General features: G+C 34.3%; 52 protein-coding genes and 1 tRNA gene (1 of these 53 running past the window's edge). 35 read left to right on the top strand and 18 right to left on the bottom strand.

All coding sequences use genetic code 11. The features are described 5' to 3' along the window. Nucleotides 1-136: 136 nt before the first annotated feature. The gene (locus tag ABID42_RS00005) at nucleotides 137-703 is read right to left on the bottom strand and encodes a hypothetical protein (RefSeq protein ID WP_367281932.1); all 567 of its coding nucleotides are present in this window, start codon (nucleotides 701-703) and stop codon (nucleotides 137-139) included. A gap of 226 nt (nucleotides 704-929) precedes the next feature. Here ABID42_RS00005 and ABID42_RS00010 point away from each other — a divergent pair, with 226 nt between their 5' ends. Beyond that, a complete protein-coding gene (locus ABID42_RS00010; RefSeq protein WP_367281933.1) occupies nucleotides 930-1,673 on the top strand; it encodes an ABC transporter ATP-binding protein in 744 nt (247 codons plus the stop codon). Nucleotides 1,674-1,919: 246 nt separating this feature from the next. Here the strand turns inward: ABID42_RS00010 and ABID42_RS00015 are convergent, their stop codons facing one another. Then, the gene (locus ABID42_RS00015) at nucleotides 1,920-3,032 is read right to left on the bottom strand and encodes a hypothetical protein (protein ID WP_367281934.1); all 1,113 of its coding nucleotides are present in this window, start codon (nucleotides 3,030-3,032) and stop codon (nucleotides 1,920-1,922) included. 138 nt (nucleotides 3,033-3,170) lie between these two features. Here ABID42_RS00015 and ABID42_RS00020 point away from each other — a divergent pair, with 138 nt between their 5' ends. Both ABID42_RS00020 and ABID42_RS00025 read left to right on the top strand, forming a co-directional pair. Further along, nucleotides 3,171-4,406: a M16 family metallopeptidase gene (locus ABID42_RS00020; protein ID WP_367281935.1), complete on the top strand. Its 1,236-nt coding sequence runs from the start codon at nucleotides 3,171-3,173 to the stop codon at nucleotides 4,404-4,406. A gap of 144 nt (nucleotides 4,407-4,550) precedes the next feature. Continuing rightward, nucleotides 4,551-5,132 carry a peptidylprolyl isomerase gene (locus ABID42_RS00025; RefSeq protein WP_367281936.1) on the top strand — a complete coding sequence of 194 codons (582 nt, stop codon included), beginning with the start codon at nucleotides 4,551-4,553 and terminating at the stop codon, nucleotides 5,130-5,132. A gap of 70 nt (nucleotides 5,133-5,202) precedes the next feature. Here ABID42_RS00025 and ABID42_RS00030 read toward each other — a convergent pair whose 3' ends face one another. Continuing rightward, on the bottom strand, nucleotides 5,203-5,736 hold the full coding sequence (locus tag ABID42_RS00030; RefSeq protein ID WP_367281937.1) for an NUDIX hydrolase: 534 nt from the start codon (nucleotides 5,734-5,736) through the stop codon (nucleotides 5,203-5,205). A gap of 150 nt (nucleotides 5,737-5,886) precedes the next feature. Between ABID42_RS00030 and ABID42_RS00035 the strand changes: the two genes are divergently transcribed. Next, entirely contained in the window at nucleotides 5,887-6,762 is an 876-nt protein-coding gene (locus ABID42_RS00035) for a DUF2911 domain-containing protein (RefSeq protein ID WP_367281938.1), read from the top strand. Between the two features lie 364 nt (nucleotides 6,763-7,126). Here the strand turns inward: ABID42_RS00035 and ABID42_RS00040 are convergent, their stop codons facing one another. The 3 genes from ABID42_RS00040 to ABID42_RS00050 form a co-directional block, all read right to left on the bottom strand. Then, nucleotides 7,127-7,693 carry a hypothetical protein gene (locus tag ABID42_RS00040; RefSeq protein WP_367281939.1) on the bottom strand — a complete coding sequence of 189 codons (567 nt, stop codon included), beginning with the start codon at nucleotides 7,691-7,693 and terminating at the stop codon, nucleotides 7,127-7,129. A gap of 575 nt (nucleotides 7,694-8,268) precedes the next feature. Further along, nucleotides 8,269-9,813 carry a bifunctional metallophosphatase/5'-nucleotidase gene (locus tag ABID42_RS00045; protein ID WP_367281940.1) on the bottom strand — a complete coding sequence of 515 codons (1,545 nt, stop codon included), beginning with the start codon at nucleotides 9,811-9,813 and terminating at the stop codon, nucleotides 8,269-8,271. A gap of 266 nt (nucleotides 9,814-10,079) precedes the next feature. Further along, nucleotides 10,080-11,801: a sodium:solute symporter family protein gene (locus ABID42_RS00050; RefSeq protein WP_367281941.1), complete on the bottom strand. Its 1,722-nt coding sequence runs from the start codon at nucleotides 11,799-11,801 to the stop codon at nucleotides 10,080-10,082. A 765-nt stretch (nucleotides 11,802-12,566) separates the two neighbouring features. On the opposite strand from ABID42_RS00050, the gene ABID42_RS00055 reads away from it, so the two are divergent. Together ABID42_RS00055 and ABID42_RS00060 are read left to right on the top strand one after the other, a co-directional pair. Next, nucleotides 12,567-12,648 (top strand) — tRNA-Leu (locus tag ABID42_RS00055). A gap of 152 nt (nucleotides 12,649-12,800) precedes the next feature. Next, complete coding sequence (locus ABID42_RS00060) at nucleotides 12,801-14,123, top strand: trigger factor (RefSeq protein ID WP_367281942.1); 1,323 nt, start codon at nucleotides 12,801-12,803, stop codon at nucleotides 14,121-14,123. Nucleotides 14,124-14,252: 129 nt separating this feature from the next. On the opposite strand, the gene ABID42_RS00065 is transcribed toward ABID42_RS00060, so the two are convergent. Further along, on the bottom strand, nucleotides 14,253-14,624 hold the full coding sequence (locus ABID42_RS00065) for a helix-turn-helix domain-containing protein (RefSeq protein ID WP_367281943.1): 372 nt from the start codon (nucleotides 14,622-14,624) through the stop codon (nucleotides 14,253-14,255). Between the two features lie 257 nt (nucleotides 14,625-14,881). On the opposite strand from ABID42_RS00065, the gene ABID42_RS00070 reads away from it, so the two are divergent. The 13 genes from ABID42_RS00070 (at nucleotide 14,882) to ABID42_RS00130 (ending at nucleotide 26,919) form a co-directional block, all read left to right on the top strand. Continuing rightward, nucleotides 14,882-15,595 (top strand): ATP-dependent Clp protease proteolytic subunit, encoded by a 714-nt coding sequence (locus tag ABID42_RS00070; protein ID WP_323299063.1) that lies wholly within the window; start codon nucleotides 14,882-14,884, stop codon nucleotides 15,593-15,595. A gap of 140 nt (nucleotides 15,596-15,735) precedes the next feature. Next, nucleotides 15,736-17,001, top strand: coding sequence for an ATP-dependent Clp protease ATP-binding subunit ClpX (clpX, locus tag ABID42_RS00075; RefSeq protein WP_367281944.1), 1,266 nt, complete (start codon nucleotides 15,736-15,738; stop codon nucleotides 16,999-17,001). Between the two features lie 99 nt (nucleotides 17,002-17,100). Further along, on the top strand, nucleotides 17,101-17,649 hold the full coding sequence (locus ABID42_RS00080) for a hypothetical protein (RefSeq protein ID WP_367281945.1): 549 nt from the start codon (nucleotides 17,101-17,103) through the stop codon (nucleotides 17,647-17,649). Between the two features lie 70 nt (nucleotides 17,650-17,719). Continuing rightward, complete coding sequence (locus ABID42_RS00085) at nucleotides 17,720-18,817, top strand: hypothetical protein (protein ID WP_367281946.1); 1,098 nt, start codon at nucleotides 17,720-17,722, stop codon at nucleotides 18,815-18,817. 1 nt (nucleotide 18,818) lies between these two features. Continuing rightward, on the top strand, nucleotides 18,819-20,246 hold the full coding sequence (locus ABID42_RS00090) for a hypothetical protein (protein ID WP_367281947.1): 1,428 nt from the start codon (nucleotides 18,819-18,821) through the stop codon (nucleotides 20,244-20,246). A 156-nt stretch (nucleotides 20,247-20,402) separates the two neighbouring features. Beyond that, complete coding sequence (locus ABID42_RS00095) at nucleotides 20,403-20,825, top strand: GNAT family N-acetyltransferase (RefSeq protein WP_367281948.1); 423 nt, start codon at nucleotides 20,403-20,405, stop codon at nucleotides 20,823-20,825. 47 nt (nucleotides 20,826-20,872) lie between these two features. After that, nucleotides 20,873-21,724, top strand: a complete 852-nt coding sequence (locus tag ABID42_RS00100; protein ID WP_367281949.1) for a DUF5694 domain-containing protein — start codon at nucleotides 20,873-20,875, stop codon at nucleotides 21,722-21,724. Between the two features lie 105 nt (nucleotides 21,725-21,829). Then, nucleotides 21,830-22,525 carry a hypothetical protein gene (locus tag ABID42_RS00105; protein WP_367281950.1) on the top strand — a complete coding sequence of 232 codons (696 nt, stop codon included), beginning with the start codon at nucleotides 21,830-21,832 and terminating at the stop codon, nucleotides 22,523-22,525. 366 nt (nucleotides 22,526-22,891) lie between these two features. Further along, nucleotides 22,892-23,629 carry a hypothetical protein gene (locus ABID42_RS00110; RefSeq protein WP_367281951.1) on the top strand — a complete coding sequence of 246 codons (738 nt, stop codon included), beginning with the start codon at nucleotides 22,892-22,894 and terminating at the stop codon, nucleotides 23,627-23,629. A 511-nt stretch (nucleotides 23,630-24,140) separates the two neighbouring features. Continuing rightward, on the top strand, nucleotides 24,141-24,518 hold the full coding sequence (locus ABID42_RS00115) for a PH domain-containing protein (RefSeq protein WP_367281952.1): 378 nt from the start codon (nucleotides 24,141-24,143) through the stop codon (nucleotides 24,516-24,518). 126 nt (nucleotides 24,519-24,644) lie between these two features. Then, the gene (locus ABID42_RS00120) at nucleotides 24,645-25,187 is read left to right on the top strand and encodes a DUF1599 domain-containing protein (protein ID WP_367281953.1); all 543 of its coding nucleotides are present in this window, start codon (nucleotides 24,645-24,647) and stop codon (nucleotides 25,185-25,187) included. Between the two features lie 95 nt (nucleotides 25,188-25,282). Further along, nucleotides 25,283-26,383 (top strand): BT_3928 family protein, encoded by a 1,101-nt coding sequence (locus ABID42_RS00125; RefSeq protein WP_367281954.1) that lies wholly within the window; start codon nucleotides 25,283-25,285, stop codon nucleotides 26,381-26,383. 17 nt (nucleotides 26,384-26,400) lie between these two features. Beyond that, nucleotides 26,401-26,919, top strand: a complete 519-nt coding sequence (locus tag ABID42_RS00130) for a shikimate kinase (RefSeq protein ID WP_323254840.1) — start codon at nucleotides 26,401-26,403, stop codon at nucleotides 26,917-26,919. 80 nt (nucleotides 26,920-26,999) lie between these two features. Here the strand turns inward: ABID42_RS00130 and ABID42_RS00135 are convergent, their stop codons facing one another. From ABID42_RS00135 to aat, 3 genes are all read right to left on the bottom strand, one after another. Further along, nucleotides 27,000-27,431 (bottom strand): hypothetical protein, encoded by a 432-nt coding sequence (locus ABID42_RS00135; RefSeq protein ID WP_367281955.1) that lies wholly within the window; start codon nucleotides 27,429-27,431, stop codon nucleotides 27,000-27,002. 773 nt (nucleotides 27,432-28,204) lie between these two features. Beyond that, nucleotides 28,205-29,239 (bottom strand): glutamate 5-kinase, encoded by a 1,035-nt coding sequence (proB, locus tag ABID42_RS00140; RefSeq protein WP_367281956.1) that lies wholly within the window; start codon nucleotides 29,237-29,239, stop codon nucleotides 28,205-28,207. 120 nt (nucleotides 29,240-29,359) lie between these two features. Then, the gene (gene aat / locus ABID42_RS00145; RefSeq protein ID WP_323254834.1) at nucleotides 29,360-30,001 is read right to left on the bottom strand and encodes a leucyl/phenylalanyl-tRNA--protein transferase; all 642 of its coding nucleotides are present in this window, start codon (nucleotides 29,999-30,001) and stop codon (nucleotides 29,360-29,362) included. Between the two features lie 651 nt (nucleotides 30,002-30,652). Between aat and ABID42_RS00150 the strand changes: the two genes are divergently transcribed. From ABID42_RS00150 to ABID42_RS00185, 8 genes are all read left to right on the top strand, one after another. Beyond that, nucleotides 30,653-31,408 carry a GNAT family N-acetyltransferase gene (locus ABID42_RS00150; protein ID WP_367281957.1) on the top strand — a complete coding sequence of 252 codons (756 nt, stop codon included), beginning with the start codon at nucleotides 30,653-30,655 and terminating at the stop codon, nucleotides 31,406-31,408. A 97-nt stretch (nucleotides 31,409-31,505) separates the two neighbouring features. Continuing rightward, a complete protein-coding gene (gene argG, locus ABID42_RS00155; RefSeq protein ID WP_367281958.1) occupies nucleotides 31,506-32,702 on the top strand; it encodes an argininosuccinate synthase in 1,197 nt (398 codons plus the stop codon). A gap of 229 nt (nucleotides 32,703-32,931) precedes the next feature. Next, nucleotides 32,932-33,111 (top strand): PIN domain-containing protein, encoded by a 180-nt coding sequence (locus ABID42_RS00160; RefSeq protein ID WP_367282436.1) that lies wholly within the window; start codon nucleotides 32,932-32,934, stop codon nucleotides 33,109-33,111. Nucleotides 33,112-33,146: 35 nt separating this feature from the next. After that, nucleotides 33,147-33,830: a hypothetical protein gene (locus tag ABID42_RS00165; protein ID WP_367281959.1), complete on the top strand. Its 684-nt coding sequence runs from the start codon at nucleotides 33,147-33,149 to the stop codon at nucleotides 33,828-33,830. Nucleotide 33,831: 1 nt separating this feature from the next. Continuing rightward, nucleotides 33,832-34,791 (top strand): N-acetyl-gamma-glutamyl-phosphate reductase, encoded by a 960-nt coding sequence (gene argC, locus ABID42_RS00170; protein WP_367281960.1) that lies wholly within the window; start codon nucleotides 33,832-33,834, stop codon nucleotides 34,789-34,791. A 46-nt stretch (nucleotides 34,792-34,837) separates the two neighbouring features. Further along, nucleotides 34,838-35,710, top strand: coding sequence for a hypothetical protein (locus tag ABID42_RS00175; RefSeq protein ID WP_367281961.1), 873 nt, complete (start codon nucleotides 34,838-34,840; stop codon nucleotides 35,708-35,710). A 122-nt stretch (nucleotides 35,711-35,832) separates the two neighbouring features. Further along, nucleotides 35,833-36,963, top strand: a complete 1,131-nt coding sequence (locus tag ABID42_RS00180; protein ID WP_367281962.1) for an aspartate aminotransferase family protein — start codon at nucleotides 35,833-35,835, stop codon at nucleotides 36,961-36,963. Nucleotides 36,964-37,318: 355 nt separating this feature from the next. Beyond that, a complete protein-coding gene (locus ABID42_RS00185) occupies nucleotides 37,319-38,059 on the top strand; it encodes a hypothetical protein (protein ID WP_367281963.1) in 741 nt (246 codons plus the stop codon). Nucleotides 38,060-38,376: 317 nt separating this feature from the next. Here ABID42_RS00185 and ABID42_RS00190 read toward each other — a convergent pair whose 3' ends face one another. After that, complete coding sequence (locus ABID42_RS00190; RefSeq protein WP_367281964.1) at nucleotides 38,377-38,607, bottom strand: hypothetical protein; 231 nt, start codon at nucleotides 38,605-38,607, stop codon at nucleotides 38,377-38,379. Nucleotides 38,608-39,079: 472 nt separating this feature from the next. Between ABID42_RS00190 and ABID42_RS00195 the strand changes: the two genes are divergently transcribed. Then, nucleotides 39,080-41,197 (top strand): peptidylprolyl isomerase, encoded by a 2,118-nt coding sequence (locus tag ABID42_RS00195; RefSeq protein ID WP_367281965.1) that lies wholly within the window; start codon nucleotides 39,080-39,082, stop codon nucleotides 41,195-41,197. Nucleotides 41,198-41,333: 136 nt separating this feature from the next. After that, a complete protein-coding gene (locus ABID42_RS00200) occupies nucleotides 41,334-41,801 on the top strand; it encodes a hypothetical protein (protein WP_367281966.1) in 468 nt (155 codons plus the stop codon). Nucleotide 41,802: 1 nt separating this feature from the next. Here the strand turns inward: ABID42_RS00200 and ABID42_RS00205 are convergent, their stop codons facing one another. Beyond that, nucleotides 41,803-42,477: an SDR family oxidoreductase gene (locus tag ABID42_RS00205; RefSeq protein WP_367281967.1), complete on the bottom strand. Its 675-nt coding sequence runs from the start codon at nucleotides 42,475-42,477 to the stop codon at nucleotides 41,803-41,805. A gap of 103 nt (nucleotides 42,478-42,580) precedes the next feature. On the opposite strand from ABID42_RS00205, the gene ABID42_RS00210 reads away from it, so the two are divergent. Continuing rightward, a complete protein-coding gene (locus ABID42_RS00210) occupies nucleotides 42,581-43,315 on the top strand; it encodes an MlaE family ABC transporter permease (protein WP_367281968.1) in 735 nt (244 codons plus the stop codon). A gap of 46 nt (nucleotides 43,316-43,361) precedes the next feature. Here the strand turns inward: ABID42_RS00210 and folP are convergent, their stop codons facing one another. Then, nucleotides 43,362-44,195 carry a dihydropteroate synthase gene (gene folP, locus ABID42_RS00215; protein ID WP_323254803.1) on the bottom strand — a complete coding sequence of 278 codons (834 nt, stop codon included), beginning with the start codon at nucleotides 44,193-44,195 and terminating at the stop codon, nucleotides 43,362-43,364. Between the two features lie 404 nt (nucleotides 44,196-44,599). Between folP and ABID42_RS00220 the strand changes: the two genes are divergently transcribed. Together ABID42_RS00220 and ABID42_RS00225 are read left to right on the top strand one after the other, a co-directional pair. Next, nucleotides 44,600-45,823 carry a helix-turn-helix domain-containing protein gene (locus ABID42_RS00220; RefSeq protein WP_323254801.1) on the top strand — a complete coding sequence of 408 codons (1,224 nt, stop codon included), beginning with the start codon at nucleotides 44,600-44,602 and terminating at the stop codon, nucleotides 45,821-45,823. 200 nt (nucleotides 45,824-46,023) lie between these two features. Further along, nucleotides 46,024-47,226, top strand: a complete 1,203-nt coding sequence (locus tag ABID42_RS00225; protein ID WP_323254799.1) for a helix-turn-helix domain-containing protein — start codon at nucleotides 46,024-46,026, stop codon at nucleotides 47,224-47,226. Between the two features lie 713 nt (nucleotides 47,227-47,939). On the opposite strand, the gene proS is transcribed toward ABID42_RS00225, so the two are convergent. Further along, nucleotides 47,940-49,418: a proline--tRNA ligase gene (proS, locus tag ABID42_RS00230; RefSeq protein WP_367281969.1), complete on the bottom strand. Its 1,479-nt coding sequence runs from the start codon at nucleotides 49,416-49,418 to the stop codon at nucleotides 47,940-47,942. A gap of 329 nt (nucleotides 49,419-49,747) precedes the next feature. On the opposite strand from proS, the gene ABID42_RS00235 reads away from it, so the two are divergent. Beyond that, the gene (locus ABID42_RS00235; protein ID WP_367281970.1) at nucleotides 49,748-50,821 is read left to right on the top strand and encodes a hypothetical protein; all 1,074 of its coding nucleotides are present in this window, start codon (nucleotides 49,748-49,750) and stop codon (nucleotides 50,819-50,821) included. A 207-nt stretch (nucleotides 50,822-51,028) separates the two neighbouring features. Further along, complete coding sequence (locus ABID42_RS00240) at nucleotides 51,029-52,693, top strand: hypothetical protein (RefSeq protein WP_367281971.1); 1,665 nt, start codon at nucleotides 51,029-51,031, stop codon at nucleotides 52,691-52,693. Between the two features lie 71 nt (nucleotides 52,694-52,764). Here the strand turns inward: ABID42_RS00240 and rplS are convergent, their stop codons facing one another. Then, entirely contained in the window at nucleotides 52,765-53,124 is a 360-nt protein-coding gene (gene rplS / locus ABID42_RS00245) for a 50S ribosomal protein L19 (RefSeq protein WP_323254791.1), read from the bottom strand. 394 nt (nucleotides 53,125-53,518) lie between these two features. Next, nucleotides 53,519-54,601 (bottom strand): class II fructose-bisphosphate aldolase, encoded by a 1,083-nt coding sequence (fbaA, locus tag ABID42_RS00250; RefSeq protein ID WP_323254789.1) that lies wholly within the window; start codon nucleotides 54,599-54,601, stop codon nucleotides 53,519-53,521. A gap of 311 nt (nucleotides 54,602-54,912) precedes the next feature. On the opposite strand from fbaA, the gene ABID42_RS00255 reads away from it, so the two are divergent. Continuing rightward, nucleotides 54,913-55,470, top strand: coding sequence for a hypothetical protein (locus tag ABID42_RS00255; protein ID WP_367281972.1), 558 nt, complete (start codon nucleotides 54,913-54,915; stop codon nucleotides 55,468-55,470). On the opposite strand, the gene ABID42_RS00260 is transcribed toward ABID42_RS00255, so the two are convergent. Then, a complete protein-coding gene (locus ABID42_RS00260; protein ID WP_367281973.1) occupies nucleotides 55,467-56,375 on the bottom strand; it encodes a sugar phosphate isomerase/epimerase family protein in 909 nt (302 codons plus the stop codon). The genes ABID42_RS00255 and ABID42_RS00260 overlap by 4 nt on opposite strands. A gap of 121 nt (nucleotides 56,376-56,496) precedes the next feature. Continuing rightward, a protein-coding gene (locus tag ABID42_RS00265) for an FAD-dependent oxidoreductase (protein ID WP_367281974.1) crosses the window boundary here: on the bottom strand, nucleotides 56,497-57,671 show its 3' portion. Its footprint extends 541 nt past the window's final position; 1,175 of the gene's 1,716 nt are visible here — the last part of the coding sequence; its start codon lies off the right edge, out of view — the gene reads right to left on this strand; its stop codon occupies nucleotides 56,497-56,499.

Here is a 57,671-nt window from a genome sequence, read left to right on the forward strand (position 1 = left end):
GAAATGAACAGGAATAGAAGCCCAACCTAAAACAAAAAACAGTATTAACACAAAAGATTAAAATACATTTAGGAATAAAAAATAAATGTCGTAATCTTGGTAATACAATAAAAAAAACTTGACAATTAATTCAGTTTTAACCCAAAATACTGTCAAGCTTTTTTAGGGTGAGACACACAAAATTATTTGCCATACTTTCAAAAATATTTGCGGGCTTTACAAAATTATTAGCGGGCTTCACAAAAACATTTCCCATCTTTGCTTCATCATTAGCGGGCTTCACAAGATTATTTCCCACACTTGCTTCATCATTAGCGGTCTTTACAAAATAATTTCCCGCCTTTGCTTCATCATTAGCAGGCTTCACAAAGTTATTTCCCGTCTTTGCTTCATCATTAGCGGGCTTCACAGAGTTACTTCCCGCTCTTGCTTCATCATTAGCGAGCTTCACAAAGTTATTTCCCGCCTTTGCTTCATTATTAGCGGGCTTCACAAAGTTATTTCCCGTCTTTGCTTCATTATTAGCGGTCTTCACAAAGTTATTTCCCGCCATTGCTTCATCATTAGCGGGCTTCACAAAGTTATTTCCCGCCATTGCTTCATCATTAGCAGGCTTCACAAAGTTATTTCCCGCCTTTGCTCCATCATTAGCGGGCTTCACAAAGTTATTTCCCGCCTTTGCTCCATCATTAGTGGGCTTCACAAAAATATTTCCCGCTATTGCTTCTTTATTTGCGGGCTTTGCAGGATGCTCTTTGTGCTTTGTAATCTTTGATTGATTCTCTTTGGGTGGTGTTGGTATGATATTAGATGGGAATTTTACTTTATAAAGTGTTGTTCATCTCCTTGGGCAGAGATTTATTGAAGAGATATGGAAAATATATAGTGTATAGCAATGAATTTTGTAAATTCGGGAAAGATTTGAATCTATGATTGAGATAAAAGACATTAAAAAGTCCTTCAATGGACGAGATATTTTACTGGGAATCAGTGGTGAGTTTAAACCTGGGGATACTTCATTAATCATTGGAGGAAGTGGAACAGGCAAAAGTGTGCTACTAAAATGTATGATTGGCATTATTAAGCCTGAACATGGACAAATATTATACAATGGGCGTGATTTTCATAATTCTGATGAGGAAGTAAGAAAAACGATTCGTCGTGAGATGGGTGTTTTGTTCCAAGGCGGTGCATTATTTGATTCTAAGACGGTGTTAGATAACGTAAAGTTTCCACTAGATATGCTTACTGACATGACTGAGGAGGAAAAAATTGATAGAGCTCAGTTTTGTTTGAAACGTGTGGAGTTAGAAAATGCTGGTGCAAGGATGCCTTCGGAGGTTTCGGGAGGGATGAAAAAAAGAGTGGGTATTGCAAGGGCAATTGTGATGAATCCGAAATACTTATTCTGTGATGAACCTAACTCTGGGCTAGATCCTTTGACTTCTGTTAAAATTGATGATTTGATTAAGGAAATTACGGATGAGTTTAATATTACTACCATCGTAATTACCCATGATATGAACTCGGTTATTGGTATTGGTGAGAAAATTATGTTTCTCTACAAAGGCGAAAAGCTTTGGGAAGGAACCAGTAAGAACATTCGTACTTCTACTGTGCCAGAATTAAATGAATTTATCTTTGCTAATAAACTTTTGCAGGAGATGCGTTAATAGCTGAGACTTTAGGACTTGTAGCCGTAAGATTAAAAGACACAAGAGACAAGATTTTTGAAATAAAAAATTCAAAAAGTTATTGGTAGCGGTAGCCCTTGCGGTTACCGTTTTGATTTATTTTCCAAACAAAAACGGTAACCGCAAGGCTTACTCGCTACAATTATCTTTCTACATTGTATTAGATAGACTAAAAGTCTTGTGTCTTTCATCTAGTGTCTTTTAGTCTTCAAGTCTCAAAAAAAACTAATCCAAAATCGCTTTTGCTTCAGCAATCGTTGCCTTATATTCAGCTAGTTTGGATGCTTTTTTGGCGTATTCTTTCATTTTACTGTGTTGTCCCGCACGTTTTGCAATGCGAGCTAAAGCCATATAAGCTAATCCGTGATAATCTTTGGTAAAACGCTCATCGTAAGGCATTTTTACTCCTTTTAATAAATAGGCTTCCGCAAGTTTATCGTCCTTTTTATCTTTCTCGGCAATCAAGCCTTTAAAAATTGTCCCTGCACACTGAAACATCACTCCTTTTTGCTTTAAAATTTTATTCGCAATTTCATCAGCATCATCATATTTCGCTAAGGCAGTCAAGAAATCCATTCTTTGCATTTGAAAAAGTAAATTATCAGGATATTTTTCTGTCAATAAAGTATTGTATTGTAATGCTTTTGCTGGATTTGCTTCATATTTCATATAGACATAGCCCGCATAAAAAGACGCTTCTGTTTTCACAAAAATGGTTTTTCTAGTTGCTAAATCTAATTGTTGTAAACCTAGTTTTTTGTTGCCATCGGCAAACATCCAAATCACTGATTTAATCACTGGATGCGTTTCTGGATATTCAATTCTATAATAATTATAAATACCCGACGAATACAAAAACTCAGGTTGTTTTTCCGTTAGCTCCAAGCCTTTCTTTAAATGTGAATAGGCTTTTTTGGCAACACCAACGGCTTTCATGAATTCTTGGTTATCGGCATCATAAGCGGCTAAGTAGCCTAAAGTTGCTAATTCAAAGAAATTGGCTTCAATGTCTTCTTCGTTTTTATCTAACATAGCTTCCGCCAAAGCTCTACTTTGGTTCAGATAAGCCAAGTATGTTTTTTGCTGACTAGGGAAATCTTTCAACGGAAAATATTGCAATTCCGTTTGGATAGCCATCAAAGTATAAAACACAGGATGTTGTGGATACTTGGCTTTGATTTTTAGAAATATATCAGCCGATTCCTTGAAATCGTAAGAATACATTTTATCTAAACCTTGCGAGATTAATTGGCGAGTATTGGCATCATTTAATATTTGGGCATTACTTTGAAGAAAAAAGCCCAATGTAAGTGCTATTAAAACAATTATTTTTTTCATATTGGAAGTTTAAATAAATAAAGCGAACTGAATTTTAAGGATTTCTCACGCTTTGCAAGTCCTAAACACTTACTTTTGTCGTGATATTTTTTAATTTTTCGTTAATATAGACTGTTATTTGTTAGCTAACATTAATACATGATTTCATACGATTATTTTATACTTGACAACGGACTTAAAGTCTATGTTCACCAAGATTATTCCACCCCTATTGCTGCCGTCAATATTATATACAATGTTGGCTCTCGTGATGAAGAAGAACACAAAACTGGTTTTGCGCATTTGTTTGAACATCTGATGTTTGGCGGTTCAAAAAACATTCCTTCTTACGATACTCCCCTGCAAAAAGTAGGTGGCGAAAACAATGCTTTTACTTCTCCAGACATTACAAACTACTATATTACGCTTCCAGCGGTGAATATTGAAACTGCCTTTTGGTTAGAATCAGATAGAATGTTGTCATTATCATTCGACCAAAAGGTTTTGGACGTACAACAAAAAGTTGTGATTGAAGAGTTCAAGCAAAGATATTTAAATCAGCCTTATGGTGATGTTTGGTTGAAACTTCGTCCACTTGCCTACCAAGTTCATCCTTATAAATGGGCGACAATTGGGAAAGAAATTGCGCATATCGAGGATGCTGTAATGGATGATGTCCGTAGCTTTTTCTATAAACATTATCTTCCAAACAATGCGATATTAGTAGTAGCTGGACCAATCAGTGTAGAAGAAGTAAAACAATTAGCCAAGAAATGGTTTGGGCCTATTCCAGCAGGTAAGCTAACGCCTAGAAATTTACCCCAAGAACCAATTCAAACAGCGGCAAGGTTTTTAGAAGTAGAAGCTAAAGTGCCTTTGGATGCGCTCTATAAAGTATATCATACACAAGGACGACATGATATTGGTTACAATGCGGTAGATTTAGCAAGTGATATTTTGGGAAGAAGTAAATCTTCAAGATTGTACGAGAAATTAGTAAAAGAACAACCCATTTTTAATTCAATCAATGCTTATGTTACTTCTTCACTAGACCCCGGTTTGATGATTGTTCAAGGAAATCTCAACAAAGGAATCAGTATTGAAGAAGGCGATGCAGCGATTCAGGAAGTATTAAATGATTTCTTGAAAAATCCAGTTGCGGAAGAAGAATTAACAAAAGTAAAAAATCAGGCGGAATCTACTTTAGTATTTTCAGAAGTAGAATTGTTAAATCGTGCGATGAATTTAGCTTTTGCCGCCAACGCTGGTGATGTTGAATATGCCAATTTAGAATCTAGTAAGATTCAAACCGTAACAGTTGATGACATTAGCCAACAAGCCAATAGTATTTTAACCAAAGAAAACTGCTCGACGATGTATTATCGTGCTAACTAAGGCTTTGTATTATGGCTTTCGGTCATCAGAATTCAGCTTTCGTTCTTTTTTAACTTATGAACTTTTATACTTTGTGTAATTGAGCAATAATTTTCAGTAGAGAATTACACAAATAACGGTTAAACTGATAACAGCTATAAAACGATGAAACGTATCATCTTCTTCTTTTTTTGTATTTCATTCATTTCATGTAAAAAGGACTTGCGTTTATTTGACCAAGACCCAAAAACGTTTTTGACACAATACGGTAAAGAAAATCCTGAGACGAAAGTAAAAGTACATACCGTTGGCGGAGATTTTGTTATCAAGCTTCATACTGAAACACCTTTACATCGTGCTAATTTTATCCGAAATGTAAAAGCGGGTTATTATGTAAGTAGAATGTTTTATCGTAATATTTACCGCATGGGCATACAAGGCGGAGGTGAATATATGGATCAATTAGATTTTTTAGTCCCTCCAGAATATCGTCCAGAGTTTACGCATAAACGTGGAGCTGTTGCAATGGCTCGTTATGATGAAGGCAATCCAGATAGAGCTTCTTCACCGACTGAATTTTATATCATTACTAACGAAGCGGAGGCTCGCCAACTAAACGGACTTTATGTTGTTTTTGGAGAAGTAATTGAAGGCATGGAAGTTGTTGATGCTATTCAAGCAGGCAAAGAATACAACGAACGCCCAGCCATTCCTGTGTTTTTTAGGATTGATGTGGTGGAAGAGTAAATAGCTTTGAGCCTTGAGCCGTGAGTTGCTATTCAAAAAAAGCTCATAGCTCAAGGCTCACAGCTAATAGCTACAAGCTTTTCTCCACCATTCTCATAATCGAATCGCTGTCATTTAACTCTGCTACTTCAGAGAGTGGAATCCATTTTAAATCAGTAGATTCTGAAGAAACTGTCAATTCTTCGTTCATATCTGCTTCCAACAAAAACCTAACGTCGAAGTGTAAATGTACTGGCACTCCTTTTCGTTCAGGAATCAAATGAATATCTATATCAAAAATATCTGGACTTAATACTTTAATATTTTTCAAGCCTGTTTCCTCCTCTGCTTCTTTCAAGGCAACATTTAAAACATCTGGGTCGCCATCACAATGTCCTCCTGTCTGAAACCACTGATTCAACTTTTTATGGTGCGTCAATAAAGTATATTGATGAGATTTATCCAGAATCCATGCAGAACCTGTAACATGTCCAATCATTAAAGAACGCTCAAAACAAGCAGGATTCGCTTTCACAAAAAAGATAATTTCTTCATGAAATTTAGATTCCGTTGCATTAAACGGCTGATAGTTTTCTAGCAATTGAAGTAATTGATTTCTGTGCATAGTATGATTGTTTATGATGATGTTTCAGTATTCAAAGGTCTAAAAAATATCTTTTAAAAAAAGCCATTGAGCGAAAAATTAAATACAAGGATTTTTACTTCGTTACTTTTATACAAAAATCTCAATTCGCAATATTTTAAACATTCAGCAATGAAAAAACTATTTTTAGGCATCTGCCTTGCACTTTCAATTTCAGCTACGGCACAAGTTCGTTTACCACAACCAAGTCCTGCGGCATCAGTTGCACAAACGGTAGGTACAACAGACATCAGCATTAAGTATTCTCGCCCAAGTATAAAAGGTCGTGAAATTTTCGGTGGCGTAGTAGCATTCGATAAAGTGTGGCGTACAGGAGCAAACGCTGCTACACAAATTACTTTATCAAATGAGATTAGTTTAGGCGGACAAAAAGTAGCGGCAGGAACATATTCTGTTTTCTCGATTCCAACAAAAGGTGACTGGACTTTGATTTTGAACAAAGACATTACAGCGACAGAACAAACTTATACACCAGAAAAGGACGCTTTGCGTACTTCTGTAAAAGTGGGGTCAAATACTAAAACAGAATCTTTCACGATAGATTTCAGTGATGTTACCGATAGCACAGCCAATTTGAATATCTATTGGGCAGATAAAAAAGCAATAGCTCCTATCGCTATCGAAACTTCTAAAATGACTGAGAACGCTATCAATAAAGCAATTGCTGACAATTCAAATACGATGCGTGTAGCGGCTGAGTTCTTTTTAGGAAAAGGAAAATTAAACCAAGCGTTGACTGCCGTGAATTCATCTATTTCAGGCGGAGAAACGTTCCGTAACCTTTGGGTAAAAGCACAAATTTTAGCGAAGACAAGTAATTATGCAGAGGCTTTTCCATTAGCACAAAAAGCTTTGGCTTTGGGAAGTACAGATACTTCTGGCTCATTTAATTTTATGAAAGAAGCTATCGAAAAAGGCATTGCAGATTACAGAGCAAAATTACCAGTTGCAGCTCCAGTAACTTCAAAGAAGAAAAAAGCGATGTAGTTTTGGATTTTGGCTTTCGGATGTCTGATTTCAGGAAGAAGGCTTTCCATGAAAAAAATCAAATAGCAATTAGTTATTACGGTTTTCTTCGGTTTTTAAATCCAAAATGTATCAAAAAGATAGGTTCGAGATACTTAAAGTATCTCGAACCTATCTTTTTCACGCAAAATACCGTAAAAATCACTCTTCATCCTATCTAAATCACGCAATTTCCCGCAAAAAAGACTCGTCAGATATACTCAAAGTATCGACAACCTCTCTCCGAGATAGGAAAAGCTATCTCAGTAGCACGACTTTCCAAGTCGTAAAAAGCTTTAATTTAGAAAATTATGAAATTGATACAAATTAAATACTCTCTGTTCAACTAATCAGAATCAAGAATAAACAGGTCACTAAAGTCTTCTTTCTTCTTTAATCTTTTCGTAAATTTCAAAGGGGTGTCCTCTTCAAACTTTTTCACGTGAATCGAAGGCTTATCTAATATATGCCACATCTCTCTGTAGTAACCATTTTTCCATTTAGTCTTTCTTAATGCAAAATTTTTCTCTCTTTTTGTAAAGTATATGAAAAAACCACGTTTAAACGAAGACGATAATGCTTGAATCTTATTAACATCTTTTTGTCCGTCTTTTACAACAAAATCTCTGTAAGTATCATTTACTTTATTTAAGTTTTTCAATTCAATAGCTATGAGATAAACACCTCTACGACGTATTATTATATCAGGTTTTTTATTATCAATCAGATGGTCTAATAAAATTTGAACATCATCCTTGTCGCCTAAAAAACTCCGTAGATGAAAATAGAAACAAGCCCGAAAATCTTCTTCAATTTCTATTCTGTTTACATAAAAATCTTCAATTGATAATTTAAAAGCCTTTACAATTGCATTCTCTATTGAGATAATTTTAGTAGTAATATTAGACCGCATATTGTTTTAAGATAATAAATAAAATAATAAACTTCTAGAAAAGAACTTGAATCCAATATTAAACGTAAACAACATAGAATATTTCGTTTTTCACTCAACATTAATAAATTGTGAGAGTAAAACCTCAACACTATGTCAAAGTATCTCTTTTACAAGATGATAGGTATCATCACCTTATATTTTTCATTTTATATATCATTTGACTCAGGTTTAGGAGAACTAACTGAGGTAGATGTTTTAGAGTTCTTCAAAAAAGATTGGAATCAAGTTAAAGATGTAAAACATTACGATTTTCGAATAATCACCTTTTTTACATTTTTAATTACGCTATACTTGATTAGAATAATCATTGTTATTTCTATATTCCGACGGTTAAATCACTCTATTAAAATAGCCTTTATCTTGATTACTATACTTAATTTTATAGCTAACAATCTATTATGGTCTTTAAGAATGGAAATCTTTCGTGCTCTAGGAAGAATTTATCTTCCATTAATTTTATTAATTTTCGTATGGATAGTTTTATCATTCAAGTTTACAAAAGAAGAATAAACTTCACGACTTTCCAAGCCGTGTTACTTTTTCAAGTAGGCAATTAATACTTTTCTAATATCATTACGAATGTCGTTTGTGTCTTTGTCGTCTGGTTCAATAATGCCTTTTACCTCTGGATTTTGAGCCGTCAAGTAACCAAAATTGGTTTCTTTTCCTTCAATTAAAAACTTCGGCATCATTACTTGATACTCTTTATTTACGTCCAATGCTTTGCCATCAATCAACCAGTGTTTCGTTCCAGTATCCTGACTGATTTTATCCCATTGCAAATAACCGCCATTGCCTTTGTTTTGTAAACCTGTTGCTAAAATTTTAGCCAGTAAGCTTCCTTGTAGTTTCACTTCCACAATTTTACCTCCAAAAGGCAGTACTCGCATAATATCCAATTGCGTAATTGCACCCACCAATTGGTCATCAATTCTTACAGAACCGCTATTAAAAATCGAGCATTCTACGGGTTGAGTAGCGGCGGCAGTCATCGCTTTTGCGATTAAATCGCCCAAGTTGGTATGGCTATTTCGCATGGTACTTTCTCTACCATCCAAAGGCCTTTTTACCGTAGTCACCACATCATTTTTATTCAAGCCTGCTTTTATCATGGCTTCGTCCAGAATATTTTCCCATTTTTTCACCACTACGGCTACTTCGGCATCGTCTTTAATTTGCTCGTTGATGGCACGTAATTCACTCTTAATCGTAAGTGCTTTCATTTTTGAATCAAAAGCCAAACGATGAATATAAGCCGTTTTGGCATTGGCATCGGCTTTGGCAATTACTACGCTTCCTTCTTTGAAAAGCATATTATCGTGGTCGTGTCCGCCCATCAAAAGCTTCACTTCTGGTAACAATTTCGCTAATTTTTCATCATCTACTTTATTGAGATGCGTAATGGCAACTACAAAATCGCACTGAGGTTTCAATACTTCATAAGCCTGTTTTGACGCTTCAAAGAAATCATCATAATGCACAAAATCCTTTTGGTTAGAAGGTACAACCACCGAAAACATTCCCATTTTCACTTCTTTACCTACTATATTTTTAAAAGTAAGAATGACAGTTTTAGGAAATGGAATCCTTTTTCCATCGACATTTTTGGCAAAAGGCGAAAGCGTACCTTTGTTGTTTTGCAAAGCATTACTTGCCAACCATTGGAATTTAGATTCGTCGATTCTTCTTTGTAAATCGGCCTCATCAATATCAAATTCATGATTACCCAAACCAACCCAATCAAAACCCACGACATTCATCGCTTCCACCATTTGGCGACCTTTGATACTTTTGCCTTCATATTTGAACGTAGCAATCAAAGAAGGATTCAAAAAATCACCTGAAAGTAGTGTAACAGTATTCGGGTTTTCTTGCAATAATTCCTTTCTGACAGTAGCTACACGAGCCATTCCACCTACTTTCCCACCTTCCAAAGGTGAAATTTCATAGACATCATTCAAATGCAAAAAAGTAATATTGACAATATTCTCAGAAGATTGCTGAGAAGTACTTTGAGAAGTTTTACAGGAAGTAAAAATACTGGTAGCAAGTACGAGTAGGAGTAATATTTTTTTCATGGTTTGATAGATTATGGAAATGAAATCAAATATTTACACAAGATAGTAAACATTATAAAAACGAGCGTTTGAAATTCATTGCGGTTTAAGCAATAGCCCAAAAATATATGGTAGCAACTAATCAAAAAATGTAGCGGTAACGCTTGCCGTTGCCGTTTGCAAAAAGTAATGATACAATAAACGGTAACCTTTACGGTTACCGCTACTGCAAATTTTTCTTTTAGATAGCATGAGCTATTTACGTTAAACGAGATGAAATTTTATCATCACTCATTCACAACTGTTTTGCTAAACAAGCTAATCACCCAAGCAAACACAATTACCAACACACAGCCAATTACATTTAGCCAAAGGAAAGCCGTTAAATCTATCCACCAAGCGTAAATTACAAATACTTCTGCCAACAAAGCTGCCCAGAAAACAGCATCGCCTTTGATAGATTTAAAGTAAAAAGCTACTAAAAATACGCCCAAAATAGTTCCATAAAACCATGAACCTAAAATATTTACAGCTTCAATCAAACTCCCAATATTTGCCGTAAATTGTGCCACAATAATACAAACAATTCCCCAACCTAAAGTCACCAATTTTGAAGCATTTACGTAGTGTTTTTCCGTGTCTTCTTTATGAATCATTCTTTGATAAATATCCACAATCGTACAAGAAGTAAGCGAACTGAAAGCTGAAGCCATGGCTCCCATCGAAGCCAATAATATCACGGCAATCAACAAGCCAACCATGCCTTGTGGCAAGTACTTGGTTACGAAGGACAGGAAAATATAATTCGTATCGTTAGTATTGGCATCAGGATTTGTTTTCAGCATCAAATCCTTTACTTCACTTCTTAACTCATTTGCTTTTTTGTCGGCTGCCAATGCTTTTGACTTCAAGGCTTCAAGCTTTTGGGCATTCAAGGCTTTTGTCTTTAAAGTACTTGTATTTTCATCCGTTTTCATCACGGCATAAAGTTCTTCGACTGCCTTTTTCTTTTCGATAAAAACCTCTGAATTTTTCTTGACTAATGCCTTATAAGCTGTCGTTTGCTCTACTTTCCCTAATTCAGTTTTGTTGAAAAATAGCGGTGCTTCATGAAATTGATAAAATACAAAAACTAAAGAACCCACGAGTAAAATCAAGAATTGCATCGGAATTTTAAAAATCCCATTCATTAATAAACCTAAACGGCTTTCGCCAACAGATTCGCCTGATAAATAACGACTTACTTGCGATTGGTCTGTACCGAAGTAGGATAATTGCAAGAAAAAACCACCAATCAAACCCGACCAAACATTATAACGATTGTTCAAATCGAAATGCCAATCAATAGCATTAAGCTTGTCCATTTTGCCTGCTACTTTCAAAGTATCCACAAAACCCATTTCGGTTGGTAACAGATGAACGACCATATATCCTGCCAAAAACATTCCAATCATCACCACCAACATTTGTTGCATTTGAGTATAAGAAATCGTTTTTGAACCGCCGTACATACAGTAAATCGTCACGACGATTCCCGTGGCGATGTTGGTCCAATACAGATTCCAACCCAAAATGGTTGAAAGGATAATAGAAGGAGCCGCAATGGTTACACCTGTTGATAAAGCTCGTGGAATCAAAAAAAGAAAAGAAGCCATTACTCTGGTTTTTAGGTCGAAACGTCCTTCCAGAAATTCATAAGCTGTAAAAACTTTTAATTTTTTGAAAATGGGAATAAAAGTGATGGAAAGTACAATCATCGCCAATGGCAAACCGAAGTAAAATTGTACAAAACGCATTCCATCGATATAAGCTTGTCCTGGAGCTGATAAAAAAGTAATAGCACTTGCCTGTGTTGCCATCACCGAAAGTGTAACGTGATACCAAGGCATTTGGCGACTAGCTAATAAATATTCTTCAATATTTTTTTCTTGAAATCGACCTTTCCAGAGTCCAAAACCAACAATCGTTCCTAAGGTTAAAATCAGTACTAGCCAATCAATATTTCCCATGTTAAATTTTAAATGTAAGCAGTTTGAAAGAGAATAAAAGAGTGATGAATTATGAGTTATGAATTTTAAGAAGTTTGCCCCCTCTGTTTAAAATACTGGTTTATGGTGATGCTATTCATACACCATCACCGTTTATTTACATCAATTCATATTGTGCTTTGATAATTCAGTTCTATCTAAAACGGCAAATTAAGTCCACAATTTCTACTTAGTTGAAGTATTCGCTAAAGAGATAAAATAGGATAATCATCAGCACCAAATTACCGACAACTATCCAGTAGAGTTGTTTCCATGATTTGATAAATGGAGGCAAAGATTTATCTTTTTGTTGCATGATTTTTATAATTGAGTACGTTTTGGTTTGCTATTGCTACTATTAAAACCTGTTCAAAGGTCTTAATAGTTTCATTAGAAGCTTGAGGATTAAATTTAAGGACAAACAAATGATATTGCAATTGAAGATGAAAAGAAACATCAAAAAGACAGATTAAAATGTCTATCATTGTTCTTACCATCGAAATTAATAATGAGTTAAAATTATGTCCTTATCCACGATTAAAGTATCACATTAATTATTGTAAGAATTATCCTGAAAATAATTTAAACATAATTTCACAGTAGCCATTTCATTAAATCACTAATAATCAACAGATTAATTTCTATCTTTTTTTATTCAGAAAAATATTTCAGTTTTTTTCTAATATTTCTCCAGAAAAGTTTGCAAATAAAAAATCGGCTTCCTAATTTTGCACCTCCAAAACGCAAGCGGGCGTGGTGGAATTGGTAGACATACCAGACTTAGGATCTGGCGCCGTGAGGCATGGGGGTTCGAGTCCCTCCGCCCGTACTCATTCAAAGCCCTCTCAACCGATACGGTTTTGAGGGCTTTTTTGATTTCTGATTGTTGATTTCGGAATGCGGATTTACGAAAATCAGACAAACTGAAATTTATTAATATTAAAATCCGAAATCCGCATTCCAAAATCCGAATTCATAAAGATGAACATTTCTCTCGAAAAAAGTACCCCAGTTAACGCCCGTTTGGTCGTATCTATTTCTGAGGCTGATTATAAGCCACAAGTCGATAAAAACCTTAAAGACTACCGTAAGCGTGCCAACATCAAAGGATTCCGTCCAGGAATGGTACCTATGCAAATGGTACAAAAAATGTTTGGTAAATCTATTTTAATCGACGAAATCAATTCTGTTTTAGGTAAAGCTGTTCCTAACTATATCAAAGAAAACAATTTGAGTTTAGTAGGCGACCCAATGCCATTGAATGAATTTGAAAATCCAATTGATTGGGATACTCAAACTGAATTTAGCTTTTCTTATGACTTAGGTTTAGCTGGAGAATTCACAGTTGATTTCGAGAAAATTCCAACAATCAGTACTTATGAAATCGAAGCAACTGAAAAAGAAGTAGAAGAAACTATCGAGAATTTGAAACAAAATTCTGGAGAGCAAATTCACCCAGATTCAGTTGAAGATGGTGATATGCTTTTTGGTGTTTTCACTCAAGGAGAATGGACTGAAAAATCTGCAATTCCTTTCAAAGCTATCAAAGACGAAGCAAAAGCTACTTTTATCGGAGCTACGATTGGTGCTACTTTAACGTTTGACCTTCAAGCTACTTTCGTTGATGAAAAATCAATTGAATTGGCTACAGGTAACAAAACTGGTTTAACTGGTGAAGTAACTTTCACTATCGAAGATATTACTCGTAACGGTGTTGCTGAATTGAATCAAGCATTTTTTGATAAAGTTTTAGGCGAAGGCAAAGTAAGTTCTGAAGAAGAATTCCGCAAAGAAATTTTGGAAATCATCAAATCAAACTACAAACGTGAGGCTGAATATTTATTAAGAATTGATTCTGAGAAAGCTTTATTAGAAAACATCGCTATCGAATTACCAGAAGATTTCTTACGTAAATGGTTAATCCAAGTAAACGAAGGTAAATTCACGCCAGAACAAATTGATGCTGATTTCGAAAACGTTAAGAAAGACATTCGTCTGAACTTAATCAAAAACGAAGTGGCTACTCAAAACGAAATCAAAGTTGAATATCCAGAAGTTCTTGAAAGAACGAAAGAAATGATTCGTGGTCAATTCGGAATGTATGCACCTGCTGATAACAGCATGGACGAAATGATTGAGCGTATCGCTAACGGTTATTTAACTGATAAAAATAAGCAAGATAACTTCATGAAAATGTTCAATGAAGTATATGCTGCAAAAGTTTCTGATGTAATTGTTTCTAAAGTGAAAACTGAAAGCAAAAACATCACAGTAGATGAGTTCAAACAAGTTGTAGGAGCTTAGTGAATGATGAGTTAAGAATTGTGAGTGATGAATAGTCTCCACAATTCAATAAAAAATCCCGTAAGGTCAACCTCTGCGGGATTTTTTGTTTTTGTACACTAAACTCATAAACTTTCAGCTCATAAGCTCCTAAAAACCTATCTTCTCACGTTGTTGTTGGCTTTGAATTAGTCTATAAGCTTCAACCAAAACACGTTCTTCAAACTTACTTCGCCAGTAGTCTGATTCTTTCTTGAGTTTTTCTATTTCAAGCTTTAAATGCGCTGTTTCATTTTCTGAGTTGGGTATTATTTTTGGAGTAATTACTTCTTCTCCAAAAAGCTCCAACACATTTATATCTAACAAATTGGCTATTTTCTGAGCTCTGTTAATCGTCAGTTCAGTTTTACTTCTTTCAATATCGCCAAAAGCGGTTGTTGAGATTTGTAAAAGCTCTGCCATGTTCTCCTGAGAGTATCCTTTTAGCAGACGGGCTTGTCGTATTTTTTCTCCAATTTTCATAATTATCATGTTTTCTGATAAATTCTCTGTAAAACTGACAAGAATTATTTCATAGTTTTTGCATCTTTGCTGTCGAAGATTTTTTGAATAACACCAAAAATAATCTGATAAGTTTCAAATTTAAAGCTAGAACTATTTGAGGTTTTTAAAAGTTATTAAAAGAACATTCAAGTAAATTCCAGCTTACAGAATTGCTAAAATGGTTTATTTGATTTAATTTACCAACCGACATATTTTCAATTTTATAAAATACCGTTATGTTTCCAAAAGAATTAAGTTCAGAAGAATTCAGAAAATACGCCGTACACCACAGAGGTTTGAACGGTTTGGCAGTTGACCAGTACATGAATCAGGCAAATAATATCGGAGGTACTAGTCGTCCATTCATTGAAGATATGACTCAGTACATCATCGAAGAACGCCCAATGCGTTTTGCACAGATTGATGTTTTTTCACGCTTAATCATGGATAGAATTATCTTCATGGGTGTTCCTGTGGATGATTATATGGCGAATATCATTGTTGCTCAGATGTTGTTTATGGAATCTACGGATGCGAAGAAAGACATCATGATGTACATCAACTCTCCAGGTGGTTCTGTATATGCAGGCTTAGGTATTTATGATACCATGCACTATATCCGTCCAGACGTTTCTACGATTTGTACTTCGTTAGCGGCTTCGATGGGTGCAGTATTATTGGCTGGTGGTACAGCGGGTAAACGTTCTGCATTGCCACATGCACGTATTATGATTCACCAACCTTCAGGTGGAGCGCAAGGACAATCTCGTGATATTGAAATCACCGCTCGTGAAATCGTAAAAATTCGTAAAGAATTATATGAAATCTTAGCACATCACTCTGGAAAATCATTTGAAGAAATCGAAAGAGATTCAGACCGTGATTACTGGATGCGTGCAGAAGAAGCAAAAGAATACGGTTTAATTGACGAAGTATTGACGAGATCATAAAATCTTGCAACTAGAAGTAAAATTAAATCAGCGTAAACGAGAAATGCTTATTACTTCCACAGAAGTAGTAAGCATTTTTTGTTTTTAAATCAGTAATTTTACCACGGAAATAATGAAGGCACAATTTTGTGTGTAAAGATATGAGACAACAGCAAGCCCATTGCGTCCTTTGTGGACGAAAACAAAATGAAGTACCTTTATTAATGGAAGGTATGGATGGACACGTGTGTAGCGAATGTGTAACGCAAGCTTACCAAGTAGTTCAACAAGAATTGAATCCTGAAAAAAACAGAAAAAATAAAAATAGTAAAGCCCCAGCACCAAAATTCAATTTGGTGAAACCTATTGAAATGAAAAAGTATATTGACCAATACGTAATTGGTCAGTACGAAGCGAAAAAACATCTTTGTGTTGCCGTTTACAATCATTACAAACGCTTGATGCAACATGATATTAAAACAAGTCAAGACGATATTCAGATTGAAAAATCAAATATCATCATGGTTGGCGAAACTGGTACAGGAAAAACATATATGGCAAAAACTATTGCTAGAATGCTAGAAGTACCTTTTTGTATTGCCGATGCTACCGTAATTACTGAAGCTGGTTATGTAGGTGAAGATGTAGAAAGTATTTTAACTCGTTTATTACAAGCAGCAGATTATGATGTAGAAAAAGCAGAAATGGGTATTGTATTTATTGATGAAATTGATAAAATTGCCCGTAAATCTGATAATCCATCTATCACTCGTGATGTATCAGGAGAAGGCGTTCAGCAAGCTTTATTAAAATTATTAGAAGGTGCAGTGGTAAATTGTCCTCCGCAAGGTGGAAGAAAACACCCAGACCAAAAAATGATTGCGGTAAATACCGAAAATATTCTCTTTATTTGTGGTGGTGCTTTCGATGGAATCAAACGTCATATTTCAAAACGCTTGAATACTCGTCCGATTGGTTTTAGTTCTGATGATACTTTCTTAGATATGTTTGAAGATGAGAATGTAATGAAATTTGTTACTTCTCAAGATTTGAAATCATTCGGATTGATTCCAGAATTATTAGGTCGTTTGCCTGTGGTTACTTATTTAGACCCATTAGACCACGCAACACTTTTATCAATCTTGACAGAACCTAAAAATGCTATCACTAAACAATACCATAAATTATTCAAAATGGAAGGTATTAATTTAGAATTTGAAAAGCCAGCATTAGAATACATCGTTAGTCAAGCAATGGAGTATAAACTGGGAGCAAGAGGTTTGCGTTCAATCTGTGAATCAATTATTACAGATGCCATGTTTGAACTTCCATCGCAAGAAGATATAAAAGAATTTAAAATTTCACTTGAGTATGCTCGTCAAAAATTTGAACGAACAGTTTTTCATCAAATGAAAAAAGCAGCTTAAATAACTACTCCCAGAAAAAGCCCAAAATGATGATTTGGGCTTTTTCTTTTGCAATTAATTTATTCTTCCAGCGTTTCTAAACAAAAAAAACCTAGTATTATGCAAACAATTAGACTAACTTTTGCCAGCATCTTTGCTGTATTTGTAGCTGTTTCTTGTACTTCACAGAAGGCTGTAATTTCTCAAAATCAAGCAGAAAAAGCTAACATTGAAATTGCTAAAACTGAACCTCAAAGCAATACTTCAATGATTGAAGCGGCTCCCAAAAAACAAAGCCCTGCTATGTATGCTTCTACTGCTGAAGTAATACAAATTGATGAAGCTAATCAAGAAACTATCAACGAAGTAAAAAAAGAAAAAATCAATGCCCTTTTAGAGAAAGTCATTGCTCAGAAAAGCGAGAACAAAACAGTAACCACGCACAAAGCTAATTTTGTGGAGAAACTAATCATCAAAAAATTAGAAAAGAAAATGAAAAAATCAGCACAACCTGTTGATTTTCATAGCTGGAATTCTTTCTTGAAACTTGGGGTAATCCTTTTAGGAATTGGTATCATCTTAGCCATCGTTGGGTTAGGAACAGTCGGTGGACTTGCGGCCTTCATTGGTATCTTATTTACCATTTTAGGGATTTTGCAGGAAGTATAATCCTCCTAAATCTGCCATTCCTCATAATTTCTTTGTCGGATAAAGTTTTTTTTACCAAATTCGGTCTTTCTTGAAACTATTTATTCACGACCTTATGTCTTTTTTCGACAAGTTGAAATATGTTTTTCGTGGCAACAATCCTACCATTGAAAATACAAATATAGAGGTACCAATCGCAGAAGAGGTATCCTCAAATGAAACGTTGGTGACAGTTACTCAACCTGCACCAACGTTTTCACATCCTATCAACGACCAACCCGACTGGCTAATCAACGAAGATATTCTTCGAGATGAAGGCGTTATTTTCGGGCTTTCGGGTTCTAATCCCGAAGAAAAGGTTTCTATCATTCGTCATTACTTCTCGCAACAAACTGCCGAAACCGATAAAGTGATTGCTCAACACCAAGAAGAAATTGGTGAGCTCAACTATTGGATTAACGAAAAAGAAAGCTTGGTAAAAGAAATTGAACAGCAAATTCAAGCACTTAAAAACCAAGAATTCACAGAGCAACATCATTTACTCAGAACTGTTGTCGGCTTAACGCTTGCCACAGGCATTGCGGTTGGGAATTATTATCTTATCAAAGAATCGTTACAAGGACAATTTCAAGAAAGTGCTTTTATTGCCTTCGGTGTGTTTTTAGCTGGGATGTTCAACCTTTTTGGTAGAATTTCTTTCTTGCACGACGAAAGCAAAGAAAGTACTTGGAAAAGATTATTGGAAGAAGTAGGTATGCCTTTGGCGGCTTCATTCTTTGTTTTTGCACAAATCTATGCTTCAAAACCTCCTCTTCAGGCTTGGGCTTTATTCGCTTTTATCTTCTTTTTATTTATGTTTTCAGGAAAATTATTCTTAGGAAATCTTACGATTTTCAAGGATGATTTTAGCATTTTCCAAAAGCGAAACCAATTGTATAAAGACAAAATCAAGAAAGTAGCAGAATGGGAAGCAGACATTGAAAAGCATAAAGCTGAAATCGAAAAGTATCGCCAGAAAAAGCAAGATATTTTACCAGAACTCACCAAATTGAGTACTATCAATCTAAAGCTAAAAGCCCAAAGAGATATGCTGATTAAAGTATTTGAAAGTGAATATCATTTGGCGCAGAACTATCGAAATAAATTGAATAACAACCAAGTGAAAACAATTTTAGGAGAAGAAGAATAACATGGAAAATACTGAACACAACAATAATCGTATGTTAGCAAATACTCCTGCTACTCATACCGAAAATTACGATTTTCAACATGGCTATCATGGTGGTTTGGAATCGGTGGATAGAAATACTTATGAAGGTTATCTTTCTTCTCAGGTAAATTTCGAATGGCTTTCTCGCCAACTGAACGAGAAAAAGCAAGAACTAAGTGATTTAGAAAAAGTAATCGAACATATTAAAGCTCGCTCTAAAGAAGCTTTTGATGCACTACAAGCAAGAATCTTGAATGTAAATTTAGCGGGTAAAAACAGAGACCGTCTTGAAAATCAACTAAACGAGAATCAAGAAGCAGCTAATACTTTACACGAAAAAAGAAAAGCTGTTGCTCATAAATACTCTTTGTTTGCAGGGATTATTTACTTCTTGGCTGGGGTATCTTTTGTGGCGGGCGATTTAATTATCTCGCACGAAATCGTTGCTTATGCCCTTAACATTCGTAATAATTTTGAGGCTTGGTCTTTTGCTGTAGGTTTGGCAATGCTTTCTATTTTATTAAAACCTGCTTACGAACGTTTGATTGAATCGCCTTATAACGATGCCAATTCGCAACATTCTAAGAAAGTATATGTTTGGTTTAAAAGTATTACGGTAGTTTTTGCAGTAGCAACGCTCTTTATTTTAGGTTGGTTTAGATACGAAGCCTACAAGACTGATAAAATGAAAGAGGGCGTAAACAAATCTATCAAACAATTACAAAATCAAAGCTTCGACCCGTTGAACCCGACGGCTCCCCTACCCGCAAATGTTACTCGACAAATTGATGAAAAATTAAAGACTTTCGACCAATTGAATGAGAAATTGGTGAATAGCCCTTGGGCATTAACATCGTTTGTGTTATCAGGTATTTTGTTTGCTTTGGCTGGTGCTATTTGTTTGGGTATTGCCTTTCCTGTTTTACAATGTTATTGGTCTAAATGGTTACAAATTGACCCACGTTTGAAACGTTTAAAGAAAGAGAAATTACAATTGGTTACACAATTGCAAGAAGTAGAAAAAGACTTGGCAGAACAAATTGTTCAAAAGAATATCTTTGAAAACGACTTACAATTATTACCAAGCTTTGAATCTTTAGAAATTCAGAAGAAAAATCTTTTGGAGGAAATCAAAGAGATTGAACGTGAAACTCGCTTGGCAGAAACAGACTCAAGAATTGGTGCTTATAATGATGGTTTCGGCAAAGGTTCGATGGTACGAGATGTTATCAATACCGATGAAGTAAATCAATTTGTAAGAGATAATTATTTCGACACGGCTACGCTGGCAAGTAAAGCAAAGGCCTCTTCGGCTGGTGGAGACAAAGCGATATTCTCTAGACGTCCAAACCTTCGTCCACATCAACAATTACGTAAATTGATTTCTGAGGATTTTCAGGAGGAATAGAGTTTTTTAATTTGAAGATTTGAAAATGGAGCTACCTTCCTATTAGGAGGTGAATTAATTCACCTCCTAATAGGAATTTATTTGATAATGAATTGATTTCAAAACTCACGATTCATTAAATCACTAACTCACAACTCACTAAATCACTCAATAAATATGACCATAAAGATAGCCCGTACTGAAGCAGAGGTTCGCAAATGTTGGTATGTAATTAGTTTACTTCGTCCACATCTGACGGAAGAAGTATTTGTAGAAACAGTACTCCAAATGTTCAGTGAGGGTTATCAATTAGCTTATATCGAAAAAGACGATGAAGTTGTCTCTGCCATTGGTTTCAGGTATTTGCAAATGCTTTATAATGGCAAACAAATTTATATCGACGACCTTACGACTTCAGATAAAGTAAGAGGTGAAGGCTATGGAACTGCTTTGTTAGACTATGTAATAGATTTAGCCAAAGCCAACAACTACGATTGTGTCACCCTAGATTCTGGACCAACCCGCCATACTGCACATCGTTTATACCTCAACAAAGGCTTTCAGATTAGTAGTCATCATTTTGTAAAGAAGCTTTCTTAATATTTAATAAGCATCTAAACCCAAAAACTTAAAACAAGTTATCTCTAATGAAGCCCTTAAATATAATCTCCACAATTGTATTAATAATCAATACATTTAGTCTATTCGGACAAAAAAGCGATATCAAACAACCTTCATCATTCTTCCCTAGCGAACGAGCAAAAGTATTAGTGGTAGGTACTTTTCATTTTGATTATCCCAATTTAGACGTCAATAAAGTAAATGATACCGATAAAATTGATGTATTAAAAGAGCCAAAAAAATCCGAAGTTACAGAATTGGTAAATTATATTAAACAATTCAAACCTACAAAAATTGCTATTGAAGCCACACCAAAATGGAACGCTACAGAAAAACTCAGAAAATATAAAGCAGGAAATTCAAGAAATGAAAGAGACGAACGCTATCAAATAGCGTTGAGAATAGCTAATGAAATGAAAATGGATACTATCTATGGTATCGATGCTGGTTCTTTTGATGAAGATTTAGTAAAATTAGATTCAGTATATTTTCAAAAGTTATTCAAGGATTTTGATTTCCAAAATGACGACAAGTTCAATGCCATGTATATGAAATGGTTTGATTATCAAGAAAAACTACCTGCAACTACCAACCTATTGAAATACATTAAAAATATCAATACCAGCGAATCTCATAAATTAGGCTATGGTGCATATTTAGTAGGAGATTTTAAATTAGATAATCAAAGAGGTGCCGATATCCTATCTATCTGGTGGTACAATAGAAACTTGAGGATATTCAGAAAACTGCAAGAGATTACTGAAAGTAGTAAAGACAGAATATTAGTAATCTTTGGGAATGGTCATGCTGCTGTTTTAAGACAATTATTAGAATCTTCGCCAGAATATCAATTTATTGAGTTTGATAGTTTGAAGTAAATAAAGCCCTAAAATATGATTATATAAGAAATGATTAATCCCTACAAAAAAGTAAATAAATGGCAAGACTATATCCAAAATAGAAGGCGATAAATTGATAAAAATATGTTAACAGCCATAACTACCTACCATTTTTTTCTTTTAAATATTTTATCAATCATTACTCCTAAAAGCAACGATTTCTTTCCCAGTTCTCATTTTAATAGTGGTGATATTCATCTTTATGAAGTAAATACAAAGTCTAAAAAGCTATTTTCTATTGGCAAAAACCATAATGATAGTTTAAGTTTAGATTTTAGTTTTGCTTCTGAAAGGCAATGTATTCGTATTTGGACTAAAGATTTCAAAAACTTTAAAGGAACATTAACAAATTTTACTACCAAAATATCTGACTCCAATCAAGAAGGTAATTACAAGGAGAATAAACCTAAACGTCATAAAGAATATAAGAATACAGTAAAGATTGACACCGAAATAGCTAAACAGATTTACGTGATGTTCAATGATGCAGGCATCTTCACCATGCCTGATGGAAAAGATATAAAAGGTTGGCGTATTGGTGCTGATGGTCTTATTTATTCAATAAAATATTCTACCCCCAATAAAGAATCTACAAAACAATACTGGACTCCAGAAGCCTATGTCGGAAAAATCAAAGAAGCAGATAAGATTGTTAATTTAGTTGAGCAACTTGAGTCAACTTTGAATATGAAAGATTCATTTGATAAATTCTTTAATAGATTACCCAATGGATGCTATAATGTAGGTAGTATCATTGTTTGGTGCATAGACCAGCCTTAATGAATAACGTTTTAATATTCTTTTCAAATAATTACAAAATGATACAATGAATAATAAATTGGCATTGATACTCTTTCTCTAACTTATGCTTACAACCTGTAGCGGTAAACCCTTGCGGTTACCGTTTGATGAGGTTATTCATAAAAGAAAGGGTAAACCCTTGAGGTATCGTTTGATGAGTTACTGGGATAAGATACGGTAACCGTAAAAGTTACCGCTACAAGTATTTTTCTTAATATCGTTGGAGTATTTGGTTTTTCTAATACCTATAAACCTATGGTTTTTTAATCAATAATTCACTATTTTTAAATCATCTTTCGTCACATTCTACCGCAACCAGCAAACTAACCAAAAACCTCTACAGTTATGTCAACTACCTCAGAATCAGGGCACGCTAAGAACGTTGCTAATTTCGAAATCCTTATTTCTTATTGTATTAATTTTGAAGAGCGTTATAATCCTTCTCGTGAGGATTTGAAAATTGCTAATTTACAGGCTTTACTGACTAAAACGAAGGCGGCTTTGGCTGAACATTCGCTTAAAGTGGTGGCTCAAAATCATGCGATTAGTCAACGACAAGAGGCTTTTGCTCCTTTAAAGTCTTTATCGACGAAGTTAGTGAATGCTTTCAGAATATCAGGCGTGGATGACCTAACTGTTGCAAGGGCGAAAGCTATCAACCGCAAAATTCAAGGGAAAAAGGCTTTATCTACCCTTAAAAGAATGAAAAAAGAAACGCCTGAAGAACCTATCGTAACTATCTCTACTTCGCAACAGAGTTATAATTACTTGGTTGAACATTTAGATGCGCTGGTACGTCTTCTTGCATCTCATCCTGAGTACAATCCCAATGAAATCCCTTTACAGATTCCTACTTTGAAGGACTACATCAATCAACTAAAAACTTGCAACTTGGCTGTAATGAACACCCATGTAGAATATGCGGGCAGTCGCTCGACAAAAAACACCTTGCTATATCATGATAAAACGGGCTTATTAGATATTGCTTTGGACGTAAAAGCCTATATCAAGGTCATCTTTGGTGTGAAGAGCTACGAATACGGATTGATTAAGGGCATCTCTTTCAAAAGGAGGGACATCTAAGACAATACTGAGTTCAGCAATAAAGTTATTCCCTACATCTTAGTCAATATTAGCTAGTGATATTAGATTTATTCATCCGTCATTTAGATTTATGGCTTGGGCATTTAGATATATGATTGGGTATTTAAGATTTAGAAATTAGGCTTTAAGATATGTTAATGTGGATTTGAGATTTAAGCCTTAGGCATTTTAATATATTACTGTGGCTTTTAGATATAGAGCTTAGGATTTTAGATATGTTATTGTGGATTTGAGGTTTAGAGCTTGGGCTTTTAGATTTATTATCTTGGATTTGAGATTTTGAGCTTAGGCTTTTAGATATGCTATTGTGGATTTGAGATTTAGAGTTTAGGCTTTTAGATTTATCCTTCCGTCAATCATAAATCAAGGGGAACAAACGTTAGTAAGCCGATTGTCGTTCAGATATTTTACAGGATAAAATGTCAATTTACTGTTCAATCTTCGTTAAATTAGAGTGTGATTTGTGTTAAACCAATAAATAAACCTAAACATGGGAATTCTAAATGCTATAATGGGTAATTCATCAGAGGTATCGGCTGATAAAATTGCACATGAATTTGAACCGATTTTAATAGAAGGAGAAGTAATTGTAAAATCCTTCAAGCTTATCAGAGATATGTTTGTGTTTACGAACAAACGATTGATTTTGGTGGATAAACAAGGAATAACAGGCTCAAAAATCGACTTTATGACCATTCCATATCATTCGATTAATTATTTTACCAAACGTAGTGCGAGTTTATTAGACCTTGATGCCGAAATATTGATTTGGATAAAAGGCGCACCAGAACCTATCCAAAGAGATTTCAGAAAAGGTGAAAATATAAATGATGTGTATAAAGCACTAAGTACTTATGTATTAGCGTAAAGAGGTAATGACTTCGAAATAATCCCGCAAAGTTGAGCATAACTTTGTGGGATTATTTTTATAATAATACCATTTCCCATCGAAAAGCAATAATTTTGTAAGATTAGCATAAATTTAAACCATACAATGACTCAAACTGAAACTCAATACAGAGAGATTATTGCGATTTGCAAAGCCTTATTTCAAAAGAAAAATAAAGATTACGGTACATCTTGGCGTATTTTACGTTTACCAAGTTTAACCGACCAAATATTTATCAAAGCACAAAGAATACGTTCTATTCAGGAAAAAGGAACACAGAAAATTGAAGATGGAATAGAAGGTGAATTCATCGGAATTATCAATTACTGTATCATTGCTTTGATTCAAAAGGAATTAGGCGCTTCTACCAAAATGGAATTTACGGAAGCAGAAATTAGTGATTTATATGATGCGCAAGTAGAGAAAACTTTGGCTTTACAAAAAGATAAAAATCATGATTATGCCGAAGCTTGGCGAGATATGCGAGTAAGTTCGATGACGGATTTAATCTTGATGAAAATATTTAGAACTAAACAAATCGAAGATAATCAAGGTGTTACGTTGGTTTCGGAAGGCGTAGAGGCAAATTATCAAGATATGATGAATTATGCGATATTCTGTATGATTCATTTGAAGTTCGGAGCGTAACAAGAGCTGTCAGCTTCGAGCCATCAGCTTTCAGCATTGGGGTAATTTAGTTTATCAATCACTAATTCACCATTCACTCAATCACAACTATATCCATGAAGTTAATTGCACATTTCTCTAGACTGTTTGTCGGCATTATATTTATCTTTTCGGGACTCATCAAGTTAAATGACCCCGTTGGAACACAAATTAAATTAGAAGAATACTTCGATGTATTTGCCACAGATTTCCCATTTATGGCAGGCTTCTGGGAATTTTGGATTCCTTATGCTTTATTGATTTCCATCTTTCTTTGTGCTTTAGAATTAGTACTTGGTGTATGTTTGTTGGTGCAATATAAGCTCAAAACGGCTTCATGGATTTTACTTGCCACAGTGATTTTCTTTGGTTTTCTAACTTTTTATTCGGCTTACTACAACAAAGTAACTGATTGCGGATGTTTTGGAGAAACCATTAAGTTAAAACCTTGGACGTCTTTCATTAAAGACATGGTACTGTTGTTCTTTATCTTAATCATTCTAGCACAACGTAAAGTATTTGCGGATAAAAAAACAGGTGCATTAGTAGGTGCTTCAGTAGTTTTCTCAATTGCTTTGGGTGTATATGCAGTAAAATATTTACCTCCTTACGATGGACTTCCTTATGCTATTGGACAAGATATTCCAAAAAACATGAAGCCTTCTGCTCCCTTACAATTCAAGTATATTTATGAAAAAGGAGGCGAAACAATGGAGTTAGACCAAATGCCAACCGATACAACTTATCATTTTAAAGAAATGGTGACCTTGAATCAAGATGAAGCAAAGGCTAAAATCACAGATTACAACATTTGGAAAGAGGGTGATTCTACAGATTATAAAGCAGAAAGCTTTGTAGGCAAAAAACTGATGATTGTGATTCCAGTCATCAAAAAAGCGAATACAGACCATCTTGATGCAATCAGAACTTTAGCAAAAAGCCTTGAAGGTTCAGATGTAAAAGTATGGTTATTGAGTGCTTCCAACGAAGAAGAAGTAAATAATTTCAGACATGAGCATCAATTAGCGATTCCAAGTTATAGTTCAGATACCAAAGTATTAAAAACTATTGCCAGAGCAAATCCAAGTATTTGGTTATTGGATAATGGCATTGTAAAAGGCAAGTGGGCGCATAGCAGCACGCCAGATAAAAACGAAATTTTAGAATCTTTAAAGTAAAAGAAGGCTAATCAAGCATGAAAAATATTTTTCTAATAGGAATGCCCTCGTCAGGAAAAAGTACTTTGGGCAGGCATCTCGCTAAACGCATTGATTATAAGTTTATCGATATGGACGAATTGATAGAAAAACAAGAATTAATGACCGTCCAAGAAATATTTAAGTATAAAGGCGAAGATTATTTCAGACAAGTAGAAAGTAAAGTACTTAAAGAAATCCCTGTTGACCAAAAGTTAGTCATTGCAACAGGCGGAGGCGTTCCTTGCTTTTTTGATAACATCGATTACATCAAAGCAAACGGCACAAGTATTTTTCTGAATGTTCAACCAGAAGATTTATTAAAGAGAATTCAGAAGTCTGATATCAATCATCGCCCATTAATTAATAGAAATACTACGGAAGAAGCACTGTTAAAAAATTTACAAGAACGTTGTGCTTATCGTTTGCCATTTTATCAGCAAGCAGATATTCAAATTGATGGAAATATAGATGTAGATCAACTTCTATGGATTTTAGATGAAATAGAAGAAAAGTAAAGTCCATAAAAACAAAAAGCGATTGAAGGAATTCCCTCAATCGCTTTTTTATTAACAGTCCCCCTAAAACTAAACTTAAACTAATAAGTAAATGACGAAGGTAAAGAAGGAAGCATTACATCGTAATCTTCGTCTGACTTTGGTTTTTTAAACAAAGCTCTGAAAGTATTAGCCATGTAGAAAATATCTTCTACTTTACTCTTAGCGATTCTCATCATATATTGGTTTACTCCTGCCCCAATAATGTTATTAAATACATTACGTAATAATACCAACTCCTCTTCGTGCTCACAGAAGTTTTTCACAACGTACATTGTAAAGCCACGGTCACGTTCGCTTGAATTGTAGAGTATTAAGTTGAAGTCCATTTCTTTGATAAACGAAACGACTTTATTCTTAGAAAAATCATAAAACATGTTTTTTGAATCAACTAAAGAATCTAGGATTTCTACTTCATTATTAGTAATATATAGGTTATCTGTAACCTGTTGGATTTGCTCTTCTACTATCATATTATTAAGCATTTATGCTGTTTATATATATGTTTTTACTTAATTAATGGTTGAATTTTACGATTTAGTATAACATTTACAAGTATTTATACTTATTTTTTTTAAAGACTTGTTTCTCTCATAAAAAGTCAAAAATCAACATTTTAGTAAAAAATACGATTAGCAAAAAAAGAGGTTCAAAACAAAAATCAATCAAAAAAGTACAATTTCATAAAAGTGATTCAACAGAAGAGTACTTTTAAAAAAAGAGAGGTCTTTTTCTAAAAAAGGGCATTACTAGAAGATGTTTTTTGTAAAAAAACAATAATATGGTTTAAAAACTGTGCTTTTTAAAGCTAAAGAGCTAAGGTTTAATATTTTAAGGTTTTAAGAAAAAAATTGCAGGAATTAGTAAATCTAGTTGTAAAAACCAACAATTAAGATTTTCGTCTTTTTTTTTTACCCTTTCGTCTCATTATCAAAATTTTGTCAAGAAAGGGAGATAATTTTAAGAAATAACAAAGAGAAGTTTCTACTGACGTACAACAAATATCATTGTGAAAAGGCTTTCTGTTGATTAAGTAAAAGAGAAGTGCGTTTTGTACTACTTAACTGAGAGAGAAAAAGTAAAATTTCAAAAAGTATCAAGTTACATCTTGAAAATATTCAATTCGACAAAAAGCTCAGATGAGCATTTTATATAATCTTAATTGAGAAGTTTAAAGAGGTTTCATAGCAAAGCCACTCCGATATTCGGGGTGGCTTTCTTTTTGAGTCAATATTTTTTGAAGAATTTAGAGCACGACAATATCATCTGCATTGGCAACTAAAAAATTCTGTGTTTTTAGATTGGCAATAATTACTTCCGAAGATTCTCTGGCACGGGCAATCGCAATGACGTTTTTCTTTTCATCTAAAATTTCAAATACTTCTGCTTTTTCAAAAACACCAATTACTTTTTTGATTCCTACTGCTAAAAGACTTTTCCGGTTTTCAAGTGCTAAACCTGCACCAGCATCTACTTGTACTTTTCCAGCAATTAAACTTCCAGAAGCTAACCATTTTTGACGAGCATTTAGAGCTACTTTCTGAGCGGCAAAGCTTGTTCCGTTTTTATTTTCTATTGCTTTCAACATGCCATCTTCGGGTTTCATGCCAAAAATAACGACTCTCGTTCCCATTCTTGTTGCCAAGCGAGTATAAGTAAGTTTAGAAATCATTCCACCCAAACCTAAAGACGACTTATCATCATTTGCCAACCCTAAAACAGAAGCATCCACTTTGGGAATAAATGGTATAATATTTTTCTCAGCATCCAATAAACCGCCAACAGAAGTACATAACAATAAAGTATCTGCCCCAAAACCTGTGGCAATTAAAGTAGCCAACTCGTCATTGTCTGAAAACTTTAATTCTAAATTACTTACTACGTCGTTTTCATTGGCAATAGGAATAATGCCATTATCCCAAAGTTCCTGATACGTTTCCTTTAATTGTAAAAATTGGTTTCTATTGGCAAAGTGATGTCTTTCGCACAAACTTTGTGCTACAGTGATGCCATATTTAGAGAAGTACTGAGTATATTTTGCTAACAATAATGGATTCCCAATTGCAGCAGCGGCTTTGCGTTCTGCAATGGTACCTTTATAATTTTTGATAAAACTTTTGCCAGCTCCTACGGCTCCTGAAGAAACCATAACAATCTGATAATCATTATTTAAAACAGCAACTTGGCGAGCGATTTCTTGTAAAATTTCTTCGTTCAATTCTCCAGACTTATGCGTAATTGAAGCCGTTCCGAATTTAATGACAATAATTGGTTTGGACATTTTTAAATGTAAGCGAACTCGCTTTTGCTAAATGAGTAATTTCAAAACTGAGGTAATACAGCGACAAAATTACAACATTCTCAATCTTTAACAATTGAGTAACCGAATTAATCTATAGGTTTAGCCTTTAAATAAGTGTTTCAAATCGGCTTCGGCAAAATGACAACGTATTTCCAAGGCTTTCTTCAATGACTTCACATAATCTGCTCTTGAAATTTCGATGGCTCCGAAACGTCTGACATTATCGTTGATAAACTGAGTATCCAACAACATAAATCCTTGGCTTTTCAGAATTTCCATCAAATAATGAAAAGCAATTTTAGAACCATCGGGTTCTTTATAAAACATTGATTCTCCGAAGAAAGCACCACCAATCGAAACGCCATACAAACCACCAATTAAACGGTTTTCGATATACGTCTCAACAGAATATGCCAAGCCCATTTTGTTTAAATCACAATAAGCTTCAACGATTTCTTCAGAAATCCAAGTTTCATCATCTCCTTTTCTAGGCAAAGCGCAATTACGCATTACACCTTCAAAATCAGTATTAATTCTAATTTCAAATTGCTTTTTATTCAATACTGGTTTTAAAGATTTTGGTGGTTTGTAAGTATCAATAGGAATGATTGCTCTAGGATCTGGCGAATACCAATATAAAGTACCATCCGTATCAGCCATCGGGAAAATTCCGTTCATATAGCCATAAATCAAATCATCGGCTGTTAGTTTACTGGTATTTATTTTTGGGGAAATAGTCATTTTCCTTATTTTTTCTATTTAAAGATTTTGAACTATTACTCTTTGCAGAAAAATATTCCAATAAAAACAAGAGTAATTAAGCACTCAAACAAATACAACAATTGAGTTTATGATATTGCTTTGAGAAATTAATCTAAAATATCATAATTGATAACCAATTTTAATTAATTAAACTTAAAAATCCAAATCAGTTTGATTATTTACACTCATAGCTTGACATAAAATACTAGTAAATATCATCAAATAAAATATCCGTAGAAAACCTCTCAAAAAGCTTTAAACGGCAATATTTTAGTTTTTTTTTGTTAAGTTTTTATAAAATTGAAAAAATATATTGCATCTTAAATTTTGTTTTGGTAAACTTTGCACGATTATTCGTTTTCACTCACTTTCAACTCGGATAATTAATCAACCAAAAATGGTTTACGAAGTAAAATTCATATCATATTCTTATTCTCCTATGCCTATTTTTAGGCGTACGTTCTTCCGTAGGGTCTGATGCCCTAACATATTTATATTTACCCATGTGGTAAAGCTTTTCAACAATCTTTTTTGTTTTTTTCGATAATTCTTAGGCTTTCAATTCTTGAGCCAGGGCTTATTATCACCTTGTTTTTCTAACTAAAAACAATTTCCAAGCTAAATCTTAAAGTGGAAAAATTATCAGCTTCTGAGGTTTTAACCAACAATTATACAGTTCAGGTTGCTACAACTGAACACTTGCATCTTGCTGAAGCAATTTGCCATGAAATGGAAGAATCTGCAAAGGCTCGTGGTACGGGTATTGCAAAACGTTCTCCAGAATATCTTCGTGATAAAATCAACGAAGGGAAAGCCATTATTGCTACTGATTCAGAAGGCAATTTTATTGGTTTTTGCTATGTTGAAACTTGGGAACACGGAAAATTTGTAGCTAATTCTGGATTAATAGTTAAACCAGAATGGAGAAAATACGGTATTGCCAAAGCCGTAAAAGCCAGAGCTTTTGAACTATCAAGAACTCGTTATCCTGATGCAAAAATCATTGGTATTACTACGTCGTTGGCAGTAATGAAAATTAACTCTGAATTGGGTTATGAACCAACTACTTTTAGCGAATTACCTGTAAACGATGCTTTCTGGAAAGGCTGCCAATCTTGCGTGAACTACGATGTACTTACACGTACCGACCGTAAACATTGCTTATGCACAGGTATGATTTTTGACCCAGAATGGGAACGTAAAAAAGCTGAAAGAGAAAAAGAAGGCGACGAAGCTAATATTGAGAACGCTCAAGAGGATACTCATGAAAAATGGAATTTCTTGAAAGATGTAAAAGTATTAGAACGCCTTAAAAACATTAAAGAAAAAATGTTTTTGAAAATGGCTGAGAGAAGAGCAAATAAGTTGATTACTAATAGAGATTAATATCATTCTTTGATACCCTTACATAAAGTTTAAAACACAACCATATAATTGTGATGGTAATTAACAATTAAGTTACTATCATTAATTAATCATTAAAATGAGTAAACCAAAAGTAATTCTAGCATTTAGTGGAGGACTTGATACCTCTTTTTGTGTAAAATATTTAGCAGACGATTGTGGTTATGAAGTACATTCTGCCCTTGTTGATACAGGTGGATTTAGTGCTGAGGAGCTAAAAGACATTGAAACAAAAGCTTATGGACTCGGAGTGGCAAGTCACGTAACTTTAGATGTTGTAGAAAAATATTATAACGATTGTATCCGCTACATGGTATATGGAAACGTATTGAAAAACAATACTTATCCACTTTCAGTATCAGCAGAAAGAGTTTTCCAAGCAACGGCTGTGGCTGAATATGCCAACAAAATTGGTGCAAAAGCGATTGCTCACGGAAGTACTGGTGCAGGAAACGACCAAGTTCGTTTTGATGTGGTTTTCCAAATCATGGTGCCTGATTGTAAAGTAATTACGCCGATTCGTGATATGAAATTATCTCGTGAAGCTGAAATTGATTATTTAAAAGCAAAAGGTGTTGTTCGTGACTGGACAAAATCTGCTTATTCAATCAACAAAGGATTGTGGGGAACTTCAGTTGGTGGTAAAGAAACGCTTACTTCTTATGGTTATTTACCTGAATCTGCTTGGCCAACACAAGTAACTGCTACTGGCGAAGAAACTGTAAAATTACATTTTGAACAAGGACAATTAGTAGGTATTAATGATGAAACATTAAGCCCTGTTCAATCCATTCGTAAATTGACAGACATCGCTGCTCCTTATGGCGTTGGTCGTGATATTCATGTGGGTGATACAATTATCGGTATTAAAGGTAGAGTTGGTTTTGAAGCAGCAGCTCCTTTGTTAATCATCAAAGCTCACCATCTTTTAGAAAAACATACGCTTACAAAACAACAGTTGTACTGGAAACAAACTTTAGGAGAAACTTACGGAACGATGCTTCACGAAGGACAATTCTTAGAGCCTGTAATGCGTAATTTCGAGACTTTCTTGGCTGATACGCAATCAAATGTTTCTGGAACAGTACAAATTCATTTAGCTCCATATCGTTATCAATTATTAGGTATTGAATCTAAATTTGATTTGATGTCGTCTATTTTTGGTTCTTATGGTGAAATGAACAATACTTGGACAGGCGATGATGTAAGAGGTTTCTCTAAAATTGTTTCTAACCAAACAATGATTCATAGAAAAGTTACTGAGGCGGGTTTGTAGGAGTTTAAAGTTCATGCGTTTATAAGTCATTCATACTTTGATTTGGTTTTAAAAGAGTGTTTTCTTCTAAAACCAAATCAAAACAGCTGATTGAGGACGAAACAAATGACATCTTTGTTAGCGCTGTTAGTTTTTATGAAATGAGTATCAAAATTTCAATTGGAAAACTTATACTTCCTGACTCTTTGGAGTTCACCATTGAGAAAACGATTGAAAAAAAGATATTAAAATAATTGAATTGAACCAACATCACTCAATTCAATATCAGACCATTCCTCTGCTTCCAGAACATAGAGACCCTTTTGATAGAATGCTAATCGCTGTTGCTGTTCATGAAGATTTAGCTATCATCTCAACAGATGAAAAATTTAAAAATTACACTTCGATAATTAATCTTATTGAAGCATAAATTGCCAATGAAGTAGCTCTAAAATGAAATAGCCTATGACTAGCCATCAGCCTAAGTACCTTCTTTTTATTTTTCTGCTAATGATTACTAGAACTAGTTTCTCTCAAGAAATTAATCTTGATTCATTAGTTAAGCAACATAAAAAAATTGCTATTTTACCTGTTAAGGTTTTGTATGTCTATAGAACCCTTCCCGAAGGCTTAAAAATTGGAGATGTTAGGGATAAAGAATATGAGGATGGCTTTTTACTACAGAAGAAATTAAATGACTATTTAAAATTAAAAAAAGATTTTGTTGCAGTTGAAATACAATCATTTGATGAAACAAATAGTCTTTTAGCTGAAAATGAAATTACACTACAAGATATAAAAGATTTACCTGCTGATTTTATTTGCAAAGCATTGGAAGTTGACGGAATAATTGAGTCTGAAGTTAGACTAATTGCATTTTTAACCAATGAGGAAAAACTTGGTAGTGACATGTTATCCGTTGCGACTATCATTGGTGCGGCACTAATACCAAATGCCATTATAATCAGAAATAAAAATAAAGTTGATAATACTATATTTTCTAATATGAAGGTTTCAGATGGAAATACTGGAGAAGTAATTGGAAAGTTTCCTCTATATACTGAAGTAGGAATATTTAATTCCTCAGAAAAAGTAATTGATAGTATTTTATGGTTAAACTTCAAAAATACTCCTTACTATAAAAAATAATATGATAAAAGTAGGCATAATTGGTGGTGCGGGATATACAGGAGGAGAATTATTGAGAATCCTGATTCATCACCCAGCAGTAGAAATTGTTTTTGTTAATTCAAAATCGCAAGCAGGCAAACCTGTTTATAGTACTCATACTGATTTATTAGGTGATACTGATTTACTCTTTTCAGACGACCTTCATACAAATATTGATGTAGCATTCCTTTGTTCAGGACATGGTGAGTCGAAGAAATTCTTGGAAGCAAATCCTTCTTTTAAAGGTATTAAAATCGTTGATTTAAGTACTGACTACCGTGACCAATCTGAAGGTTTTGTATATGGTTTGGCGGAATTACAAAGAGAGAAAATCAAAACGGCTCAACACATTGCCAATCCGGGATGTTTTGCTACTTCTATTGAATTAGCATTATTGCCTTTGGCGGACGCTGGAATTTTAACTGACGATATTCACATTTCGGCAGTTACGGGTTCAACTGGGGCTGGACAAAGTCTTTCTGCTACCAGTCACTTCTCTTGGAGAAATAATAATATTTCTATTTACAAAGCATTTACACATCAGCATTTACAAGAAATTGGTATGGTGGTGAATACTTTACAGAGCGATTTTGACCAAAGTTTTAATTTCATTCCATACCGTGGAAATTTCACTCGTGGAATTATGGCGAATGTTTACACAAGCTTTGATGGTACTTTGGAAGATGCCAAAAAATTGTATAAAAAATATTACGAAACACATCCGTTTACGCACGTTAGCGATAAACCTGTGGACGTAAAACAAGTGGTAAACACTAATAAATGCCTTATTTCATTAGAAGTACACAATGGCAATTTATTGATTTCAAGTATTATTGATAACCTAACGAAGGGAGCTTCAGGACAAGCTGTTCAAAACATGAATTTGATGTTTGGGCTTGATGAAAAAACTGGTTTAGGTTTAAAATCGGTAGGTTTCTAAACTACCGATTTTTCATCATCCATTTTTTATAATCCTTCATCAATCAATGTATAAAATCCTAACCTTTATTTTAATTAGTATTTCATTTACTTTTTCAATTACTGCACAAGAAGTAAAACCATTAAATAAAAAGCCATACAGTCGCAAAGGGGAATATTATTTCTTTTGGGGATATAATCGTTCGGAATATGCAAATTCTGATATTACTTTTAGAGGTAAAGGTTACGATTTCACACTCCATAATGCTACTGCAAAAGATTTACCTATTCCATTTAGTGCAGACGTTTATTTTGACATTACCAGATTATCGGTTCCTCAATATAATATTCGCTATGGATACTTTTTTAGTGACCATTGGAGTATTTCTATTGGTTCTGACCACATGAAATATGTGATGGATGATAACCAAGTACTTGAAGTATCAGGACATATCTCAGCACAGGTTTCAGACCCAGCAATTACGGTGAATCCTGAATATGTGGGAGATTTTAATCGTACTCCTAAATTGATTCGTCCAGAAGATTTTTTACATTATGAACATACTGACGGTTTTAATTATTTGCATTTGGAGCTCGACCGCTACGACCGTTTATGGAAAGCGAAAAATAATATTCAAGGCATTGATTGGCTAGTGGGTGTGGGTGCAGGAACAATTATTCCGAGGACAGATTCTCACTTGTTTACGATTGGACGAAACAACCATTTCAATTTTGCAGGCTACGGCGTTTCATTGAAAACAGGTTTACGATTTGACCTTTCACGAAGGTTCTTTTTACAGACAGATTTAAAAGGTGGTTTCACTAGATTAAATCACGTTCATACCACAGGAAGAGACAGTGATTATGCTCAACAAAGTATTTGGTTCGGAGAATTTTATGGTGTTTTGGGCTATAAATTCGGAAGAAATAGGGCAAAGTAATTTAGCTAATAGCTTCAAGCAATGAGCAATAGGTATTAGCATAATAAGACATTTTATTTTTAAACAATAAAAAAGCTTTTACTGACAGCTCAAAGCTGACAGCTCGAAGCTTATCGCTAACAATGAATCTTTTTAATGTATATCCTCTTTACGACATCACACCTGTAAAAGCTAAAGGTAGCTATTTATGGGATAAAAATGGTGTTGAATACCTTGACCTTTATGGTGGTCATGCTGTAATTTCTATCGGACATTCGCATCCGTATTATGTAGAAAAACTCACTGAGCAATTACAAAATATTGGCTTCTATTCAAACTCTGTCAATATCCCTCTTCAAAGTGAATTAGCTGAGAAATTAGGAAAACTTTCAGGTTGCGAAGAGTACGATTTATTCCTTTGTAATTCTGGAGCAGAAGCCAACGAAAATGCGTTGAAAGTAGCTTCTTTCTTCAACGGTCGTAAAAAAGTAATTGCTTTCACGAAAGCATTTCACGGAAGAACGGCTGGTGCAGTGGCAGTTACAGATAATAAAGCGATTGTTGCGCCAGTGAATTACGATGAGCACGTTACTTTCCTCCCATTCAACGATGCTGAAACACTTACAGCTAACGTAACGGAAGAAACTTGTGCTGTAATTATTGAAGGTATTCAAGGTGTAGGCGGAATCAATGTTGCTTCTGATGAATTCTTAAAAGCTGCTCGTGAAGCTTGCGACAAAACGGGTGCAATCTTGATTCTGGATTCTGTGCAATGCGGATATGGTCGTTCGGGAAAATTCTTCTCACACCAATTCTCAGGCATTAAACCAGATTTAATTACCACTGCTAAAGGAATGGGTAATGGTTTCCCGATTGGTGGCGTATTTATTGCACCAAAATTCAAAGCAAAACATGGCATGTTAGGCACAACTTTCGGTGGAAATCACTTGGCTTGTGCAGCAGCCGTTGCAGTATTGGATGTAATGAAAGAAGAAGCCTTGATAGAAAATGCTGCTAAAATGGGCGAGTATTTATTTGAAAAATTGAGCAAATTAGAAGGTATCAAAGAATTACGTGGACGTGGCTTAATGATTGGTATCGAGTTTGAACAACCAGTAGATAAAATCAGAGATTCTTTACTTTTTGAACATCATATTTTCTGTGGCTATGCGGGTAAACATACTTTACGTTTATTACCAAGTCTTGCTATTACACAAAAAGAATGTGATACTTTCTTACAGGCTTTAGAAGAAGTTATTTCGGTAACGGCTTAGTCAGCAAAGCGATACAAAAACAGGAGGCTATCCAAAAAGAAAGTAATCACAAAATATTCTTTGGTGTTCAACCGAGCGTCGGTCGCCTCACCCCCAACCCCCTCTCCTGTTGAGAGGGGGCTTTTTAGTTTTTAAAGCTCCCCTCTCAACAGGAGAGGGGTCGGGGGCGGCCGCCGCTACGGTAAGGTCTTTCGCAGAATAATATTTGGTCGCATTTTTTTTGAGACAGCCTTTTTTGATTCATGCTATTAGTGATTGAAAAATGCCTAAAAATATCTTAATTTTAAAAAGCAAAAAACTTAGTCAGACTTACCTTATTCAAAATAATATCTCCCTTAAAAACAACAGAAAAACCATGTCAACTACAACCGAAACGGGACATGCTATTAATGTCCATAATTTTTTAGACCTCATCAATATTTGCAAAGCTTTTGGCACCCAATATCAGCCTAGCAAAACCACAATTCAAATTCCTGCTTTAGAAGAAACGCTTGCGCAAGCTGAAAAGGCGCTGGATGACGTTATCAAATACAATACTGCTTATAATGTTGCGATTAATACACGTTTTGAACTCTTTAAAAACAACAAAACCTTAGCTACGAGACTGGTAAATGCTTTTGAAAACTCCGATGCTCCTGCCGAAACGAAGAAAGATGTGAAAGGATTCAACAGAAAATTACAAGGTAAAAAAGCGAGTGAAGGTAAAAAGAAAGGCGTTGAAGAGGATGCGCTAAGCCCAAAGAAAAAAACAGTTTCGTCTATCCAACTCTCCTATACTAATCAAGTAGAACATCTCCGTGCCTTGCTAAATATCCTTGCCAGCGAGCCAAGTTATGCCCCAAATGAAATAGCCTTGCAAGTGAACAGTATTCAGGAATTGTTGACCAATCAAATGGCAGCTAACGAAAAGGTTTCATCCAGTTTTGTAGCTTTAAGTAATGCTCGCCTGAAAAGAGATAGCATTTTGTATGAAGCAGAAACAGGCTTGCATTCACTTAGCCTGCACGTAAAAAAATATGTAAAATCCATCTTTGGTAGTACTAGTCCAGCCTATAAGCAATTGAGCAAGATAACATTCAATGTGATTAGGAAATAAAAGATTATAGCCCTCTTAAAATAAGAAATATTACTACTCGGAAAAGAAATAGAGCTACTTGGAAGAGAAATATCACTACTCGTAAAAGAAATATTACTACTCGGAAAAGAAATATCTCTACTCGGAAAAGGAATATCACTACTCAGAAAGGAAATATCACTACTTGTAAAAGAAATAGAGCTACTCAGAAAAGAAATATCATTACTTGTAAAAGAAATAGAGCTACCAGGAAGAGAAATAACGTTACTCGGAAAGGAAATATCACTACTCATAAAAGAAAGAGAGCTACTTAGAAAAGAAAACTCGCTACTGTATCGTTAGCTTTCAGCTAATATTTTAGAAAGAATTGTACCCCAGCAGTCTATTTCCTCTAAATCATCTTGGCTTACAACAACTTTTCTTTCTTCTAAACAAAGTTTAAATAGCCTTTCATAAGTCCTTCGATTGATGGAATTACTATCTCTCCAACTAAAAATCTGTTGATTTTCAGTCTCATTAGTTTCTCCATGAAAATGCCTAGAGAGTAATATGTAATCAATTTTTTTCATGCAAAAATGAAAAATAAAGGACAGGTAGCAAAGTTAAAATTTGAAGATATTATAACAATAGACTACAGGTTAATAAATAAGTAACAAAATTTGAACAAAAATTATTAAAAGTATTATAAACAAAAATGGAATATTGAAGCTCAAATCTTTGCTAGAAGCCATTACACTACAAACAACAAAACAAATGATAATCAATTACTTACAACACAAAAAAGTATCAATTCGAATTAAAAAACATTAAGAAGCTTGTTCAATATTTAGCTAACACTCAACTGATTAAACATAATTGCACAAAGTACAACATCATTCACATTTTGATATTAGCCAATAAAGTAATTATTTTGCGTTTCTTTTGGGTTCCCTAGAATCTATCAGAAGATTAGTATCACATTGTAATTTCTTTATCAAAAACCTTGTCTTTGATGCTTTGGAGCTGATAGATAGCGAAAAATCAATAACTTAATATTTAAAAATGGCATTAATTACCAAAATCAGAGAAAAGTCGGGGATTGCGGCGGCGGCAATCGCCATCAGTTTAATTCTCTTTCTTATCGGAGGAGACATTTTTCAAGGTCGTTCAAGTTTCTTCGGCGGATCAAAAGACGCAGTGGGTGAAATCGGAGGAGAAACGATTAAATACCAAGATTTTCAAAAGAAAGTTGACGAGATTACTCAACAATACACACAACAGTCTGGTCGTGGTCCAGGAGAACAAGAAGTAGCCATGATTCGTGACCAAGTTTGGAATCAGTACATCTTGGATTTAGCTTATGGCAAAGAATACGAAACATTAGGACTTACAGTATCTCCTGCTGAATTGGTTGATATGGTACAAGGAACAAATATTCACCCTTCGGTTCGTCAGCAATTTACAAATCCACAAACAGGGCAGTTCGATAAGAATTATGTAATTCAGTTCTTGAAAAACTTCAAAACACTTCCTGCTGCACAACAACAAGCTTGGGTTAATTTTGAGAAATCATTGAGCCAAGACCGTTTGAGAACGAAGTATGAAAACCTTTTGAAGATGTCAACATATACAACAAATGTTGAAGCTCAAAAAGACTATGTTGCGCAAACTTCAAAAGTAGATGCACGTTATTTATACGTACCATTCTATTCTGTAGCTGACTCTACGATTAAAGTAACAGATTCGCAGTTAGAAGATTACTTAGCTTCGCACAAAGATTTATTTCAAGGACAAACTACACGTTCTATTCAGTACGTAACATTCCCAGTTATTCCTTCGAAATTAGATACAGCATCTTTTTACAACGATTTAAAGCGTTTGGCGAAAGAATTAGCGATTGCTAAAAATGATTCAGCATTTGCGATGATGAATTCGGATGTTAAAACTCCTTATTATTCAACTTTGGCAGAAATTCCTGAAGCTGTAAAAGGACAATTAGGAAACATGACTCCAGGAGGTATTTATGGTCCATTCAAAAATGGTTTGACTTACTCAATCTATAAATACGGTGGTATTCAAAAAGATTCTTTATTCACAGTTCGTGCTAGCCATATCTTAATCAATGCTCCAAAAGGTGCTTCAGATTCAGTAAAAGCAACAGCTCGTAAACGTGCAGAAGGTATTTTAGCGCAAATCAAAGGTGGAGCAAGCTTTGAAGCAATGGCTCAACAATTTGGTACTGACGGAACGGCTCAACAAGGTGGAGATTTAGGTTACTTCAAAAACAACGGTGGAATGGTTAAACAATTTGAGAACGCTGTATTTGCTTTCTCTGGAACAGGTTTATTACCAAGCATTGTTGAAACTGATTTTGGTTACCACATCGTAAAAGTAACAGAAGCTAAAACTAACACTCGTTATAAATTAGCTGCTATCAACCGCACGATTGCTCCAAGTCAATCTACAATGGATGAAGTATTGCGTAAAGCAGATGCTTTTGCAGCAGAAAATACTACGAAAGAAGCTTTTGAAGCAAGTTTGAAAAAAGACAAAACATTATTGATGCTTCGTGGAGATAGAATTCCAGAAGGAGCAACAAGTTTCAATAACTTACAAAATGCACGTGACATCGTTCGTTGGGCATTTAATGAAGATACTAAAGTTGGTTCGGTTTCAGATGTTTTCCAAAATGATAATCAATATATCGTAGCTTTAGTAACTGGAAGTACAGATAAAGACAAAGTGAAAGTAGATGATTTCAGAGAAGAATTAACTGCAAGAGTTAAAGGAGATTTGAAAGCAGAACAAATTGAGAAAAAATTAGCGGGTATTTCAGGTACTTTAGAGCAAATCGCTCAGAAATACGGAGCAGGGGCTTTAGTTGAAACTGCAACTGATATTACTTTAGCACAAGGTGTATTAACTAGCGCAGGTGCAGACCCAACAGCTATCGGTAAAGCATTTGGTTTAAAAGTAGGAAAACGTTCTAAGCCTTTCAAAGGTGAAGGTGGTGTTTTCATCATGGAAACCATTAAATCTACTCCAGCACCAGCTATTGCAGATTTAACACTTTACAAAAACACAGCAAAAATGATGGCTGGTCAAAGAACATCATTCTATATCAACGAAGCAATCAAAGAAAATGCGAAAGTAGTTGATAACAGAGCTAAGTTCTTTTAGTCAAAATTAAAGTATTATAAAAAAAGCACTTCTTCGGGAGTGCTTTTTTTATTTGAGAGGTTTTTTTGAAAATAAAATCTTTTCAGACAAACCTACGTTAATAGGTTATCAATTTATTCATTAAACCAATTTTCAAATGGCACATTTAAAATTTACGGTATTATCATTCTTACTTATTTTCTCAATCTTTAGTTGTAAAGAAGACCAAGTTACTGTTACACTCAAAACTAAAACAGAAAATCTTACAAGTACAGTTTGGCAAGTGCAATCAGCCTCGGCTTATGGAGGATTAAGCGTTGTTTATTCAAGAGACCAAGCTAATAATGGTTATGATTTATCGAAAGTAAGATTAAGCTTCAAAACAAATGGAGTTGTTACTGCGATTGATAACAATGGAAATACTTCAAGTAATGGTACTTGGAAATTCACGAATAATGAAGCAACGATTGAAATTACAGGAGTAAATGTAGCGGGCCTAAGTGCTGGAAGCCTAACTGTGGTTCAACTTACTGACAAAAATTTCGATTTCAACAGCAAAGCTTCTTTTCCACAATTAGGCATTTCAGATGTTGATGCAACGGTAAAAATGACTCCAGCACCATAAATTATAAATCTCCCAATTGCGGACGCATTACAATTTCTTCTAAAACAGTTGTAGCTGGTAAAGCATTGGCTGTCCAGATTACTTCTGCAATATCATCAGAAGCAATAAATCTTTCCGTGGGTAATTCTACACCAGCCCAAGAGTTGGTAAAAGTTGCCCCCGGAAGGATACTTGTCACACGCACACCATGAGGTTTCAATTCTTCTCTTAATACTTTGCTCATTCCCAACATCGCAAATTTAGAGATACAATACGAACCACCATTTGTATAAGCAACGATACTTGCCACTGAACAAATATTAAAAATATAACCAGCTTTTCTAGCAATCATATCGTTGACCAAAGCCCTTGTAAGATGATAAGCACTGTATAAATTGGTTTCAATCATGGCTTCTAAAGTACCTTCTTCTTCATTATGAATTTGTCCGGGTAAAAAGAAGCCAGTATTATTGACCAATATATCCACTTGTGAAACAGAAGCTTTTACAAAATCAGCAAAAGCTAATACTTCTGCCTTCTTAGATAAATCGGCTTTGAAAAAAAGTACATTTTCTGGGAATTGTTCGTCGTTGGTTCTAGCACAAGTAATTACTGTAAAGCCTTCTTTAGCAAACTTATTGACGATGGCTCTGCCAATACCTTTTGTTCCACCTGTTACTACTATCGTTTTGTTCATTATCTTTGTCTATTATGTCTGAATTTAAAATGATTTAATCGTTAAAAGGTTTAAACATTTTTCTTAGCCAAGTAATTTCAATCGTGAAAAACCTCAACAAAGAATGTCTATAATAGGTAAATATTTTATTTTCTTAGGAAAACTCTTCACAAACAGAGAAAAATTCAAAGTATATACAAGATTAACCATTGATGAAGCCGTACAAATTGGGATTGGCTCATTATTAATTGTTTCAATTGTTTCTTTCTTTTTGGGTGCTGTTACTTGTGTACAAACTGCTGCCAATTTAGATAATCCATTTGTTCCACATTATATCATCAGTTTAATCGTTCGAGATTCAACCATTCTTGAATTTGCGCCAACCATTACTGGAATTGTTTTAGCGGGAAAAGTAGGTTCAAATATCGCAGGTGAATTAGGAACCATGCGTATTACTGAACAAATTGATGCACTAGAAGTAATGGGAATTAATTCTACTTCATATTTAGTGCTTCCAAAAGTTGTTGCGTCAATCATTGTTTTCCCAATGTTAGTTACTTTAGCCGCATTTCTTTCTATTTATGGCGGTTATTTGGCTGGTTGGTTAACAGGGGCAATTTCTCCGCAAGAATATATCCAAGGTATTCAATTTGAATTTAATGCCTTCAACGTTCCTTTTGCTTTAATTAAATCTGTGGTTTTTGCCTTTTTGATTGTGTCTATTTCCGCTTTCAAAGGTTATTTCACAGGTGGTGGCGCTTTAGAAGTTGGTCAAGCAAGTACAGCTGCTGTTACAAATAGTTGTATTGCCGTTTTAATTGCAGATTATTTATTAGCACAATTGTTGATAACCGCTTAATATTTTTTAGGTTGAACGGATAATTCTTATTCGTTCAACCTAAATACTACTTCTCTCCTACCGTCAAAAAATCAACCAATTTCACAGCCTCAATCGCTTCCGCAACATCATGAACACGTAAAATGTTCGCTCCTTTCATTAAAGCTATCGTGTTCAAAACAGTAGTAGCATTAAGAGCTTCATTGGCTGTAATGTTAAGCTTTCTCCAAATCATTGATTTTCTGGATACTCCTACCAACATCGGGCAATTCATTACTTCAAAATCTCTTAAATGATTTAATAGAATATAATTTTGGTCGGCTGTTTTAGCAAAACCAAAACCTAAATCAACAATAATATCTTTTTGACCGAATTGGCGTAATTGAGCCACTTTTTGTTGTAAATCGTCCAGAACATCTACGACTAAATCATCATAATCCGTCATTTGCTGCATGGTTTCAGGAGTACCTCTGCTGTGCATCAATACATAAGGTACATTTAAACTGGCTACAGTTTCAAACATTTTATCGTCTAATAATCCGCCTGAAACGTCATTTACCATAATTGCACCAGCTTCTACACATCTTGAAGCCACTTCCGAACGAAAAGTATCAATAGAAATTAAAGCTTCTGGAAAACGTTTTAAAATACTTTCAACCACAGGAATTACTCTTGATAATTCTTCATCTCCATCTACTGGTCTAGCGCCTGGTCTAGTCGAATGTCCACCAATATCTAAAAAAGTAGCTCCTGCAGAAAGCATTTTTTCAACTTGAATCAATACTTTCGACAAATCATCATAACGACTATTAGCATAAAATGAATCGGGAGTAATATTTAGAATACCCATGATTTTGGGTACAGACAAATCAACAAGTTGACCACTACAATTGATATTCATATATTTTTATTGAATTATTTAAGGATTTAAGCCTTCAAAGATAAATAAAATTGTAGCGTCATGCTTGTTTCTAAAATACTAAGCCGAAAAAGACACTTTTATCTTGCGTGAATTTGACACAAGGGGTTCAAAAAATCATTTTATTGTTCAATTTAGCCAATTATTACAGGATGTTCTATGCAAAGTAAAGTCAAAAAATAGACAAAAATCTTTTTTACATAGCAAGAATTAGTAGTATATACTCAATAAATATTACAGGAAAGCTGAAATTAAAAGTATTCCTTGTTATATAGAACCAATTACGATAATTTAGCATTTAACTTTTAAAAGTTAAAGTATTACTATTATAACAAACGAACATTTAACATGTGTTCATCTTAGGCTGACAATCTCTTTCCTTTTTTATGTATTACCTCGACTATTTTATAAATGAAATATGTAAAAATCTTTCAGCAATTGGTATTATCATTGCGCTGATTACTTTTCCATATTTAAAAAGTAAAAATAGATCCAACCTATTTCTATCATCGTATTTTCTGGTTTCTGCTATTTACGCATTACTTCATTATAATTTAATCAATAACGGTAATCCTAATATTGTTGCTGCGCTTTATGCCACAACAGCACCTTTGGTATATCTATTTCGTCCTCTTTCGTTCTGGTATGTGCGTTCGATGATTAGTAAAAAAATTGAATTCAAGGATTGGGACTACCTGCTTATATTACCTTCGGTATTATATATTTTTGATATTGCTCCTTATTTACTTACGTCTTTTGATTATAAATTAAAAATTGCTCAGTTAATTATTGCAGACCAAAATAATATATTCAAATATCCAGTAACCTATTTCGGTACACCTCAATTTCATTTTAATTTCAGACCATTTTTCAGCCTAAGCGTTTCTATTGCAGAAGTGATTATGCTTTATAAACATTTTAGAAATAACCCTAATCATAAAGTTAATTTTCCAACTACTTATCGTTGGTTATGGACTTTTTCATTGATTGGTTTAATGATTACTTTGGTTCTGTCATTACTGTCTATTTCAATCAACAGTTTAAATCATTCTATTAAAATTGATTATGGTAATGCTGTAGTACTGGCAAATATGACTAATTTCTTATTCTTGTGTTTAAACATTTCTGTATTTTTGTTTCCCAAAATACTTTATGGTTTATATCATGAATCAGAAGAAGAAAGGTTAAATAATTATCCTGAAATAATAGTAGCTCACAATAAATCGGATGACTATGTAAAAGCCTCATTCAAAATAGAAGAAGCAAGATTATCAGAAATAGAAGTAATGATTCAAAATTATTTCGTTCAGGAGAAACCTTATTTGGATGATAGCTTCAGTATTAATAAACTCTCAGAATCGTTAAATATTCCCATTCATCACCTTAGTTACTTTTTTAACTATTATCTTTCAAAAAAATTCTCAGATTATAAAAATGAATGGCGAGTAAATTATGCCATCCAACTATTAAAAGAAGGAATTTTAAAAAAATACACGATAGAACAGCTTTATCAAGAAGCTGGTTTTTCTACGAAAAGTAATTTTTATAGAGTATTCCGACTACATACGGGTAAAACACCGATTGAATTTTTAGAAGAAATTAACTCCTAACACACACTTCATCAAGCCTTAAAATTAATCTTACAGAACCAGTACTAAACACTTCATATAGAAGAGTTTAAGTGTTGTTTTGCTAAAAAAGCATTTACTAATCTTAAAATATTATTAGTAAATATTAAAATATATCAATATGTTTAATGTGATTTCTCTCAATTGCAGTAAATAGAATCAGAGAACAGCAAATGTATTTCATGGAATATTTAAAAAATGAAATTGTCAGGATTGTGTATATTATAGGCATAATCGTGGCTATTTTTAGCTTCCCATATTTAAAGAGTAAAAACAAAGCTAATATATTTTTATCCCTTCATTTTCTCACGATGGGGATTTTTGCTTTGTATTATCTTAGCACTCTAAAAAATAAAAATGAATTTTTGATTTCACTTTTCTATGGCATAATCTTACCAATATCGTTACTTACTCGTCCCTTTGCTTATTGGTATGTAAAATTCATGCTTTTGAAAAAAATACGCTTCAATAAATGGGATTTACTTATTGTTTTGCCCGGTATCTTATGTTTTATTGATATTATTCCACAATTATTTTCATCAAGTGAGCAAAAACATCATATTGCAAAGTTGATTTTAGAAGATGTTAATAACATTTTCATTTATACGCCTACTTACTTCTTAAACTTTAAATTCTATTTTGTACTTAGGCCTATCCTAAATATAACATTAAGTATCGCACAATTATATCTACTTTATAAACATTTAAAAAGTCATTCTTTTCAAAAAATAATATTCACTTCTACCATTCAATGGCTATGGGTTTTTTCAATCCTCAGTGTTTTACTAACAATTACTTTAACCACGCTTACAGTGTTGTTTAGTAATCATTTTAGTCTTTCAAAAAATATAGGTTTGTTTTTCAATGATTTAATGGATTATGCTATTTTTGTTTATTTCATGCTAAACATTTCTATTTTCTTTTTCCCGAGAGTATTATATGGAATTTCGGATGAAGGAGAAGAACTTTTTATTGAGGAGAAACTGACTGAAGTAAAAGCGGAGAAAAATAATAAACCAAATTTTAAATTAGAGGATGGAAAACTAGCCGAGATAAACTCGATTATTGAAAATTATTTTTTGCATGACAAACCGTATCTGAGCGACAACTTTACTATTATCGAACTTTCAGAATCCTTAAATATTCCGATTCACCATCTTAGCTATTACTTCAATTATCATCTTTCAAAAAAATTTTCTGATTATAAAAATGAGTGGCGCATAAATTATGCCATTCAATTATTAAAAGATGGCATTTTAAAAAAATATACCATTGATCAATTATATCATGAAGCTGGCTTTTCTACAAAAAGTAATTTTTATAGAGTATTCAGATTACACACGGGAAAGACTCCTATCGAATTTTTAGAAGAATTAAAGCAATAACTTAGTTTTTTCAACACTCATTATAATTCTATCCACTCTTTTAAAAAGAGAAAAAAATATTGAACATATTTTCAATATTCTCCGTTTTTTCAAAAAAAAGCTCCAAATCCCTTCCAAAAAAGCGGAAAATTGGTTCTATTTTCTAAAATACTACTAAAACACACTTCTGTCGTTGATATTTTGACACTCTTTCCTCCAATATTTGCATATCAAGATTTATCAAATGTTAATTACAATAGTCGTTTAAACGATTACAATAAGCAAAATCAAAAATTCAGAATTATATTACTAACATACCCAAACTCATACACAGTTCGATTATCCCTTGTTTAAAGTATTATCTGTAAGTTACATCTTATCATATAAAGATTTTTTACGTCGATGTTAAGCACTATAACCACTTTAGATATCGAAGCAGTTGAAATCCTAGCGATTAAAATAACTGAGGAACTCTTGAGAGGGAAGAACACTTTCAAGTCAGAAACGATTGCGTTGAAAGTTAAAATAAAGGTGGGAATGCTAAGAACCATTTCACACCAAAGGCTTTCAATTAACCAAGAGAAACGTAAAAAACACCTAAAATCTAAGCAAGCGCTACATCAGATAAGTCATTAAAGTTATTTTATTCTACAAGACAAGAACAATCCGTCTAAGAAAAAAGCCCTCAGCTTTCTTGAAAACTGAGGGCTAATTATTTTAAAGCGAAAGTTATCTCAATATGATTTTGCAAAGATTACTCTCTTAGACGAAGGATTACCTGTCAAGATACATTTACCTTCTTCCTCCACAACATCTAAAGGAATGCAACGAATAGTGGCTTTCGTTAGCTCTTTGATTTTCTCTTCAGTTTCAGGTGTTCCATCCCAGTGTGCTGAAATAAATCCCGGATTCTCTTCCAAAATCTTAGTAAACTCGTCCCAAGTATCTACTTGATGTGTATTCTCTGTTCTAAAGTTTAAAGCTCTTTGATAGATATTAGTCTGAATAGCTTCAAGAAGGCTACTTACAGTTTCAACGATGTCGCTGATAGCATAAGTTTTTTTCTCTTTTGTATCTCTACGAGCTACTTCTACGGTACCATTGGCTAAATCTCTTGCTCCGATGGCTAATCTTATAGGCACACCTTTCAATTCATATTCAGCAAATTTAAAACCGGGAGACTGTTTGTCTGAATTATCAAATTTAACAGAGATGCCTCTTTTCTTTAACTCCTTTACGATTGGAAGAACGGTTTCAGAAATTAAATTCAATTGTTCATCTCCTTTAAAAATTGGCACAATCACTACTTGAATTGGTGCTAATTTTGGCGGAAGTACTAAACCTTCATCATCTGAGTGCGCCATAATTAAAGCGCCCATCAAACGAGTAGAAACGCCCCATGAAGTACCCCAAACATAATCTTGCTTGTTTTCTTTAGTCACAAATTTCACATCAAATGCTTTTGCAAAATTTTGCCCTAAAAAGTGCGAAGTCCCTGCTTGTAATGCTTTACCATCTTGCATCATTGCCTCGATACAATAAGTATCATCAGCACCTGCAAAGCGTTCATTAGCCGTTTTCTTTCCACGAATTACTGGCACAGCCATAAATTCTTCTGCAAAAGTAGCATAAACGTGAAGCATTTGCTCAGTTTCTGCAATTGCTTCTTCACGAGTAGCATGTGCTGTGTGACCTTCTTGCCAAAGAAATTCAGCGGTACGAAGGAATAAGCGAGTACGCATTTCCCAACGAACAACGTTTGCCCACTGGTTAATTAATAAAGGTAAATCACGATAAGACTGAATCCAGTTTTTATAAGTACTCCAGATAATCGCTTCACTAGTAGGACGAACGATTAGTTCTTCCTCAAGTTTAGCTTCAGGGTCAACCATCAATTTCCCAGGCTTATCAGGATTGTTTTTTAAACGATAGTGAGTTACAACGGCACATTCTTTGGCGAAGCCTTCAGCATTTTTCTCTTCTGCCTCAAACAAGCTTTTTGGGACAAATAAAGGGAAGTAGGCATTGGTATGTCCTGTTTCTTTAAACATATCGTCTAAAGCACGTTGCATTTTTTCCCAGATTGAATAGCCATAAGGTTTTATCACCATGCAACCACGCACAGCAGAGTTTTCGGCTAAATCAGCCCTTTTCACGAGTTCGTTATACCACTCAGAATAATTTTCGCTACGTTTTGGTAGGCTTTTGCTCATTTCGTATAAATTGGTAATTGAAAAAATAAATAATTATTCGCCATTATTTACGTTCTTGAATAGGGGTAATTAATTTATTAATTGTCATGGATAAAATGGCTAATTTTGCCAATTACAATCTCATTATCAATATTTTATATTGAAACTTTCCAAGAAATAATTTTGTTAATGACGTAGCTAACTTGTTGCAAAGATAAGTTTTTGTTGTAAGTTTGACACAAAAAATTAAGCTGATTGTTTCTTGTTTTTAGTTTCTAGTCTGGATTTCCAGTATTTAGTACTAAAATCATCTACCTAAATCATTAACAAGAATCTTAAACGATAAAGACATGAACATTCAAAAATCCATCAAACTCTTTTCAGCCCTAGTGTTGATAAGTGCTGTTTGGGGATGTAGCTCCTCAAAACAAGTCGCAAAATCGTCTTCTTCAGGGGTCTATGATGATCTCTACGCTTCTGCTAGTGAAGCTCGCCCTGCTTCATTACTCAGTAAAGAAAGCCTGTATTATTCTGAAACAGAAGAAGAATATGCAAATCGCAATCCTGAATATAGAGGCAGTAACAATAATACCCAAAGTACTGATGAGTATTACTCTCAAAATTGGATGAATTCTCGTAGTTATTACCAAAATCAAACACCTTATAGTAATTACAACAATTACAATAACTATGGTGTGAATAATTGGTATAACAACCCTGGTATAACATTTGGTTTAGGATACGGATATAGTGCTTGGAGTCCATTTGGTTATGGTTATAGCCCATACTATTCACCTTACGCATACGATTCTTGGGCATGGGGTGGTAGCCGTTGGGGATATGGTTTATATTCTGGCTTTGGCTATAGTCCTTGGGGATATAACTCTTTCGCTTATAGTCCGTTCGGTTATAGTGGTTATTACGACCCTTGGGGATATAATTATTATGGTGGCAGAGGCTACGGAAATACTTATGTCTATAACAATTACGGTTATGGCTCAGTAGTTACAGGTGCCAATAGTGGTTATTCAAATGTTGGCTATACAGCTCCTGTAAAACGTACTCGTGAGTCTTACTCTCAGTCGTCTTACAACGGTAACTTTAATAACAACAATGGTGCTTCTGGAAGCCAAAGAGGTGCAAGAACAAATTCAAGTTATTCTAGTAATAGTAACGATGGATATTATTCACGCCCTCAAAGAGCTACGAATTACAACTCTTCAAGTTCGTCTGGAAGTAATACTTCTACTAACCGTAGTACTAATAATAGCTCTTGGAACTGGTCGAACAATAACTCTTCGTCGAATAATGCTAGTAGAACAACAAGCTCATCATCATGGGGAGGTTCTTCAAGTGGCGGTAGTTCTAGCGGTGGTAGCAGTAGTGGCGGGTCGAGTTCTGGCGGGTCTCGTGGTCCACGTTAATAAATCGTTTCAGTTTTTATGATTCACAATAAGCCTCACAGAGATGTACTTTGTGGGGCTTTTTAACGTTTTCTTGAAAAGATTCTTCAAAAGAAATGAGGGCATTTGTAATTATGACTGTCTTATATTTATCTTACAAATTACTTTACTTAATCTCGATTGAATTGTTTATCCAATAAAGCAATAACATCTTAAAATTTATTAGATATGAAAATCCCTATTCGTCTAATTTCTGCATTTTCGATTTTTACAATTTTATCGGCAAATGCACAAGACAATAATTTCGACTCTTTAGCAAAATTATTCGGACAAACCGCTCCTACAGGTTCGGCACGTTTTCAGGCATTAGGTGGAAACCATGCTGCATTAGGGGCAGACATTGGTTCAGCCTCAGGAAACCCAGCAGGTTTAGGCTTTTATACTCGTTCCGAATTTAACTTCACTCCTGCTTTTCAAAATACTTCTAATAATTCTAATTATATCAGTACTAATACAAAAGCGAGTGAAAGTAATTTCAACATTGCTAATATTGGTGTTGTGTTTGGTGGAAGTCAGCCTCAGTACAAAGAAGGTTGGAGAGGGTCATGGTCGATTAACTACTCTCGTCAAAATACTTTCTACAACAATATTAAGTTTGGTGACAGAAATAATATAAGCTCAATAACCGATGCTTTTGCCCAACAAGTAAGTAGAGAAGCTGGTGATTATAATTTAGGTGTAGGTGATTTTGTTGATGCTGTTGGACAAACACCAAATTTTGATTTAACGAGAAATCTGTACTATTGGTCGTTTTTAATTAGTCCTGACCAAAATAATCCACAGAGCTTTCATGCAACAGAACAGTCTTTTATTTCAGACCAGAAATATTCATTTGAATCAACAGGACGTTCAAGCCAATGGACTATTGCTTATGGTGGCACGCCTAACGAAAAAACATATATTGGATTTTCATTAGGCATTCCAAGTTTTAGATATGAAACTCGCTCACAATACAGCGAACAGTATGTTAACAATACTGCTTTCAACGGGCTTACTCAATCAAAATTTTATTCGACAAGTGGTAGTGGAATTAACTTAACTTTCGGAGCAATCATCAAACCCAATGAAACGATTCGTTTTGGAGCATCCATCACAACACCTACATGGTATGATATTGACGAAACCTTAAGTTCAAGTTTAAAAGCAGATGTAAATAGCGCTAATGCGGGAAAAACAGGCTTAGGAGTCGTATTGCCAAATGGAACCGATAATGAAACGGTTGGAATTATTAATCGTTTGAAAAGTTCAGGGTACGGAATTCTGGAAAAAGATGGTTCACGCTATTTAACGAATGTCCCTTTGCTGACAACAACACCATTTAGCGATAATTATCAATTAAGAACTCCTTTAAAAGCGAACATTGGTATGGCCATTTTCTTTGCTAAAAAAGGTTTTATTTCAGCAGATGTTGAATATTTAGCTTATACAAGTACTAAAATGAGTACCACAACCAATGATCAATACTTAGCTGACGACCTGGACTATTATACTCAAAAATTACGAAGAGATTTAAAAAATGTTTTCAATTTAAAAGTAGGTGCTGAATATAGAGTAATGAGTATGGTAAGTTTAAGAGCTGGTGTAAATTACCAACCTAGCCCATATTCATTTAATTTTGATCAAGGTTCAAATGCTATCAATCGTTCAACGCTAATTTTTTCAACAGGGCTCGGGTTTCGTACCAGCGATTTTTATGTTGATTTTACTGGATTATATGCAGAAACAACCCAAGCATTTAATCCTTACGTTTTGAGTAATACTGATAGCTTTAGTTCTGCCATTATCAAAAATAGCTATTTAAAAGGCGTGGTAAGCTTTGGAATATTTTTCTAAGCTTCTCAAGATAGCAACAAAAAAGGTCGTTCAATTGAACGACCTTTTTTGTTATTGAAAAATCAGTATGATTATTTTTTCTTAACCAATTCTCTAACTTTTGCAGCTCTACCTTGTTTTCCACGTAGATAGAATAATCTTGCACGACGTACTTTACCTTTACGCAATACTTCGATTTTCTCGATGTTTGGTGATAATAAAGGGAAGATTTTCTCAACACCGATACCGTTTGAAATTTTACGTACTGTAAACATTTCACCAGCACCGCTGTTACGACGTTGGATTACAGTTCCTTGGAATACCTGAATACGTTCTTTAGCTCCTTCACGGATTTTAATGTAAACATTGATGGTATCACCTGCTGAAAACTCGGGCAATTCTGCACGGCGTGCAGCATTTTCAGCTTCTACGAATTTAATTAACTCGTTCATTTCTTGATTATTTTGCTGTTAAATTCTTAAATAATTTATCCAAAAGACAACCAGCGGTAACTTTAAAGGTCTGATAAACAATTGCTTGCTTCATACAGATTGCCCAGCCACATAATTGCTCTTTAATTGGGGTGCAAAGTTAAGGAGATTTTTCTAAATATCCATAATGAGATTCAAAAATTATCCATAAAAAAAGAAGTCAGATTTCATTGTGACGAAATCTGACTTCTTTTTAAGTTTAAAGTTTATGAGTACAAGGTTTATGATTTTAGTGTGTAACTATTCAGAAGAATAATTTATACAGCTTTATTCATAATCTTTGAACTAATTAAAAATTATACTGTAATTACTGAACTATAAACTCATAAACCTTGAACTCTAAGCTCATAAACTACTATAAGTATTGATTTGCATTAGCTGCATTCAAATCTTCAAAAGCTAATTTTAAACGGCTTACAAAAGTATCTTCACCTTTACGTAACCAAACACGTGGATCGTAATATTTCTTGTTTGGTGAATCTTCTCCTTCTGGATTACCGATTTGTCCTTGTAAATAACCTTCTTTCGCTTTGTAGTATCCTAAAATACCTTCCCAGAATGCCCATTGTAAATCTGTATCAATGTTCATTTTGATTGCTCCATAAGAAAGTGCCTCACGGATTTCTTCACGAGAAGAACCTGAACCACCGTGAAATACAAAGTTGATTGGTTTCTCAGCAGTTAAACCATATTTTTCTTTCACAAATTCTTGAGAATTATGAAGAATTACTGGAGACAATTTCACGTTACCTGGTTTATAAACTCCGTGTACGTTTCCGAAAGCAGCAGCAATTGTAAAACGATGAGAGATTTTGCTCAATTCTTCATAAGCATAAGCTACTTCAGAAGGCTGAGTATATAATTTTGAAGAATCTACGTCTGAATTATCAACACCATCTTCTTCTCCACCTGTTACACCTAATTCAATTTCAAGAGTCATGCCTAATTTAGCCATTCTCTCAAGATATGTTTTACAGATTTCAATGTTTTCTTCGATTGGTTCTTCAGAGAGGTCAATCATGTGTGAAGAGAACAATGGCTTACCATGTAAAGCATAAAACTTCTCGCCAGCGTCCAACAAACCGTCTAACCAAGGTAACAATTTCTTAGCACAGTGGTCAGTATGTAAAATTACTTGAACACCATAAACTTCTGCTAATTGGTGAACGTGGTGAGCACCTGAAATAGCACCTGCAATTGAAGCTTCTTGTTTTCCGTTTGGTAATGATTTACCTGCGTAAAACTGAGCACCTCCGTTTGAGAACTGAATAATTACTGGTGAATTTACGGCTTTTGCTGCTTCTAAAACGCCATTTACTGTATCTGTTCCCGTAACGTTTACGGCTGGTAAAGCAAACTGGTGCTTTTTAGCGATTTCGAAGAGCTCTTGCACTGCATCTCCGTGCAATACGCCTTTTTGAGAAGATAAACTTGACATAGTTTAATTTTTTCTTGTTAAAAACTTATTTCAACTGATTTTTTGGATAAAAGAACCCAAAAATAATTATTTTAATTGGCTTTATTAAGTTTTACAGAATAATATTTGGCTCTTAATCATTTTGTCAAACTTTTCTACAAAACCAATAGAATAGCATCAATACAAATATACAAATGAAATATCGTTTTTATAGTTTTCCATTAAGTACTTCATTCTCAATGAACAAATGTTAAAAAATCTTAATATTTATCATTTCAAAAATACAATATCTCGCCGCTCGTTCTCAAACAAAACATTAATTGCTCACAACTATGAAAATTTTTCTTTTACTTTTTTGCACATTTTTTGAAATCGCTAATCTTTTCTCCCAAAAACTTTCTGATAAAAAGCAGGTGCTTCGTTGCCTCACTTTACAAATGACTGGCAAAACCAGAAATGTACATTTTCATGAAGGTAGTTATATTACTTTCAAATCGTTTTCTAAAAAGAAAAAGCAACAATTGAAAATTATCGAATTGACTGATAGTTCCTTCTTTTACTTTCCTTACGAAAACCAACATTCTATTTTTGATCTTCAAGAAGTAAAATTCAAGGATATAAAAAAGATTTATACTGGTGGAAAAAAAGAAATACTAGGAATGAAAGGTGTAAGTGCTTTGGGCGGAGCAGGCGTTTTTCTATTTTCGTTTGATGTTTTGAACCAAATTGGCAAGCCATCCGTAAAGATAAACTCTACCATTGTGGTAATTAGCGCTGGTCTAATTGGCGTCAGTTATATCATCAATACATTACAACATCCTGTTTACAGAATTAACAAAAAGCATTATTTGAAATTATATCATATCGAAAACCCTAAACTACATCATTAAAAATACTTTTTTATGGACATTGGAAAATCTGGAATAGCGATTTCTGGCTCTTGGATTTCAGGATGCCAGAGCTTTTCCCATTCAAAACTGTAATAACCTTTGTAACCACCTTTGAATAAAACCTTTATTGCCTCCGCAATGGGCGTTTCGCCTCTCCCTAAAAGTACATATTCTTCTTTTCCGTTGACCAAATTAGCATCTTTAATATGTGTATGACGGATATATGGATGGAGTTTTTGATAGACAAAAGTTGGACTTTCTTTCGTAATCGACCACATGTTAAAAATATCCCAAATCATTCCAACATTTGGATGTTCAGAAGCTTTCATGATTTTCAGCAAAGTATCAGCTTGAATTACTTTGCCATGAGATTCTAGCAAAACTGAAACTGATGAACCTTTGGCATAATCACCAAGTTCTAGTAAACCTTTGATGATTAAATCTAAGGTTTCTCCATCATTTTGGTCTTTAGGTAAATCGTTGGGAAATACTCTGACAAAAGGGCAATCTAACTTAGCTGCTAAATCAATAAATCGTTTGGCTTCATCTAATTGTGCTTTTCGTTTACTTAAATCGGCATGATGTAATTCTGCGGAAGAACCTAAATCCACAATTTTTAGCTTGTTATCAGCAACCTTCTTTTTTGTTGTCGCAATATTTAAAGCAGAAAATTCTGGACATTTTGTTAAATCCAATTGCTTTTGAATTCCTCGAATTTCAATGCCATCATAAGCATTTTCTACTGCATATTTCAGAATGGTATCAAACGACCAATTGGGACAGCCCAATGTTGAAAATGACAATAAAGGTTTTACTTTCTTGAAATCCAAAGAAGTTTCAAGCATCGCCAAACTGGCAAAAGCTAAAGTATTTTTAAGAAAAGTACGACGAGAGTTTGGAGTCATTTTTTTTGAGCTATGAGCATTGAGCCATGAGCGATAAGTTTTAAGTTAATAATAAGCAAGAATACTCAAAGCTGACAGCTAATATAAAAGCTCGTCGCTCATAGCTATAAAGCTATAAAGCTCACAGCTTAAAAGCCTTCATTTGTTTTACAGCATAATCAACAGCCCTTGCAGTGAGTGCCATATAAGTAAGCGAAGGGTTTTGCGTGGCTGTGGAAGTCATACAAGCACCATCTGTTACAAATACATTTTTACAAGTATGCAACTGGTTCCATTTATTCAATAAAGACGTTTTCTGGTCTTTTCCCATTCTTACTCCTCCCATTTCATGGTTTTCAGAACCGGGCATTCGGTGAGTTTCATGCAACTGAATATTGGTAAAACCTGCTTTGGTGTACATTTCTGAAAATTGTTCATGAAAATCTTTCATCATTTTGCGGTCGTTTTCATCAAATTTTACTGAAATTCTTAACTGTGGAATACCATACTTATCTTTCAAATTTTTGTCTAATTGAACAGCACTTTCTTCTTTTGGAATGGTTTCGCCCATCATGTGTGAGCCAACTTGCCATAATCCCAATTCGTTACTCAATAATTTACTTTTCAGATTTTCGCCCATTTCATTAAAAGATTGAGCAGAATTTCTTGAAGCTGAAAAACCTGCCGCATAACCTCTTAAAAAGTCTGTTTCTTGTTTAAAAACATTTCTAAATCTTGGAACATAACTTGCATTTGGTCTCCTTCCATCTGTCGTTGAATCTAGCAAACCATCAAATTCTGCTGAAATTCTTCCTTGATAAGTATGAAAAGCGATGTATTTGCCCAGGAAACCATTATCATTTCCTAATCCATTCGGGAAACGATTTGACGTAGAATTCAATAAAATCAGGTTTGAATTAATAGCAGAAGCATTCAAGAAAATAATCTTTGCATAAAATTCAATCATCTCGCCCGAAAGAGCATCAATTACTCTTACGCCTGTGGCTTTACTTTTTTGTTCATCATAAATAATAGAATGTACCACTGAATGCGGACGTAAGGTAAGATTTCCGGTTTTTTCAGCCCAAGGAATCGTGGAAGAATTACTGCTAAAGTATCCTCCGAGCGGACAACCTCTTTCACACATGGTACGGTGTTGACATTTTGTTCTTCCTTGTTTGTCGTGAATCGCTTTTGTTTCGGTAAGATGTGCTGCTCGACCAATAATTACATGGCGTCCCTTTCCATAGTTTTTTGATACTTGTTGCTTGAAATGTTTCTCAACACAAGACATTTCGTGCGGAGCTAGAAACTCCC

The organism is Arcicella rosea, from assembly GCF_040543805.1.
GTDB classification, from domain to species: Bacteria; Bacteroidota; Bacteroidia; order Cytophagales; family Spirosomataceae; genus Arcicella; species Arcicella rosea.

Excerpts from the sequence above, each read along its gene's own strand:
- ABID42_RS00120 (WP_367281953.1), top strand. The coding sequence starts at position 24,645 with ATGACTCAAACTGAAACTCAATACAGAGAGATTATTGCGATTTGCAAA.
- ABID42_RS00020 (WP_367281935.1), top strand. The coding sequence starts at position 3,171 with ATGATTTCATACGATTATTTTATACTTGACAACGGACTTAAAGTCTAT.
- ABID42_RS00090 (WP_367281947.1), top strand. The coding sequence starts at position 18,819 with ATGGAAAATACTGAACACAACAATAATCGTATGTTAGCAAATACTCCT.
- ABID42_RS00045 (WP_367281940.1), bottom strand. The coding sequence starts at position 9,813 with ATGAAAAAAATATTACTCCTACTCGTACTTGCTACCAGTATTTTTACT.
- ABID42_RS00220 (WP_323254801.1), top strand. The coding sequence starts at position 44,600 with ATGTATTACCTCGACTATTTTATAAATGAAATATGTAAAAATCTTTCA.
- ABID42_RS00040 (WP_367281939.1), bottom strand. The coding sequence starts at position 7,693 with ATGCGGTCTAATATTACTACTAAAATTATCTCAATAGAGAATGCAATT.
- argG (WP_367281958.1), top strand. The coding sequence starts at position 31,506 with ATGAGTAAACCAAAAGTAATTCTAGCATTTAGTGGAGGACTTGATACC.
- fbaA (WP_323254789.1), bottom strand. The coding sequence starts at position 54,601 with ATGTCAAGTTTATCTTCTCAAAAAGGCGTATTGCACGGAGATGCAGTG.
- ABID42_RS00025 (WP_367281936.1), top strand. The coding sequence starts at position 4,551 with ATGAAACGTATCATCTTCTTCTTTTTTTGTATTTCATTCATTTCATGT.
- ABID42_RS00100 (WP_367281949.1), top strand. The coding sequence starts at position 20,873 with ATGAAGCCCTTAAATATAATCTCCACAATTGTATTAATAATCAATACA.
- ABID42_RS00050 (WP_367281941.1), bottom strand. The coding sequence starts at position 11,801 with ATGGGAAATATTGATTGGCTAGTACTGATTTTAACCTTAGGAACGATT.
- ABID42_RS00195 (WP_367281965.1), top strand. The coding sequence starts at position 39,080 with ATGGCATTAATTACCAAAATCAGAGAAAAGTCGGGGATTGCGGCGGCG.
- ABID42_RS00065 (WP_367281943.1), bottom strand. The coding sequence starts at position 14,624 with ATGAAAATTGGAGAAAAAATACGACAAGCCCGTCTGCTAAAAGGATAC.
- ABID42_RS00200 (WP_367281966.1), top strand. The coding sequence starts at position 41,334 with ATGGCACATTTAAAATTTACGGTATTATCATTCTTACTTATTTTCTCA.
- ABID42_RS00070 (WP_323299063.1), top strand. The coding sequence starts at position 14,882 with ATGTTTCCAAAAGAATTAAGTTCAGAAGAATTCAGAAAATACGCCGTA.
- ABID42_RS00135 (WP_367281955.1), bottom strand. The coding sequence starts at position 27,431 with ATGATAGTAGAAGAGCAAATCCAACAGGTTACAGATAACCTATATATT.
- ABID42_RS00190 (WP_367281964.1), bottom strand. The coding sequence starts at position 38,607 with ATGAAAAAAATTGATTACATATTACTCTCTAGGCATTTTCATGGAGAA.
- ABID42_RS00180 (WP_367281962.1), top strand. The coding sequence starts at position 35,833 with ATGAATCTTTTTAATGTATATCCTCTTTACGACATCACACCTGTAAAA.
- aat (WP_323254834.1), bottom strand. The coding sequence starts at position 30,001 with ATGACTATTTCCCCAAAAATAAATACCAGTAAACTAACAGCCGATGAT.
- proB (WP_367281956.1), bottom strand. The coding sequence starts at position 29,239 with ATGTCCAAACCAATTATTGTCATTAAATTCGGAACGGCTTCAATTACG.
- ABID42_RS00240 (WP_367281971.1), top strand. The coding sequence starts at position 51,029 with ATGAAAATCCCTATTCGTCTAATTTCTGCATTTTCGATTTTTACAATT.
- ABID42_RS00015 (WP_367281934.1), bottom strand. The coding sequence starts at position 3,032 with ATGAAAAAAATAATTGTTTTAATAGCACTTACATTGGGCTTTTTTCTT.
- ABID42_RS00205 (WP_367281967.1), bottom strand. The coding sequence starts at position 42,477 with ATGAACAAAACGATAGTAGTAACAGGTGGAACAAAAGGTATTGGCAGA.
- ABID42_RS00080 (WP_367281945.1), top strand. The coding sequence starts at position 17,101 with ATGCAAACAATTAGACTAACTTTTGCCAGCATCTTTGCTGTATTTGTA.
- ABID42_RS00115 (WP_367281952.1), top strand. The coding sequence starts at position 24,141 with ATGGGAATTCTAAATGCTATAATGGGTAATTCATCAGAGGTATCGGCT.
- proS (WP_367281969.1), bottom strand. The coding sequence starts at position 49,418 with ATGAGCAAAAGCCTACCAAAACGTAGCGAAAATTATTCTGAGTGGTAT.
- ABID42_RS00125 (WP_367281954.1), top strand. The coding sequence starts at position 25,283 with ATGAAGTTAATTGCACATTTCTCTAGACTGTTTGTCGGCATTATATTT.
- ABID42_RS00130 (WP_323254840.1), top strand. The coding sequence starts at position 26,401 with ATGAAAAATATTTTTCTAATAGGAATGCCCTCGTCAGGAAAAAGTACT.
- ABID42_RS00010 (WP_367281933.1), top strand. The coding sequence starts at position 930 with ATGATTGAGATAAAAGACATTAAAAAGTCCTTCAATGGACGAGATATT.
- ABID42_RS00110 (WP_367281951.1), top strand. The coding sequence starts at position 22,892 with ATGTCAACTACCTCAGAATCAGGGCACGCTAAGAACGTTGCTAATTTC.
- ABID42_RS00235 (WP_367281970.1), top strand. The coding sequence starts at position 49,748 with ATGAACATTCAAAAATCCATCAAACTCTTTTCAGCCCTAGTGTTGATA.
- ABID42_RS00060 (WP_367281942.1), top strand. The coding sequence starts at position 12,801 with ATGAACATTTCTCTCGAAAAAAGTACCCCAGTTAACGCCCGTTTGGTC.
- ABID42_RS00105 (WP_367281950.1), top strand. The coding sequence starts at position 21,830 with ATGTTAACAGCCATAACTACCTACCATTTTTTTCTTTTAAATATTTTA.
- ABID42_RS00185 (WP_367281963.1), top strand. The coding sequence starts at position 37,319 with ATGTCAACTACAACCGAAACGGGACATGCTATTAATGTCCATAATTTT.
- ABID42_RS00035 (WP_367281938.1), top strand. The coding sequence starts at position 5,887 with ATGAAAAAACTATTTTTAGGCATCTGCCTTGCACTTTCAATTTCAGCT.
- ABID42_RS00030 (WP_367281937.1), bottom strand. The coding sequence starts at position 5,736 with ATGCACAGAAATCAATTACTTCAATTGCTAGAAAACTATCAGCCGTTT.
- ABID42_RS00255 (WP_367281972.1), top strand. The coding sequence starts at position 54,913 with ATGAAAATTTTTCTTTTACTTTTTTGCACATTTTTTGAAATCGCTAAT.
- ABID42_RS00210 (WP_367281968.1), top strand. The coding sequence starts at position 42,581 with ATGTCTATAATAGGTAAATATTTTATTTTCTTAGGAAAACTCTTCACA.
- ABID42_RS00225 (WP_323254799.1), top strand. The coding sequence starts at position 46,024 with ATGGAATATTTAAAAAATGAAATTGTCAGGATTGTGTATATTATAGGC.
- ABID42_RS00095 (WP_367281948.1), top strand. The coding sequence starts at position 20,403 with ATGACCATAAAGATAGCCCGTACTGAAGCAGAGGTTCGCAAATGTTGG.
- rplS (WP_323254791.1), bottom strand. The coding sequence starts at position 53,124 with ATGAACGAGTTAATTAAATTCGTAGAAGCTGAAAATGCTGCACGCCGT.
- folP (WP_323254803.1), bottom strand. The coding sequence starts at position 44,195 with ATGAATATCAATTGTAGTGGTCAACTTGTTGATTTGTCTGTACCCAAA.
- ABID42_RS00260 (WP_367281973.1), bottom strand. The coding sequence starts at position 56,375 with ATGACTCCAAACTCTCGTCGTACTTTTCTTAAAAATACTTTAGCTTTT.
- clpX (WP_367281944.1), top strand. The coding sequence starts at position 15,736 with ATGAGACAACAGCAAGCCCATTGCGTCCTTTGTGGACGAAAACAAAAT.
- ABID42_RS00165 (WP_367281959.1), top strand. The coding sequence starts at position 33,147 with ATGACTAGCCATCAGCCTAAGTACCTTCTTTTTATTTTTCTGCTAATG.
- ABID42_RS00175 (WP_367281961.1), top strand. The coding sequence starts at position 34,838 with ATGTATAAAATCCTAACCTTTATTTTAATTAGTATTTCATTTACTTTT.
- argC (WP_367281960.1), top strand. The coding sequence starts at position 33,832 with ATGATAAAAGTAGGCATAATTGGTGGTGCGGGATATACAGGAGGAGAA.